Consider the following 42,772-nt stretch of genomic DNA (forward strand, 5'->3'; position numbering starts at 1 on the left):
CAAACTTAAGGCGCTCGCAACAGCAGCAGTGCGCCAAGCTCAAAATCAACAGCAATTTTTAAATTTGGTTAAACAAGAAATTGGCATCGACTTTGAGGTTATTTCTGGGACACGTGAAGCGTATTTAGATTTTTTAGGTGTCACCAACACCTTGCCTGTGCGTGACTGTTTGATTATGGATGGCGGTGGTGCTAGTACAGAATTGATTTTAGTTAAAGAGGGCCAATTGAAAAATTCAATTAGTCTACCTTTTGGTTCGGTGACAATTTCACAAGAATTTAATTTAGCCGATAAAATTAACGCTCAAAATCTTTTCTTAGCCATGACGGCCATTGAAAAGCAACTGACTGATATTGATTGGTTGGTTCAAGCTCATAAAATGCCGCTAATTGCCCTTGGCGGAAGTAATCGCACACTTGCTAAAATTACCCGCCGCAAGAATCGTCAAGCAAATGAACCATTACCTAATCTTCATGGGTTCAAATTAGATAGTCAAATCGCTTTTGACATCATGGCCGCTTTAATTTCTAAAAATAAAAGTGAACGTGAAAAAATTGCAGGTTTAGCTAAAAGTCGTGCAGATGTTGTCGTTGGTGGCTTAATTCCCTTGATTTTAATCTTGCGTGTTTTTCATATCGATGAGATCCTCTTTTCCAATCATGGATTGCGTGAAGGCTGTTTATTTGAATATCTCGAACAAATAAACTAAGAATTGATAAGGCCTTTAACAAAGATCAGCGATTAAATTAAAAAGAAAGTTTATGAAAAAATATACTTCATAGACTTTCTTTTTTTAGCTATTTTTTATAATTTTTATTAATCCTAATTTCATTATAAAAATCATCCATCCGCATAGCAGATATTTTTTGATTGCACACGCTACACAAGCTCAGCTGGCTTTAAACACATAAAAAAGCTCTCCTCACTAAAAAACTTCAGTAAAGAGAGTTTCAAAATCAAAATTAATAACTCTTTAATCTTTGATGACTACTTCATCAGTCCGATTTGACAAAGAGCCTATTTTTCTAGCTAATTATTTTTTAAACTTAACTCACTTAAAAGTTGTTCATACGCATGTTCATATTTTTGAATGTCACCTGCTCCCATGAAAACAACAACATCATCATGAAAATCAAGTAATGGCGACATATTATCCAATTCTAAAACTTCGCCACCCTTAGTAATCTTCGCTCCTAAATCCTTCGCTGAGACCGCACCATCTTTTTCACGAATCGAACTAAAGATTTCGGTTAAATAAACGCAATCTGCCAGACTTAAACTCGTTGCAAAATCATCCATCAAAGCGACTGTACGACTAAAGGTATGTGGTTGAAAGACTGCAATGATTTTTTTATCTGGATATTGTTGCCGCGCAGCATCAATCGTTGCACGAATTTCGTGAGGATGATGCGCATAATCATCGATGATCACCATATCAGCAACTTTCTTTTCAGTAAAGCGACGTTTAACCCCTTTAAAAGTCAAAAGATGTTTTTTAACTTCATCTTGTTCAACTTGTTCTAAATAAGAAACAGCAATCACGGCTAAGCTGTTTAAAACATTGTGTTTACCAAACAAATGCGTTTCATATCGTCCTAAAAATTCATCATGATGATAAACATCAAAACTCGATCCCTTGGTGGTTCGTTTAATATTAACCGCTCTGAAATCATCGTCTTCTTTTGTCCCATAATAATAAATTGGCACATCAGCTTTTAGTTGACGTAAATTTTCATCTTCACCCCAAACAAATAAAGCTTTTTTGGTTTGTTTAGCCAATGTTTCAAAGGCATCACACACATCATCAATGCCTGTAAAGTAATCTGGATGGTCAAAATCAATATTTGTCATGATTGTATAATCAGGATGATAGGCTACAAAATGACGACGATATTCATCGGCTTCAAAAACAAAAAAGCGTGCATCAGGAACGCCTTTCCCCGAGCCATCCCCTACTAGATAACTTGTTGATGAAACCAAACTTAATACATGAGCTAATAAGCCACTCGTACTAGTCTTGCCATGCGCACCAGCAACTGCAATGCTAGTGGTTTCTGCAACAATTTGTTCCACCATTTCAGGATAGCGCAAAACTTCTAAACCCATTTTTTTAGCTTGCGCTATTTCTTCTTGGTCATCACCAAAAGCATTGCCAGCAATCACAATCATTTCATCTGTAATATTTTCTTTAGCAAATGAATAAATTTTAATCCCAGCTTGTTCTAAGCCACGTTGCGTAAAAGTATATTTATCAATATCAGATCCGGCAACTCGACAGCCTTTATCTTTTAAAATTAATGCCAAAGAACTCATCCCAGTTCCTTTAATACCTACAAAAAAATAAGTTTTGTCCATGTTCATGTTTATCCTCTTCTCATACGTATTATTATTGATTACGTAAATTTTCTAATTGTTCTGCTGTTAGATAGACTTCACGTGGCTTGGAACCACGTGCACTCGAAATAAAACCTCGCTGCTCTAAATCATCGATTATTCCAGCTGCACGATTATAACCGATTGAAAAAACTCGTTGCAATTTAGAAGTTGAAATATTTTCTTCGTTAACTAAATAATCTAACACACGTGGTAACAACTCATCTTCATTTTCACTTGCCAATTCTTGTTGTTTAAGACCATCTGGATCAAATGCATAACAAGGCTTAGTTTGTTGACGTACAAAATCCGTAATCACATCAACTTCATCATCAATATACGTTCCTTGTAAACGTAGCGGCTGACTAGAGCCATTTCCTAAATATAGCATATCTCCACGGCCTAATAAGCGTTCGGCTCCAGCAACATCTAAAATTGTACGTGAATCAACTTGACTAGCAACCATAAAAGCAATTCTAGTTGGAATATTATTTTTGATTGTCCCTGTAATCACATCGACACTTGGACGCTGGGTGGCAATAATCAGATGAATACCAGCCGCCCTAGCTTTTGCTGTAATTCGTGCAATATAATCTTGCACTTCTGAGGCTGCTACCATCATCAAATCGGCCAACTCATCGATGACAACCACAATATATGGCATTTGTAGTCCATATTCTTGGTGTTCTTTTGCCTTGGCATTAAAAGATTCAATATTCCGCGCACCACCTGCTGCTAGACGTTGATACCGTTGTTCCATCTCATCTACAACCCATTTTAAGGCCGCAGAAGCCGCCTTAGGATCAGAGATAACAGGGGCTAATAAATGACCAATATCATGGTATGGTGCTAATTCGACTGCTTTAGGATCGATTAAAAGCAACTTAACTTCAGCAGGTGTTGCCTTATAAAGTAAGGAGACTAATAGACTATTTAAGAAAACCGATTTCCCTGAACCTGTTGCTCCGGCAATCAAGCCATGTGGCATCTTCTTTAAATCTGTAATCTGCGGTTGACCAAACAAATCGACACCCAATGCAATCGTTAAAGGAGAACTAGCCTCTTTGAATTTAGACGAAGACAATACTTCTGACAACATTACAGGTCGACTAATCTGATTAGGAATTTCGATACCTATGCTACTTTTCCCTGGAATTGGAGCTTCGATTCGAATATCTTTAGCTGCTAATGCCAATTTTAAATCATCAGTTAAATTAGTAATTTTATTAACTTTAACACCACGTTCTAAAGTAATTTCAAACTGTGTAACGGTTGGTCCAATCGTCCAATCTTTAACACTAGCCTCAACGTTAAAAGCCGCTAGCGTTTCATTTAAAATCTCACTTTGATTTAAAATCCATTCATCTAAAGCAGGATCCGCATCATAAACAGGCGCCGGTAACAAACTGAGAGTTGGAAGTTGATATCCTTGTATGTCAGGCATAATTTTTACTTGTTGCACAATTGAAGTTTGGGGTTTCTTTGCTACAGGTGCAACATTAACCTGTTTAATTTCTTTTGTAACACTAACTTGCGGAGAATCTTGTTGAATTTTAGTTGGTAATTCGATTTTTTTAGACAAACTTGTTTGTTTTTTAGGATAAAAAGTCTCAGTTTGTAAAATAACTTTCTCACTTTGCTTATTAGTTAGTGGTAAATTTTCCACTATCTGTGCGTCATCTATAACTTGCGCAACAAGAGAAGTTTCAAAATTCACTTCCAAGTCTTCTTTAGCAACCATATCTTCATCAGTCAACTCTACTTCATCGCTAATATCTTTTTCAAAATCGGAATTATCCGCATATCCTTCTACAAAGACTACTCGTTCTGTTAAGTCAACCAATGGCAGTTTTTCTTCACTTAACTCACCAAAAAGCAAGTAACTATCGGGATGCTTAGTTAACTCTTCCTTTAGTTTTAAATACTTTTTTCGCAAGTCAACTTTCTTAAGTTGAGGAGAAGTTGAAGGAGGAATATATGTCGGCTGAAAAATTTTAGCCATCTTCTTTTCATCTAATTTTTTATGCTCGGTTATATTGGTTAGTGAGCCAGAGGTAGAATTATTTATTTTATTGTTTGTATTCCGGTAAAATGCCGGACCATCATAATGTTTCATTTTTTTCATCCTAACAACAAAAATTGGGCTAGTGTTGACAAATGCCCACTCTAGCCCATTTTATCATATTTCTAGTCACCTGTAACAAATAATCGGCTAGCTTTTTGAAAATCAAAGGCCACACCAATTTCATAGTCAGTTGGTAAGACTAAAATCCCACGCTTTTGCGGCGCGTTTGGTAACGCAAGTTCGCGCGCTGAACAAATCATCCCTGCACTTGCAATCCCACGCAATTCTCCTGGCCAAATCAATGTACCATTTGGCATCATTGCACCAGGTTTAGCAACAACTACTCGTTGATTGAGTTCAATATTTGGCGCTCCACAAACAATCTGTACCACTTGGCCATTATCAATTTGAACTTGTGCAATATGCAAATGATCAGAATCTGGATGTTCAATTAATTCTTGAACAAAACCTACGACAAATTTTGGAGTGTCATCGACCATTAATTCTGCTTTAAATCCTACTTGTTGCAAAGTTTGATTCAGTTTAGCAACAGCTTTTTCTTGCAAAAAAACCTGCCCCACACCATTTAAGTCAGATACGATTTGGCTAATATCAAAAAAGTTATAGCCCAAAGTTTGTTGGGTTTGAGTATCAAAAATGCGTGTCACATTTCCCTTTGTTTCAAAATCTTGACTAGCACTATCCGCAGCCAAAATTACAACCAAAACATCACCTGTTTGGGCTGGATTATAACTGGCAATCAACATCTCAAATCTCCTTTAAGCTACTTAACACTGTTTAAAAATTCTTCAACTTGTTGTTTTGTTTTACGTTCTTTATTAACTAGACGAGCAATTTCTTTGCCATCACGATAAACAACAAAACTAGGAATCCCCATAATCATCAATTCTTGGCATAGATCAATATTTTCATCACGATCAACTTTAATAAAAGTATAATCGCTATATTCTTTTTCTAAATTAGGCATTTCAGGTTTGATGAAAACACAATCTGGACACCAGTCAGCTGTAAAAAATAACACATATTGACCAGCTGATAATTCTTTTTCTAATTGTTCTTTATTCATTTTTGCAAGTAATTCCATTATAAATTTCTCCTTAAATTATTGTTCTTATCAGTATTCTAACACATTTTTCATATAGAAACTGTTTTAATCAAAAAAATCGCCTTAAATTTTTTTAAAAATGAGCTTCAATTTTATAAATTGGTTGCCCTAAACTGCTAAATTTTTCTTCATATTCTGTCATCACATTATCAACCAAAGCTTGTTGATCGGCATGAAGATCTAACCAAACTCTTTCAAAATGCATTCCAAAATTATTTAAAGAACTCAATGAATACTCAAATAATCCCCGATTATCTGTTTTAAATTCCAAATGTCCATTTTCAGCTAAAATTATTTTATATTGTTCTAAAAACGAAGCATATGTTAGTCTTCTTTTTTCTTGCCGTTTTTTAGGCCATGGATCTGAGAAATTCAAATAAATTCCAGCAACTTCATTTTCTTCAAAAAATTCTGTCAATCCACTACCATTAGCACAAACTAATTGTAAATTAGGTAGTTGTTCTTCCAATTGTTTCTTTAATGCAATCCCTGTAGCAACGGTTTGCATCTCTAACCCTATGAAGTTGAATTCTGGATATTTTTTAGCCATTTCAACAATAAAACGTCCTTTTCCCATTCCAACTTCAATGAATAAAGGTGCTTGCTTTGCAAAGCGACTTTGCCAGTTTCCTTTTAAATCTTGTGGACGTGTCACCACATATTCTGGATGTGCATCAATCAATGGTTTTGCCCAAGGTTTATTACGTAATCTCATAATTCCTCCATTAAAAACAAGGGACAAAGGCTAACATAGACCTTTGTCCCTTGTCTTAGCATTCTTTATAAAAATTTTTGTTGTTTAATAATCTCAGATAATTTTAGTATGTCTTGGTTCATTTCATTGAAACGACCACGCTGGTTACTTTTTTTAATTGCTAGTAGCAAGTTAGCCATCGCATACCATTCGACACGAAATCGCATCTGCTGTGTAAGTTGATCATTTGTAAAATACTCTCTTAGCCACTGCTCCCAATCTACGCGCGGGACATATTGACACATTAACATGCTGATATCCATGGCGGGATCCGCTATTATTGCAGATTCCCAATCGACCAAGTACAGTTTATTAGTTTCAGATAACAACCAATTTTTATGATTTAAATCACCGTGACAAACTTCATATTCACTACGTAAAACACTAGGTTGACTTGCACGCAAACGATTAGCAACATCTTTTAATAAAGGATGTTGTCGTAATGAACTAGGTAAGCCACGAAAATAACGATTTAAAACCTCACTTGGTGTAACGATTTGTCCTCCAACTTGATAAAGCATCTTTTTTAAAAGCTGTGAATGGTGCACACGATAAAGTAATGCAGCGACTTGAGGACTAGTCATTTCCTGTCTAGTTAAACATCTACCATTCAGCCATTCTTGAGCTGTTAATGTTTCACCGGTATTCATTCGTTTGGACCAAATCAAACGCGGGGTAATCTTTTCCAAGGATAAAGCTGCTAGAAAAGGCGATGTATTGCGCTTTAAGAACACTTTTTCATCTTTGTTGATTCCCATGTATGCCGCACCAGTCTCACCGCCGATTGGAAGAATTTGCCAGCCATTTTCAAAATCGAAATCCATTTAGCAACTTCCTCCTAAACTCGATAACTAGTATAAGTCTACAAAATTCTTGCAACCTGTGTCAAGCAACTTTTTTTAGTCGCAAATTCAAGTACTTGAATGCAAGAAAATAACTTTCTAAAATCAAGATGACTATCATCAATGTAAACATACTTATATTTTTAATAGCAACTAAACTGCTTAAACTAAAAATTAAAGTCGTTATACTCAAAAGCTTAAAGACTAAAATTTTAAAAGCTTGCTGTTTACTTTCAAGTGTTAAAGGATACAGATACGTAAATACTATTTCATCATAACTGAAATACATTGGCATTATTTGAAAACCGATTAAATAGACAAATAATATCGCAATAAAAAGGCCAAATCTGACGTCATTAACAAAAAACAAAATCACAGTACCTAAAATAGTCAATCGTCCATACAATCCACTATATTGACCATTTCTAAAGAAATCGCGCCAAAATAAATAACTATACGGTTCGACTTTGAAAGCTTTAGGTAATAGTTTATCTAGATATTTACGTCTTTTAGCTTTAGATTGAACATAAGGAACATCGGTAAATAAATTAAAGAAGCGGTACACTTGGTAAAGACGCTTATTTTCGCGTTCAATCATCTTATCCCATAACAAATTAGATTTTAGCTTACTTTTCTTATAGGTTACAAATAAAAATACAAGCAACCATAAAATTCCTAAATACGTGGACACCCATAAACAACTGGCCAAAGCTAATATTTGCCCGTCTACCTTTGCCATTATGTTTTTAGATGTTAACGGGATATATAAAAACAATTTTTGCCAATAAAGATCTAGGCTTTTTAATCCAATCTGTAAAATAAACACTAAAATCACTTCAAATAATGTAAAATGCAAAGCAACCATTAAAAAAGGTACTAAGACAAATAACACCAGTAATTGACTACACCAACTTAATAACATACTTCGCAGCCAAGCTTTGTGTAAATATTCTTTCATTTCTTCTTCTTTGGGTAATAAAAAAACAATATCAGCTGGTTTTACTAAAGTTGCTAGTGTACCTAGTTGTAAAGTACAAAGTAATACTACTAAAACTATTGGTTTAGCCCACCACAAATATAGTTCAGGTGATAAGCTTTTTAAAAAATTAGAGTAACTTAAGCTTAATGCGCCTAATAAAAATAAAACAGCAATCATAAAATGATCGTTAAAGACATAACGTAAATATTTACTCAACATCTTATGATATCGATAAGTACGTTTATTCCATAACTCCATCGTGTTGTCCCTCCTGTGTCATGGTCAAGTAAATATCTGCCAAAGCATTTTGTCCTTGGCCATAGTTTTCCTGAAGTTGCGCCAATGTTCCCGTTGCTTTAATTTGTCCTTGATCTATCAACACAAAGCAATCACAAACTTCTTGTGCTGTACTCAAAACGTGGGTTGACATTAAAACTGCTGCTCCACGCCGCTTTTCTGTAGCAATTAAATCTAATAAATCACGTGTTGCCAACGGATCTAAACCTAAAAACGGCTCGTCAATTATAAACAAGCTAGCCTCTGTTAGAAAAGCACAAACAATCATTACTTTTTGCTTCATTCCTTTAGAAAAATTAGCTGGAAACCACTCTAATTTATTGGCTAATCTAAATGTTTTAAGTAAAGCATTAGCTTTATTCCAAGCTTTTTTAGAATCTAAATCATACGCCATCATGGTCAATTCTAAATGTTCTTTGAGAGTCAATTCTTCATACAAAATAGGCGTTTCCGGAATATAAGCAATCTTTTTTTTATATTCTTGTGGATTAGTTTGTAAACTTACACCATCTAAAGTGATTTGCCCTTTATATGGTCTTAACAAACCAATAATATGATTAATGGTTGTTGATTTACCTGCCCCATTAAGTCCAATTAAGCCTACTAGTTGCCCTTGTTTAACTTCAAATGAGATATCTTTTAAAACGGGGATTTTACCGTACCCCCCTACTAAGTTTTCAACTTTTAATGTCATTAAGTAAATCCTTCCTTAATTAATTTCTTTTAAAATTATACCACGCTTTTGCAAGCGACTTAAGTCTTGGTTTTTCTCAAAAAATCTCAATTGGACGAATCATTATTTTGTCTCTTCTCTTGTTTAGTGTATACTTAAAGTGATAAAAGAAAGTGAGGCTCCAAAATATGGACAATTGTATTTTTTGTAAAATTATTGCAGGAGAAATTCCTAGTACTGTGATTTATGAAGATGAAGTTGTTAAAGCGTTTTTAGATATTTCACAAGTAACCCCAGGTCATACTTTGGTAATTCCTAAAAAACATGTTAAAGATATTTTTGAGTATGATACTCAATTAGCTGCAGATGTATTTGCCCGTATTCCTAAAATTGCAAAAGCATTAAAGAAATTTGCTCCAGATGTTGCAGGCTTAAACATTATTAATAATAATGGTGCTGTAGCTTATCAATCGGTTTTCCATTCTCATATCCATTTGGTTCCACGTTATGGCAAAGAAGATGGTTTTGCAATGACATTTGCCGATAATAGTGCTGATTATACACCCGAAAAATTAGCAAATATTGCCCAAAGTATTAAGAATAACTTGGAGGATTAAATATGAAAAAATCACTTAAAGTTATCGCATTGGCAGGGGCATTAGTGGGTGTTGCATATATCAAGCGCGATGTTTTATTCGACAAATGTCTAACCTATTCCAAAAAAATCGATTCTTTTGTAGACAACGTTAAAACACTTGAAAGCAGTAGTCGCCAAGTTAAAGAAAATTTTTTAAATCTTAGCTCTGAACTCAATAATTCTAGCGAAGTTTTAAGTTCTTTAATTGAAGACATCAGCAAATATAGTATACAAACTGGCGAAATTTTAGATAAAATTAATCAAAAAATCATAAAATAGTTCTAATTGTTACATGTTTTCGAATTTTTGTTGAATTTATCTTGTTTTTTTAAAATTTTTGCGCTTTCTATGCCCTATTATGGTATAGTTATAAAAGTTAGTGGCATGTTCATTTAACATGCTCGTCGACAACTTATTTAAATTTTTATGAAATGGATGTGTTTTGCTATGAAAAAATGGCTAATCGGTTTAGCCGGTCTTTGCATGGCTGTCAGCTTGTCAGCTTGCTCAAAAACGGTAGCAACTACTTCAGGTGGTAAGATTACCGAAAGCGAATACTATAAAAAAATGAAGGAAAGTTCTACTGGTAAACAAGTTTTACAACAAATGATTTTAAACGATGTTTTAGAACATGATTATGGTAGCAAAGTTTCTGATAAAGCCGTTGATGCTGAATATAACACTTATAAGGAACAATATGGTGATAGCTTTGGAACTATCCTTTCGCAAAATGGCTATACCAAATCTTCTTTTAAAGAAGATAACATTCGCCCTAACTTGTTATTAGAACAAGCCATCATTGCGAATACTAAGTTCACAAAGAAAAAGCTTGAAAAACAATGGAAAGAATATCAACCAAAAATTACAGTTGCTCATATCTTAGTTGATAATGAAGATACTGCTAAGACGATTATTTCTGATCTTCAAAAAGATGGCAGTTACAAAAACTTCAAAAAATTAGTCAAGAAGTATTCAACCGATACCGGAACCAAGAGCGATGGTGGTAAATTACCTGCATTTGATAACACAGATACTTCTTTAGTAACTGAATTCAAGGATGCTGCTTTTAAATTAAAACAAGGTCAATTTACAACTGAACCTGTTAAAACAGATTATGGTTATCATGTTATTTACTGTATCAAAAATCCTGGCAAAAAAGGTACTATGAAAGATCATGAAAAAGAATTAAAACAACAAATTGCAAAAGAAATCATGAATTCTGATACAACTAAAGTTCAAAGCGTTGTTTCTAAAGTCTTAAAGAATGGTAAAGTTTCTATCAAGGATTCTGATTTGAAAGATATCTTAGCAGATTATCTTGATACTTCATCATCTTCATCAAACAAATAAAGCCAGCTATAATAAAAGCATCGGCACTAAAAAATAAAGAGCTCTCTTACTAAAAAATGGCACTATGTCCTGTCAAGTATACAGTTTAAATATATAAAAATTGGTTATGCGACCTGATTGCGGAATTGTTCCGCTGTTAGGTCGTTTTTTGATGCATATGCTTTCTGTTTATTGAAATATTTAATTCCATCTTCTACCAATTGTTCTAACTCTTTAAATGATCGAGGTCGAGGATGACGTGCTAGCCAAAGAAGCTTAAAATCATTCCACCATCTTTCAATTGGTGAATTCTCCCATGGATGCCCAGGTGAAGTGCAACAAAAAAGTTAGACAAAAATAAAATATTTTTAAGCAGCTAAGACATGGGTTCGGTAATCAACCGGACTCATGTTTTTTGTTTTATTGGAAATTCGATCATTATTGTACCAATTGGCATACTTGTTAAAGAACTGTGTGAACTGAGAAATATTCTTACACTTCTTTATTTCAGGCTGTGATTCAACTTTAAAAAGATGGAAAAAACTTTCCATTGGAGCGTTATCTAGGCAGTTTCCCTTACGGGACATACTTTGAATTAAACCTAATGAATCAATCTTTTCACGATAATAGTCTAATTGGTAGTGCCATCCTTGGTCAGAATGGATAATTGGATTAAAGTTATTGGGGAGATTATCCTCAAACTGACTTAATGTATCCATAATCAACAGTTTATTTGAGCTTTGGCTAACAGAAGTGGCTAAAACTTCTTTGGTAGCTTGATCTAAAATGACTGACATGTAAGCCCAGGTCGAATTACCTAAACGTACTTGTGAAACATCCGTATGAAGAACAGTAAAAGGAGATGTAGCATCAAATGTTTGGTTTAACAAGTTATCAGCTACCTTACCAACTGTACCTTTATAAGAAGAATAGTGATTATTTTTACGGCAATTATACATACCTGGTTGTACACCTAATTCATTCATTAAGCGACGTAAAGTAGCTTCAGCCATGTGATAAAGAAGTGGCATTATACGGCGATAGCCGTATGTGTAAGAATCTCTCCATTTACCTTTTTCCGCTATTTCCTTGATTACCACCTTAACATCAGCATACTTATCATTTTTATTGATGATACGTTTGCGTTCGTCGTAATAAGTCGGTCGCTTCAAGTCGATCGTTTTTAGAAGCTCACCAATCCCATATCGTTCCTTTTTTGGCAAGTTTTGTTGGTCCACCCTGATCTGATCCACAATTATTGTTTTCTCCTTAGCTTTGAGGGTCCGAACAGGGTCAACGATTTTTTTAAGATATCACGCTCCATTTTGGCTTGACGTAATTCACTCTTTAGTGCCGCAATTTCATCACTTTCCTTTTTTAAAATTTTACGTGCATCCTTCTTTGTCATTTTTGACATCTTACTTGGCCTACCTTTCTTCTTGGGTTTCAAGACCTCAGATCCACCTTCCATAAACAACTTCAACCAACTAGATATCTATGAACACAAAAGATTATGGGAAGACGCCACTTTGGACATTGAAACATCATTATTTAGGTAGTAGTTTATCACACGAAGTTTAAAATCAACAGTAAATTTACGTTTGAAATGTCGTAATTTCAACCCTTCGGGTCCTTTTAAATAGTATACAGTCCACCATTTTTTTAAGGTATCCTTTGGTAAAGAATACTTATTTTCTAGATATCGTTGTGAACAGCCAGTATCTAGGTATTCTTGAATAAGATCTAATTTGAATTTTTGAGTATATTTAGTCATACGAAAAAAGCACCTCACAATCGCTAGACTTTGTCTAACAATTGTAAGGCACTTCAAATACTCGTCTTCTTTACTTCTTTTAAAATAGCTAATTTTTGTTCTGGACTAAATTTTGGTTTTCTTCCCATAAAAAAAATATCCTCCAAGTATACGATGATTTTATATATTTCATCTGTATACTTAGAAGGCATTATAGCCAATTCAGTAAGAGGGTTTTTTTATTTTAAAAAGTTAAGCTCAATAACTTTATATACCTGTTTTTACAAAAAAATTAGGACTGCTAACAATTCTAGCAATCCTAAAAATTACATACTCAATTAATATAACCTTTGTAAAGTTTTCAAATGCGCCTTAGCTTACCTTGAATACAGAATATATTTTTATACAAGTATATTTCTAAAAGTAAATTTATATTTTATGAAAAACATAGTAAATCAGATTTTAAATTTATATACAAAAATAAATGTCAATAACCATCTCACTAAAAAAATGATGGTCATAAAGAATAAAGTTTTTAGGTCAAAGCATTACCAAACATATCCCTTACAGCTAGATTTAGCTACGCTGAGCTCTATTAGCTTTAACAAACTCCATAAAATCTTGTTGATAATCTGTAATAAAAGCATACAATAAATCACTATCTTGCCCGATAAAATCCATCCTAAGTGTTGCATTTTCTAAGGTCACTTGGCGATATCCTTGTGCCAAATCTTGATAGATTGCGGCTTGATTTTGAGGTAAAATCTTTAAAAAAGGCGCAAGATAAGCGGTTTGACGATAAAAGTACAATTGCTCTTCATCTGGTAATATTTGCTTAAATTTTGCAATGTTAGTCGCTCTTTTAGCTGGATCTACCCAAAAAAGCTAATTTCTGCTAAAACTAGCGCAAATTCATGCCAAAAATCCTCATTTAATTGCAAACGATATCCTAATAACTCTTCATATTCAGCAAAACATAAAGCTTGCGTTTTAACCTCATCATCTTCAACTACAACTTGATTTTGTATAACTTTTATTATGGCTTTCTTAGTTTGAGTCGTTGACTTTTGCAAATACTCATCTAAATTATCTAAACTTGCATCTAAAAATTCCAACAAGCGCCAATATCTTTTGATACGAGCTTCCTCAGATAAATCTTCAAACTCAGCAAGTCGCTCACTGGGCAATTTTTCTAATAATGCCCGTAATATAATATATAATCTTTCCGAAGTAATATTTGGTAAGATTTCAGCAAAACTAAATGTTTCAGATGTTAAAGCATATAAGAAAACTTGATTATCATATACTTCTTGATGTTGTGCACGATTATTTGCAGGATCATTTGATCGTGGATCCCAAAATATAAAATAACGTTGAATTTGTCTTAACAAATACTTAACTTCAAAATAAGCCAAGTCTGAACGTCTTTTCAGTCTGACTATTAATTCTAAAGCATCTACTGTTGTGAAAAGCAAATAAAAGTCACGACAAAAAAATCATTTAAAGCAAGCTTAATACTAAAATCTTTTAAACCAAAATAAGATATCTTATCGGCTTTAAGAACCATTTGATCACAATTTTCAAAAACTAAGGTTATCTCTTGTAATAACTTTAAATTAAAAGCTTGGCCTGGAAAATTAGTCAAATATTCTATAGCATCAGTCAATGATTCAGATAATTTATTTTGTTCAAAATCTATCAATAACTTAGGCTTTAAAAGTTCAGATAATTGATTACTCATAAGGTGCCTCCCCCTTAACTTAGTATTTCACATTATTTTGCAGATAAAATCAAGAAATTATAAAAAAAGATTCTCAAGCCTCCTAAGTCTCAAGAATCCTTTATTTTAGTCAACTGATGGACGATAAAAATTACGGCGATCCATACCAAAAATACGCTCTGAGAATTCTCCAGGCGTTGTTTTTTCTAAAGCTGTTTGAATCATCTGAATCGAGGCATCTAAGTCATCTAAATGATGTAAAATTTCTGCCTCTAGCAAATGTGGTTGCACAGGTGAGCCATATTCTAATAATCCATGATGTGCTAAAATCATATGCCGTAATAATAAAATATCCTGGCCATTTTTATCCATATTTAAAGCTTGACACGCACTGACAATTTCTTCATCTATCAAAACAATATGTCCTATTAAATTACCTACATTTGTATAACTAGTTGCAACAGGTCCCGAAAGTTCACTAGTTTTACCTAAATCATGCAGGAAAATCCCTGCATAAAGTAAAGATTGATCAATATTAGGATAGTTTTTTAATACTGCTTGAGCTAAACGTAAAATTGACAAAGTATGAAAAGCCAAGCCTCCATTATATGCATGATGATTAGTCTTAGCTGCTGGATATTCAAAAAAGGCTTTTTTATGTTTATTTATTAAATAACACACAATTTGGTAAAGTGTTGGATTTGTAATTTCTTCTAAAAAAGCTTTGAATTCCTCATTCATCTGCTCTGATGAAACAGGAGCTCCTTTCACATATAAACTAGGATCACTAGGCTCTTGTTCATTTGCTAATCGCATACCTAAAATCTTGATTTGTGGATTTTGTTGGTATGTTTCTCGTTTTCCTTTCAACAAAACAACGCATCCTGCTTGAAACTGTTCAATTTCTTCTGGACTAGCATCCCAAAACTTACCACTAATTTCTCCTGAAGTATCAGCAAAATTAAACGCAATAAATTTTTTGCCATTCTTAGCCAAACGTACTTCTGCTGCCTTTATCAGGACAAAAAGTTCCATGTTATCATCAACTTCATAGTCTAATAGTTTTTTTTCAGTCACAATACCCCTCCTATTTCCAATATCTGTCTTTATATTTTAATACATCTTTGCCAAATATCCTAGTCACACTAGAAAAAAAGGGATCTTTAAGATCCCTTTTTTAAACTATTAATATAATTCTCTAACAGGTTGGAAAATAATCTTATTAATATCTTCAAATAATGTATTTAATGCTTGTTCTTTCATCATTAAATCTGCTAATGCTGGATAATTTTCTGCATCTTGTGCCAACTGACGCATTTCTTCTAAATCTTCTTTGGAAATTTCTTCGCCAGATAATTGTTTTTGTTGAAATTTTTCTTGAATATTACGTACTTTTTGGTAACATTCATATGCTTGTGGTTCATCTTTTAAATGTTCCATCGCTACTTTTAAATCTTGGTATTCCTTTGTTTGACGCAAATCTTGTTCTAATTGATTTGCTGTATCATAAATATTAATCATTATTTTACCTCCATAAATTAATTTCCAAAAATTCCTTCAATAAATTGTTTGGCTTTTTGTTTTAAATCATTTGCCTTTTGAGATAAACTATCGCCTGCTTTTTTAACCGTATCCCAAATATCAGAAGTGTTACTTTGAACAATCTCATCTTTATCTGATGCTGCTTTAACATCAAATGGTGTTTCTTTAGTATATGGTAAAATATTTTCCATCTCTGTCTTAAATAGTAATGAACCACCACGATATCCTTCATTTTCCATCGAATATTTTGACGAGTCAAATCCTACCCAAGTTGCAACTACAACATCTGGTGTATAACCTACATACCAATGATCAGTATCTGCTCCTTGCATCCCATTTGCACTTTCGGTCGTTCCGGTTTTACCTGCAATCGTATACCCATAAGGCTTAGCACTTGCACCTGTTGCTGTACTTAGCTGATAGACGTCAATCATCATGCTAGTCATTTCCTTTGCAACATGTGTAGTCATTATCCGTTTGCTTTTTACTTCGGTATTATCTACCAAGACCTTACCAGACGCGTCAACAATCTTAGTAATTAAATGAGGTGTACACAAAACACCATTATTAGCAAAAGCTGAATAAGCACTTGCTATTTGATAAGGTGAAACTCCTTTTTTCAATCCACCTAATGCCAAACTTAAATTAGCATCAGAATCAGCCAATTTAATGCCAAATTTTTCAACAGATGCAAACCCTTTATTAACACCTATCTTATTTAAAAGCCAAACTGCCGAAGTGTTTTTACTCAAAGCCAAGGCTTGATACATCGGCAATTGCCCACTATAAACATTATTCCAATTATGCGGTGTATAGTTATTTGAACCATAAGATTCTAACTTATCTTCTAACAGTGAATCAAAATGATACCCATTTTGTAAAGCTGGCGTATAAACAGCCAATGGTTTAATTGTTGAACCAGGTGATCTTATTAATTGAGTTGCTCGATTATATCCACGAAAAACATGCGTTCCTTCGCGACCACCTACAAGTGAATTTACACCACCAGTTTGCGGATCAAGTGCAATTGATGCACCTTGTGCTTTTGTTCCATCATTAGCATTGTACGGAAATAGTGTTGAATTAGCAAAAGCTACTTGCATCCTAGCTTGGTAGTTTTGATCGAGTGCCGTATAAATCTTATAACCACGATTCATGATTTCTTCTTCAGATAAGCCATATTCATTGATTGCTTCATTAATAACTGCATCAAAATAATAAGGATATTTATAACCTGAAGTATACGTGTAATTATCATTAGTCTGTATTGGTTGTGCTTGATATTGCTTGGCTTGTGTCGCTGTTATTTTATCAGCTTCAACCATCAAGTTTAACACCAAATCGCGTCTCTTTTTTGAATTTGTTGGATTATCCAACGGATTATACATACTTGGATTGGTCAACATTCCTGCTAACGTAGCTGCTTGAGGCACCGATAATTGACTAGCATGCACTCCAAAATACTTTTCAGAGGCATCTTCAACGCCCCAAACCCCATTACCAAAATATGCATTATTTAGATACATTGTCAAGATTTCTTTTTTTGAATAAACATTTTCGACCTGCATCGCTATAAAGATTTCTTTAGCCTTACGTGAAAAGGTCTGTTCTTGTGATAAAAAAGCATTTTTAACCAATTGTTGGGTCAAAGTACTTCCACCACCACTGATATAATTGCGACCCGTTACTTTGTTTTTCAGATATAAAAATGCAGCTCTGCCGATTCCTTTAATTGAAAATCCGTATTCATGATAAAAATCACGATCTTCAGTTGCTAAAACCGCATCTTGAATATTTGGCGAAATTTGGTCTAACGAAACCCATGTCCCCTTTTGTGAATACAAATACCCCGCTTTTTGACCGGCATTATCATAAATTTCAGTAGTTTGTTGTAAAGCTGACTTCAAGCCTTTAACATCTGTTGTCTTAGCTAACGCGACTAAATAAACGCTGATACCTAAAAACAAACTCAAACCTACTACGATTAGCCAACGCCACATTTGGTAGCGACGCCACTTAGCTTTAAACCACATCTGCAAATGCTGATATGCTTTTTTTATTGCCTGTTGTAGCCGCTGTGTAAAAGATAATTGATCCATAACAAGAGCTAACCCTTTCGCTATTTTGAAATATTTAGTTTCATCTTAGCATACTCAATCTTAATGCCTTACTATTTATTTTGACTTTTAAAAAAACTTAATTACAAAACATCCAAATCAATATGTTCCATAAACATTTCATAGACATTTTGTGCATCTTGAGCGGATGCACTAATTAAAACAAGCGTATCAAAACCCGCTAAGGTCCCAACAACTTCTTTAATCGCCAAATCATCAATAATTGCAGCTAAAACATTCGCATTACGTGCTGATGTCTTAACAACGTTCATGAATTCAACTTTTGTGATATTGGTTACAATTTCTGAAATCATTTGAAAAAGACGTTCTTCTTCTGTTTGATTATTAGCTTTAAAGATAACATAACGAATATTTCCATTACCGTCTTGTTCCTTAACAATCTTCATTTCACGAATATCACGCGAAATTGTAGCCTGCGTAGCTTTAATTCCATTTTCTTTTAAAGCATTTAATAAAGCTTCTTGCGTAGAAATAATATTTTGATTGATTAATTGTTCAATCTTTGCTTGACGAATTTCTTTCTTCATTCTTAGTCTCCTTTAACAACCATTAATGTTAGGATTATTATACCATTGAAGTTTGCAAGACTAAAGCTACACGCTTAAAGGCAAGTAATCAAAGGTTCTCCAAACGTTTTAACATATGTCCGTTTAAAACAATTCGCGAAGTTCGATTGAATAATAGTCCCTCTTGTTTAAAATCAGCAATAACATCATCAATTATCGTATGCCCAGAATAAGTGAGCGACTCCATTACTGAATGTGTTAACATTTTAGGCAATAGTACATTCCCATCTTCTAACTTGCGCCCCCATTTTTGAGCAAAAAGCAAAAATAAAGCACCCATACGTTTTTTCCGTGATCCACTTAATAGCTTCTTTTCTAATTCGAGTGTTTCATAACTCTTTTTAGCTAAACAATTAAATAAAAATAATGACATTTTAGAATTATCTTCTGATAATTTTTTAATTTTATTCAAAGGAAACATTAATATCTCACTAGATTTGCAAGCAATCGCTTGTTGAATCTCAAAACAACGCTGATTAACTTCTAAACTTGCCGGAAAATATTGATTTGAAAAGTAAAGCTGACATACACAATCACCATCATACACTATATTTTTCAGCAAAACACCGCCACTAAAAATCATATAAAATGTTGCTTTATATTCTTTTTCACTCGCAAATATACTTTGTCCCTCTTTATAACGCTTTAAAACACCCAATTTAGCCAATTGAATACTATCACTTTTATCCAACCCAACTACTTCTTGTAAGTATTGATTTATCTTTACATATTCTAAAAACCTTTCTTTTTCTTCCATTTTAGTACACTGCTTCCTTTTAAAAGATTTAAAACGATTTCACAATAATTTTAATACTTATATCAATATTTTTCAAATTATTTTTTATACACGTTGTAATTTAACCGCTAGTGACTGTAAAAATGTAGTAGAAATAATTAAACAAGCACCTATAAGCTCACCTACTCCTAAATTTTGGTGCAACCACAAAATTGACAACAAGGTCGCTGTTAGTGGTTCAAACGCACTCAACATCCCTGTTGTTTCAGGCGGAATAAATTTGAGACTTTGTAAATAAAATAAATAAGAAAACATTGTTCCTATAACAACAACACAACTTAAATCAAACAAGGCTGCTAGTGTTAGCTGTGGCGCTGGAATAAATATTAAAACAGGGATAAAGAAGATTCCCCCAACTATCATTGCTAAACCAATCACTATTCGCGCATCGAATTCGCGTAGCAACCTGCGTGGTAACAACGTATAAGAAGTTTGACTCACACCTGCCATAATTCCCCAAAAACAAGCAGGAAGCGATAAGCTTAGTTCTGTTAAATTTCCATTAGTTACAACTAGCACCGTTCCCAATAATGCGATTATTAAAGAAATAACATCTATTCTGCGTGGAAGTACCCAATTACGTAAGCACAGGTATAAAATAATAAATAATGGTCCTGTAAATTGTAGGATAGTCGCTGTTGAAGCATTGCCATACTGAATTGCTAATAAATAGGTCAGCTGTGATGGAATCACCCCGAAAAGTGCAAACATCATTAATTCAATGATATTTTTTTTACGTAAAAATGTTTGCCATTGCTGTTTAGAAATAACGATTAAGCTCCAAATCACCAATAGGCTCCCTGCACTCAGTAAACGAACACCTACAAGCCATGGCGCTTGAACATTAAATTTAGTAAATAAAGTTTGGGCAAAGATTCCAGATAAGCCCCAAAAAACACAACCGATAATTGCATAACTGAATCCTTTGTTTTTCATACTATATAACTCCTCTAAAAAAACTGCATGTGCACATTATAACTAAAAACATTAATTTTGAGCATATAAAAAGTGATTTTTATCAAAAAATCACTTTACTGATATACATATTTTCAATCAATAAAAACTAAATTCGGCCAACGTCTAGCCCACTTTTTACGATTAATTCGTCTTTGAAAGGCTTCATGTTGAGCTTGTCCTTTAGCAAAACCATCTGTTGCTTTTACTCGCAATTCAAATAAGTCCTCTAAACCATAAGGTGCAACAACAGAAATGTTATTCATTCTATCACAACTAACAGCAACAGAACTGCATGTTTCAGGAAAATGTTGTACCGTATCAAAAATATCTTTACCCACGACTAGCTTATTAGCATGACGCTTAGGCAAAGCTATATTAACTAGATTCCACAAATATTTGGAATATCTTTGATTGATCTGCGTTTGACGTGTTAAGTAATCTTCATTAGATTCGCTCGCGTCATAATAAAAAACATCTATGTTACCAAACACTAAACTCGAAGGCAATTGATGTTTTTTATTCCAAACAAAATCACGAACAGCACCTGCACTAACATAGGCTTGTGGTAGATGCATTGCATTAATTATGTTGAAGACTTCCATGAATTCAAGATCTTGACGTAACAACTCAACAAGTTGTTCTTGATACTTCATTTCAAATCATCCCTTCTTTTTTATACCATTACTATTGTAGTTGCTTTTGTTAAAAAAAACTATCACTTTACGAAAAATTTATTAAAAAGATAATCTAAAGCTTGATATTTCAAGCTTTTTCAAATTTGTTGTGTCAAATAAAAGTTGCAATACATCCCAGCAGCCGTTATACTTAAGAGTAAAACGTTTCCATAACAAGGGAATTATTTAGGAAAGTAGGGGTTTATTAATGGAAAAAATTTTAGCAATTAATTCGGGAAGTTCAAGTTTGAAATTCAAATTATTTGAAATGCCAGCTGAAAATGTTTTGGCAGCCGGGTTAATTGAAAGAATAGGCATTGCCGGTTCAAATATTACAATCAAACATGGTACTGAAAAATTCACAAAAAAAAGCAATATTAAAGATCATCGATTTGCCGTAGATGAATTGATGCATCTTTTATTAGAACTGCATATTATCAAGGACTATCATGAAATTGCAGGTGTCGGCCATCGTGTCGTTGCAGGTGGTGAATATTTTGCTAAATCTGTCATTGTCGACGATTATGTAATTCAAAAAATCAAAGAAATTTCAGACTTAGCACCACTGCATAACCCAGCTAATTTAGTAGGTATCAAAGCATTTAAAGCTATTTTACCTGATACATTATCTGTTGTTGTTTTTGATACAGCCTTTCATCAAACCATGCCTGAACCTAATTTCATTTATAGTGTACCTTATGAATGGTATGAAAAACACAGCGTTCGTCGTTATGGCGCACATGGAACAAGTCATCGTTATGTTGCACACGAAGCCGCTAAAATGTTAAATAAACCACTTGAAGAATTAAATTTAATCACTTGTCATCTAGGTGCTGGCGCTTCGATTTGTGCGGTTAAAAATGGTAAGTCATTTGACACTTCAATGGGCTTTACTCCATTGACCGGCTTAACAATGGCTACTCGTAGTGGTGATGTTGACATCTCTTTAGTTTCTTATATGATGGAAAAATTACACATTGATTCTATCAGTGAAATGATTTACATTTTAAACAAGGAATCAGGACTATTAGGAATTTCAGGCATTTCTCCTGATATGCGCGATATTGAAGAAGTTGCACACACTAATCATCGCGCTAAATTATCCTTAGATATTTTCTTTAAAGACGTAGTTAAATACATTGGACAATATATGTGCGAGATGGGTGGCCTTGACGCCATTGTCTTTACAGCTGGTGTTGGTGAAAATTCACCTGAAACAAGAGAAGCTGTTATGAAACAACTTGCATTTTTAGGTGTAACAATTGATCCAGAAGAAAATCAAAAACGTGGAACTGCTGCTTTCGTTTCTGGAGCAGACTCAAAGATTGCAGTCTTACGTATCCCAACCGATGAAGAAGTCATGATTGCTCGTGATGTTTATGCCTTAAAATAAAACAATAAAAAACCCCAAGTCTTGTATCGTGCCTTTGAAGTACACAAATTAATCGTACACTCAAAAGCACATTCTTTACAAAGCTTGGAGTTTTTATTTTATTGTTTATTCAAATAAGAATTTTTCATACCATATGTCAGATAAATAATTATCCCAATAATAAACCAGCCACCTGTGTAAAGTTTAGCTTCATTATCTAATCCTAAAAAGACAACTAATGATCCTAAAAAGGCTAAGGCAGGCATTACTGGATAAAGTGGCATCTTAAAACCTGGTTGTAATAAATCTTTTCCTTCACGTGGACGCAAGCGATAAATTCCTAAAGAAACAAACATAAATGCTACTAATGTTCCTGCAGAAATTAATTGTGAAAGTGTTGTAAATGGGAAAACAGCTCCTAAAATAATGCTAACAACAGTTAATAAAATCAACGCATTTCGTGGTTGGTTATCTTTGTCTAAGGCACCTAACCATTTAGGCAACATTCCATCGCGACCAAATGAATATAATAGGCGTGAACCAGCCATCATCATCCCAATTAAGGCAGTAAACATTCCGATAACAGCGATTGCTTGCACTAAAGAGGCAATTGCTGGATGGCCTGCTTGACGCAAGGCCCAACCAACTGGCTCTGCATTACCAGCATAGTTAGTATATTTAAACATTCCTACTAAAACAAGCGATACAGCCACAAATAACACAACTGCAATTGCTAGTGAACCCAAGATTCCTCGTGGCATCGTTTTAGATGGATTTTTAGCTTCTGCTGCATTTGCTGCAATAGAATCAAAACCAATATAAGAAAGAAAAATAGAAGAAACCCCTGCATAAATTCCTTGCCAACCACCAAAAGAAGTTCCATCAGCATTCTTATGATATTCAGGAATGAAAGGTACATAATTATCGAAATTAATCGCCGTCAAACCAACGATGATAAATAAGATAATTGCTAAAACTTTCAAAACAACCAATGCATTTTCAACACGTGCAGCCCCAGAAACTCCTCGTGACAATAGCAGCGCAATCAAAACAATTACGATCACAGCTACTAAGTCAAACCAACCACCATCAGTTCCTAAAGCATTTGATAGTTGTGATGGTAATTTAACACCAAGTGGTGCAATTAAGCCTCTAAAATTCGCAGATAAACCAGAACCAACAAATGCTACGGCAATGAAATATTCTGCTAATAAAGCCCAACCGGCAACCCAGCCAAAAACTTCGCCCCAAATAATGTTAATCCATGAATAAGCTGAACCTGCAAATGGCATGGCAGACGACATTTCAGCATAAGCAAAAGCTACCAAAGCAGCCACAACTGCAGCCACTAAAAATGATAAAGCAACGGCAGGACCTGCATGTTGCGCAGCTACTACCCCGGGTAAAGTAAAAATTGATGTTGAAACAATCGTCCCAACCCCTAAGGCCAAAAAGTCTTTAACTGTTAAAACTTGCGGTAGGTGCGCATCTTTTAACTTATAAACTTTTGGATCTTCTTTTAACGTCATGCGTTTCCAAAATTTCTTCATATAGTTTCTCCTCCGACTCTCTTATTACAAACGTAATTCTTAAGAATAGTTAAAAAAATTATAGCAAACAACTTTTAACAGGTCAATTGAAAAATTAGAAAAATCTTTACTAAAATAAGAAAAGCAATTCAAACAAACCCTTACTTTTAGCATTTTCCTCTTTATAAAAAAGTTTTTTCTAATATTTATGAAAGAATTATTAGAATTAAAAAAGAAGAGTTTAACCTAACAGGTGCACTCTCCTTATTTCAATGGATCCAAAAGTTTAACAATCTTTTTTTCAAGCTGTGTAACACTAATCATGGTTACAGAATAAAGCGTCATAAAAAATGCCAAAAAAACAAGGTCCCTTTTAACAGCAATAAATAGTGATACAAAAAATAATGCTTGTCCCAAAAGTGACCACTTACGTTTTTCTTTAACCAATTTACCTAATTGCAAATTTTCACGAACTGATAATTCATCTGGATTACGTAACCTCTTGCCTGAGCGATATTTAATTAAGTCATAATTAGTTTTAATATTATAAATAGTTATGACGACAAAAGCTATATAAATTATTATTGTAAAAATCATTTTTTCTCCTTTAATTAAAAAGGCGACCTTACCTAGGTCACCTTTGTTTAACGTGCTATCATAACATCACAAGTAGCAGTACGAATAACATAGTCTGTGACCGCACCCACTAATACTCGTTCAACTGGATTTAGTCCTGTTGGGCCCATGATTATTAAATCATTTTTATGATCTTTAGGAAAATCACGCGCAATCACTGTTCGTGGTGCACCAAAACGTACATGTGCCTCAATGTCTTCAAATCCTTGTTTCTTAACAGTATCAACTAATTCAACTAAATATTTATCAATATCTTCAAATGTTTGATAAACAACATCTCCATTAACATCAATCATTCCAGCAAAGCTAACGGAAAACTGTTTTAAATCAATTACATTTAACACATCAATGTGCGCCTTATTACGTTTAGCTATCTCAACTGCTTTATATAATGCATGTTCAGCTGCTTGAGAGCCATCAACTGGCACTAAAATATTTGTATATTGTTGTTCTGTCATGGTAAACACTTCCTTGTAGAAATTGTTTCAGACTGGTGTCTTTTCTAATATAATTATAACATACTTTATCTTTATAAACTAGATTGAGACAATTCAATTTAATTTTAGTTATCCTCATGAATTAAAACATACTCTCTAAATTTGTTACGTATATATTCTAACTCAGTCATCTCGTCTAATTCATCAGATAAAAAAGAATTCATGTCTACCAATACTGTGTAAAAATCATGTTTCTTATCATTCATATTATCCATTTCAGAAACATATGACCGTTTCAAATTTTTTAAAAGCAAATTAGCTAGATTAGTTTCACCTCGTGTCATATAACTAAGTGCTTGTTGAGCTTGTTGTTGGTAAAGCTTAGCTCGTTCTAAATAATAATCCATTTTCTCTCCTCCATAAATGCTTTTTTCTTGCGTTTTCAAAAATGTAATACCTATATATTACATCTTCTCCAATAGCTAATTTTTAGAAACCGCTTTCTTATTACAATACCATGATTTATACCCTTAGGTCAACTTCTCAGCTTTTTCTTATAATTATCCTTCTAACAGACATAATGTTCAAAAAATGTTATACTAACAGTAGTACTAAGCTTTACTTAGGAGGGATAAAATGTTTTTAACAACCGGTGAAATCAATCGTACTTATACTATCAAAGGCGTTATCAACGCTACTGTTAAACGTGAATTGAGTGCTGATCAATTAGATGAAGTTGATCAATACGATGAATTATATAATGAAGTCAAAACCAAATTAATCGAACGTGCTGTCGCCAAAGACGGTGATGGTATCATTGGAGTTCGTTTTGAACCACAAATCGTTCGCGTATCAGTTGGTCCTAAATATATGTTATTACATGGCTATGGTACAGTTGTAGGCTTCCCTAAAAAGCCACTCTCTTAATAAAAGACTTTTCTTTTTATATAAAATACGGTATATTAATAAAAGATTCGACTTGAATCTTTTTGCCGTTGTGGCGGAACTGGCAGACGCGCAACGTTCAGGTCGTTGTTTGGTTTTCCAAGTGCAGGTTCGATTCCTGTCAGCGGCATTTTATAAGAATGGTAAGAGTCCTTTTTAAGGGCTCTTTTTTAGTATTTGGATTAAAAATATCGATATCAAGATTACATATTCAATGTTAACGCTTTAAATAAATTATTAATGTGATATTATAATTTTATTCTTGGATAAAATCCACTACAACTACAAATAAAAAATTGCAAAGACTATATTTAAATTAATATAAGCTTAAGATGCTATCTTATACTTTTATATTAAAATATATATTTTCTAAGGAGAACACATTATGAACTACGAACTAACGACAGCTACTGAGCAACAACAATTTTATGAACTTTACTTGTATGCATTTAACAAAGAAGATAGCCAACAGCGCCGGGATTTCTTTTTTTATCGCTATGATCAAGCATTAACCTATGGCATCAAAGCAAATGATCAACTTGTCAGCGCCTTATATGCAATTCCTTTGACAGTTGGTTTCCAAAGTGCAACTTATTCAATGCATGGAATCGGTGATGTGATGTCCGCTCCTGAGTACAGCGGTCGTGGTGGTGCTGGCAATTTATTGCGCTATGCTCTTGAAAAAATGGCACAACAAAAGGTCGCTTTATCTTATCTGGCTCCCTTTTCGTTTACTTATTATCGCAAGTTTGGTTACGAACACGTTTTTGACAAGATACATTATCAAATTAGCGCAGATAAACTAAGACAATTCCAAATTCCTAAAGTTACTTGCGGACACCTCCAAAAAGGCGCACTCATAGATTTCATTGCCATAATCGATCCACTTTATAAAAATAGTCCATTAGCTAATAACGGTGGAATCATTCGTTCCAAGAATTGGTGGCATTATTTAACCTTAAAAAATTCCTGGGACGTTGCCGTTTATTACGATGATAATGCAGTAGCTCAAGGTTATTTATTGTATGAACGTTCTGGGTTAACTTTGACAATTAAAGAATTTGTCTATCAAACTTCCATAGCTAAAAATGCTTTATTAACTTTTATCAGCAAGCATCAAAATTCATTTACCACAATCATCTACGAAACACCTAATCTTGATTATTTAGGTTTGTTCACAAGTGATCCGTATTTGTTTGAAGCTAAAATCGTTCCATACATGATGGCGCGAATCGTTGATTTAAAGAGTTTTTTTGATAGCTATCCGTTTGCTGGTAATCTCGATATTTGTTTAGAATTAAGTGATCCTGTACTTAGCCAAAACACCGGAATCTGGCGCTTACAAGCTAAAGATGGTGTTACCAGTTTAGTCAAGACTTCAGCAAAAGCCCAACTTACTTTGACAATTCAACAACTTAGTCAAATTTTTCTAGGAGCAACTTCGGCTAGTCGTTTAGCTAAATTAGGTCAAATAAAAGTCGCAGATAAGATCGTGCTAACCAAGCTAGATGCTGCTTTAAGCGCAGTTACGCCTACCTTAGTCGATTATTTCTAGGAGACTGTCATGATTAACATAATTGAAATTCCCGTGACAAAACGCCAAGATTTCTTAGATTTTTTGCTTTTAGCCGATGAACAACCAGAATTGGTCGCACAATATATGTTTAAAGGACAAATGTATGCTTTAATATATCAACAAACACTTTGTGCGACTTGTCTAGTCTTACCGTTTAACAAAACGGATATAGAAATTAAAAATTTAGCAGTTTTACCGGTATTTCAACGCCAAGGACTAGGTAAAAAACTTTTATTAGCAGTCTGTCAAAAATATCCCAAAGCAACATTTGCTTATGTTGGGACCGGTCAAAGTCCCGTGACCATGAATTTTTATCAGCACTGTGGTTTTGAATATGCCTATCGTATCAAAAACTTCTTTTTAGATAATTATGATCATGAAATATTCGAAGAAGGTATACAATTGGTTGATATGATTTATCTCAAAAAGAAATTGACTAATTGTTAACTTTACGGGCCAAACTGCTCAAAAAAGCGCTGGTTTTGATTTGGAAATAAGCGTATCCTAAATGATCAAATGAGCAATCTTGGCCAAAGTTTATTTAATCAACGTAAAAAACAAGGTTTGTTACAAGAACAAGTCGCACAAAAACTAGGAGTCAGTCGCCAAACGATCTCAAAATGAGAAACAGACGAAACTTTACCCAACGTCTATCAAGCTAAGCGTCTCGCCAAAATTTATCAAACTAGTCTAGATGAACTCTTAACATTTGATACTAACCTCAGTCAAATCAAAGAAGCCATTGCAAAAGCTCCAGATAACATCCAAGAAAAAGTTGATTGGACTAAGTTATGGGGACAAAAATATCCGATTTTACTAAAGTACACAAAAGAAGTCACTACTAAAGACTATGTTCTTGGTTTACGTGGGCTATTAACACAATAAAAAAAAGATTATGACTATACCGAGCTTGAAGCTTTCTTAGTTCTTAAAGACATTTTAGGTAAAATGTGGCAAAATAAAAAATAGACCAAAATGAAGTGATTTTAAAAATCACTTCATTTTGGTCTATTTTTATTATTTGATTAATTCATAGATTGATTCGGCATAAATAGCAGTTGCTTTTAACAAATCATCAACCGGAATAAATTCATTTGCTTGATGCATCGTATCTGGTGTATCTGGGAACATTGCTCCAAAGGCTACTCCACGTTCCATCAAACGGCCATACGTGCCGCCACCAACCACTTTTGGTTGAGCATCTTCACCGGTTTGACGACGATAAACATCAAGTAAGGTTGAAACAATCGGATCTTCAGGTGATACATAGTGTGGCACTTGTACACGACCTTGTTCAATTGTTGCGTTCATTGGAGCAACAACCTTCTCTACCGCTGCTTTAATTTGAACTTCATCAATTCCTTTAGGGAAACGGAAGTTCATTGTTACACTACCACCGTCTTGTTCATTAAACGATAGCAAGCCAGCATTCATCGTCAAATCACCCATGATTTCATCTGTATAAGCAGTTTGGAAGTTGTCCATCCGTGAATCTTGGTGTAAGTATTGAGCTGCAAATTCTAAGAAGTTCTTAGCATCCTTACCAAAACCATATTGATTCAAGAATAATGCCAAATAGGTACCGGCATTTTCACCGTTTCTTGGTTCTTGCGCATGCGCTGCCTTACCAATTACATTTAAGATAATTTGACCTTCATTGATTTCATAGTTACCTTCGATTGGGTATTGATCGATAAATTCATCAAAAGCTTTAGCAATCGCTGCACAATCTTCAGTTACAACCGTTGCTGTTGCATCGCGTGGTACCATGTTTTCACGCAAGCCAGCATCAAAATTAGTCAACCTAAATTCCGAACCATTTTCTTTTCCAAAGTTAACTACCAAGCTAACATTTCCCTTTTCACCATTGATAATTGGGAAAAAGGCATCTGGTGAAAAACCAAAATCTGGATGTGGCATCTTTTCAAAATACCGTGTCATCCCACGCCATTGACTTTCTTCATCTGTTCCTAAGATAAAACGTACCTTCTTAGAAACTGGTAAGTTTAAGTCTTTGATAATCTTTAAAGCATAATAAGCAGCCATTCCTGGTCCTTTATCATCTGAAGAACCACGTGCATACAAACGACCGTCTTTGATTACTGGGTCAAATGGATCGGTTTCCCAACCTTTACCAGCAGGCATCACGTCAACGTGTGCTAAAATCCCTAAGATTTCATCACCTTGTCCATAAGCAATATGCCCGGCTAAACCATCTAATTCCATGGTTTCAAAGCCATCGCGTTGTCCGATTGCTAAAAATGCATCTAATGCTTCTTTAGGTCCTGGACCTAATGGAGCTTGTGGTGTTCCTTTGCTTTCATCACGCACACTTTCAATTTTCAAAAGTGCAATCAAGTCGTTTAAAAGATCGTCTTTTCTTTTGGCGACCTCGGCTTGCCAATCGATTGTCATATCGATCCCTCCTTGTTTATCTACGCTAATAATTTTAGCACATTTATTTAAAGATAACCATGCAGTATAATTAAAATAATTCAAGTCCAAAAGGAGTCGTTTATATGCAACAACTATCTGAGCAAATTTTAAATTCTGTTATCACTAAACGCCCTGCAATCAGTCATAAAGCAACATTTGGTAAGGTGTTATTAGTCGGAGGTAATCAAAATTACGGTGGAGCAATCATCATGAGTGCTTTAGCATGTGTTAATGCTGGTGCTGGTTTAGTTACTTGTGCTTGTGCTAAAGAAAATCTTACAGCTTTACACAGCGTTGTTGCTGAAGCTATGTTTGTTAATTTTTTTGATAAGGTTGCTTTGGCTAATGCTTGTTGTAATAATGACGTTATTGTGATTGGTCCTGGTTTAGGCACTGATGAACGTGCTTATGAAATTTTTTTGACAGTCATGGCAAACTGCCAAGAAAAGCAAACACTCATCATTGACGGATCGGCTGTTACTTTATTGGCTACATATCCTGCTTTACTTTCCAAGATTCAAGCCCAAAATGTCATTTATACGCCTCATCAAATGGAGTGGCAACGTCTTTCTGGTATTGAAATTTCCAAACAAGATTCTTGGCAGTTAAATCAAGCAGCTTGTGATCGGCTAAATGCCTGGGTTGTCTTAAAAAAACATCACACCCAGATTTACCATCCTAAAAATCAATGCTATGAGTTACCAATCGGTGGCCCTTATATGGCAACAGGTGGAATGGGTGATACTTTAGCCGGTATTTTAGCCGCTATAATTGCACAGTTTAATTCACCTCTTTTTGATAAAATTAATGCCGCTGTTTACTTACACAGCGCAGTTGCCCAAGAGCTTTCTTTAACTAATTATGTTGTCTTACCAACCAAATTAAGCACTTATTTGCCAGTTTTCATGCATAAGATTTGTTTTAATCACTAAAAAAACGACTCATTTACTGAGTCGTTTTTAATTAGCTTTGTTTTAACATTGCTAATTCATCCATACTTAAAGGACGATACTGACCAGGTCTTAACGTTTGATCTAAGGTTAAATTTCCCATCTTAAGCCGCTTTAAAGTTAAAACTTTCATTCCAACGGCTCCAAACATTCGCTTAACTTGATGGTATTTTCCTTCGCTAATAGTAATTTGTATCAAAGATTGCTCTTTATTTAAATCTACACTCAAAATTTCTAACTGAGCCGGTTTTAGTTGCGTTTGATCTTTTAAAATTAATCCCCACGCAAAAGATTCACAAGTTTGTTCATCCACTACTCCAGCAATCAAGGCTTGATAAAGTTTAGCAACGTGCTTTTTAGGTGCCAACAAATCGTGAGCTAATTGTCCATCATTGGTCAAAAGTAACAAACCAGTAGTATCCTTATCCAATCGTCCAACTGGAGCTAAGTCTTTAACTAAATCCTTTTTAGCAATTAAATCCAATACCGTGCGCGCACTAGTATCACTCGTTGCACTGATTACACCTTGAGGTTTATTTAACATATAATAAAAATAACGTTGATAAGTTATCAAGCTATCGTCTACATAAACCTTGCTTTCCAAATCAACTTGTATTTTGGGATCACGAATAATTTCATCATTTACCCTAACTCTTTTTTGTTTGATTATTTTCTTGATTTCAGAACGTGTCCCCAAATTTACATCAGCTAAAAATTTATCAATTCGCATACTAACCTCACTTAATTCTTAACAAGTGTCGAATTCTTTGCGTTTTTGCACCTAAAATAGCATCGGCAACCCTACTCTTTAAACATAAAAAGACATATAACCAACCGCCAATTCCAGCAACAATCACTAAAATAACCATCGCTCCTATCCGACTATACGGATTGATAAGCAAACTTAACAAATATACAAGAATGAAAACAACCACATACATCAACATCGCAAAAATCATCAAAAGATTTGCTCTTTTTTGTGTCTTAATAATGTTTAATTGATATTTATAATATAAAAATGACAACATTAACGTACAAGAGACGACCATTCCTATTCCTGTCGCTAACAATGGCCCATAAACATTTAATGTAGCTGTCAGTGGATATTGTAATATCAATTTGACAATTAATCCCACAAGCGTACAACGAATAGCCATCTTATTATGATAAACGCCTTGAACCAAAGCTGCACATACCATATACATCCCTAAAAATAACGCCAAATAAGCTGAGATACGTAATACATAAACACCTGTAAAATCATAACCATAAAATAACACATACAATGGTTTAGCCACGGCAGCCATTCCAAATGAACTTGGCAACATCACAAATAAAAACAATTCAAACGAATCAAGTAACTGTTTTTGAACCGCTACTTTATCTTTTCGTGTTGCTGCAGCAGACAATAAGGGTACAACTGTTGCTGCTAACGCAGATCCTAATGAAACAGCAATCATTATTAACTTGTTGGCATTTCCAGCAAATAATGCATAATAAGCATTAATGGTTTCTAAAGACCAATGATTAACATGTTGCATGATTGGCTGGAAGCTATATTGATCAATTAAATTATAAATGTTTATGGCAGCCCCAACTAAAATAAATGGTACAGATTGACTCAAAACTTCTTTTAATAATTGATTATCAGAAACTTCCAATTGGTTATTACTTTGTTTTGCTAATTGATCAAAACTTCTTTTCTTTTTCAAATAATAAAAAGCTAATAAACCCAATCCACCTAATGCACCAATAAAAGCCGCAAAAGTCGATTGGACAACACCTGAAACATAATCCGCTTGTAAAAGTTTCATCAACAAAAATGTAGCAGCTAACATATAAACGATACGTACAATTTGTTCAACTAATTGTGATAAAGCCGATGGCGCCATATCTTGATAGCCTTGGAAAAAGCCACGAGTTAAGCTCATAATTGGAATAACCGTTAAAGCAATTGCCAAAGAACGATAAACCGGTATAACATTTTTATCTCCTTGTGAAATAAACGGTGCTCCTAACCATAAAATTGCAGCACACAAGATTCCTAAGGCTAACATAATACCAAAACTTTTCTTATACAATCTACGCCCAACTTGATATTCATTTAAAGCATTGTATTTGGATACTTGTTTAGCTACCGCTGCTGGTATTCCTGCAGTCGCTATCATGATAAACAAACTATAAATAGTATAACCTTTAGTATATAAAGCATTCGCTTGCAAACGATCACTACCAAACCAACTGTACCAAGGAATAATATAAATGGCTCCCAAAACTCTAGAAAAGATACTGCCTGCAGTCATCCAAGCGGAGCCTTTTAACATCTTTTCTTTGGCTGAAACTTGTTGTTTTGGTACCGTATTTTTTTCATCCATTTTATATCCTACTTTCTACTAACGAAACTATTCTCCCTTTGAAAATCACCTTGCTCATTAAATCTAAAATCAAAGCGCTAATCTAAGTTTTTTTGCATTACACAATTTAATAGCTTAACTCCACGCCGATCGACAACTTGCTTATTGACCAATGAATAACCATTTTGTTCAAAAAAAGATTTAGCGGTTAAAGAAGAATGTAGTATTACTTTTGAAGGAATTACCAATCCTTCTAAATCTTTACAAAGTGTCGTACCTATTTTTTGTCCTTGATAATCCTTGTGCACATATAAATGATTTATATAACCTTTGTCTGGATATACATCACCAAAGCCCACAATTTTTCCATCTATTTTAGCTACTAAACTAAAATCACTTAGTAAAGACTTATTGAGTAATTCTTTACTATATTTTTTAGGCGCCCAGGCGTCTAGTTGTTTAGGGGTGTAATCTTTAGCATTAATTGTGTGTACTGTTTGATAAAATAACGCAGCCACTTCATCAATATCTCTGGGCTGATATATGACAATCTTTATCCCCATGAACTTTTCTCTCCATTTCAATCTTTCTAAATTATAACAAAGCACTAGTGTAAATCCAATCTTTGGTGCTTTTAAAAAGAAATCTTAAATGATTTTTTGAGGGTTAATAAATTAAAAAGTGTTGACCAAAAGAAAAATTCTTTTGACCAACACTAGAAAGTATTTAAATTTAGTTGGCCACGATATTAACCAATTTGCCAGGAACCGAAATAACTTTACGTACGGTCTTAGCTGCTAATTCTTCAGCAATTTTTGCATCGCCTAATGCAACTTTTTCTAATTCATCTTTACTTGCATCTTTAGCGACTACCAAACGTTGACGAACTTTGCCGTTAATTTGAATAACAATTTCAACGCTACTTTCAACTAACTTACTTTCATCATAAGTTGGCCAAGAAACATAAGCAATACTTCCGACGTGACCTAATTTTGTCCAAAGTTCTTCAGCCAAATGTGGTACAAGTGGAGCTAATAATTTGACGAAACCTTCCATATATTCCAATGGTAAAGCTTGGGCTTTATAACATTCATTTACAAAAATCATCATTTGTGAAATAGCTGTGTTAAAGTGTAATTGTTCAAAATCTTCGCTAACTTTCTTAACTGTTTGATGATACACCTTATCTAAAGAACCATCATTAATTGTTGTTACACGGTCACGAAGTTGTCCTTGCTCATCAATCAACATGTTCCAAATACGATGTAAGAACTTATTAGCACCATTTAGTCCATCTTCACTCCAAGCAATTGATGCATCAAGTGGTCCCATAAACATTTCATACAATCGTAAAGTATCTGCACCATATTCTTCAACAATATCATCTGGATTAACTACATTGCCTTTAGATTTAGACATTTTTTCATGATTGCTACCTAAAATCATCCCTTGGTTAACTAATTTTTGGAATGGTTCTTTAGTTGGCACAATCCCTAAATCATACAAGAATTTATGCCAGAAACGTGCATATAATAAATGTAATACAGCATGTTCAGCCCCACCCACATATAAGTCAACTGGAAGCCATTTTTCAAGTTTATCTAAACTTGCAATTGCATCTTGATTATGTGGATCAATATAGCGCAAGAAATACCAGGAACTCCCAGCCCATTGTGGCATTGTGTTGGTTTCACGCCTACCTTTGCGACCATTTTCATCAACTACATTAACCCAATCTTCCAAATTAGCCAATGGACTTTCCCCTGTACCCGAAGGTTGGATATTAGTTGCTTTTGGTAGATATAATGGTAATTCTTCTTCAGGAACTAGTGTTGTTTCACCATCTTCCCAATGGATTACTGGAATTGGTTCACCCCAGTAACGTTGGCGTGAAAATAACCAGTCACGTAAGCGATAGTTAACTTTCTTAGCACCAATTCCTTTTTCTTCTAACCATTCAATCATCTTATCAATAGCAGCTTGTTTACCTAATCCATTTAAGAAATCAGAGTTAATATGAACCCCTTCACCAGTATAAGCTTCTTTTGTAATATCGCCGCCTTCAATTACCGCTACAATTGGCAAATCAAATTTCTTGGCAAACTCATAATCACGTTCATCATGTGCTGGAACTACCATAATAGCCCCTGTACCATAGGAAGCTAAGACATAATCTGCAATCCAAATTTGAATTTTTTGTCCATTTACTGGATTAATTGCATAACTTCCGGTAAAGACACCTGTTTTATTTTTAGCCAAATCAGTTCTTTCAAGATCTGATTTATGTGAAACTTCATCTACGTAAGCTTCAACCGCAGCTTTTTGTTCTGGAGTTGTTAATGATTTTACTAACTCATGTTCTGGAGCTAAGACCATGCAAGCTGCACCAAAAATTGTATCTGGACGAGTAGTAAATACTTCGATTTGCGCATCACTTTGAGCAACTTTAAACTTAATAGATGCACCAATTGAACGTCCAATCCAGTTTCTTTGTTGTTCTTTGATTGCCTCTGGCCAATCTAATTCTTCTAAATCATCGATTAAGCGATCAGCATATGCTGTAATTTTTAAAACCCATTGGCGCATTGGCTTACGGATAACAGGAAAACCACCGCGTTCAGTCTTACCATCGATAACTTCTTCATTAGCCACAACTGTCCCTAAATCTGGACTCCAGTTAACCGGAACTTCTGCTTCATAAGCTAAACCACGTTTATAAAGTTGTTCAAAAATCCATTGTGTCCATTTATAGTATTCAGGATCAGTTGTGTTAACTTCACGATCCCAATCATAAGAAAGTCCCAAAGATTTAATTTGACGTCTGAAATTATTAATATTTTTCTTAGTAAATTCGCGTGGAGAATTACCCGTATTTAATGCATATTGTTCGGCAGGCAATCCAAATGCATCCCAACCCATTGGATGCAAAACGTTGTAGCCTTGCATTCTTTTCATGCGTGAAATAATATCTGTGGCTGTATATCCTTCTGGATGACCAACATGTAAACCTTGCCCAGATGGATAAGGAAACATATCTAATGCATAAAAATATTTTTTATTTTCGTCTTCCGTTGTTTTAAAAGTTTTATGTTCATCCCAGTAATGTTGCCATTTCTTTTCAATTTTTTGATGCGAATATGCCATAAAAAAATTACTTCCTTTCATCTTTAAAAATCATAAAAAAAGCCCTATCGCAAGCTAATTAGCTCCTCGATAGGACGAAAAAATTCGCGGTACCACCTATATTTTGACTACACGTCAACACTCATTTTTTCGTAACGGGAAATACCGTCTTTGCCTACTTATTTTCAACAAAGAACTCAAAGGTGAGTTCAAATAAAACCCGTTATACGTTCACAACAACCACGTACTTTCTGAAACGCAGCCTTATTTTACTATTCCTTCTCAGCGTTAAATATTAATATCATCTTAGCAAAGTTTCACTATATTTGCAAGCTTGGATTAAAGCAAAAAAGCAAGCTGCTCTAAATAAGCTAACTTGCCTTTATTTGTCTAATTTAACTTTAATGTCTGACCAACGTAAATCGTATCAGAAGTCAAGTTGTTTAATACTTTTAATTGGTTAACAGTCATGGAATTATTCATTGCAATCTTCCATAACGAATCACCACTCTTAACCACATATGTCTTAGAGTTAGTACTTGGTTTAACCGTAATTGATGAATTAATTGTACCATTTGCACTTAGTTTCAACACTTGACCAACATATATTGTATTGCTTGATAAATTATTTAGCTGTTTAAGTTGTGCAACAGTTGTGTTATATCTATTGGCAATTGCCCACAATGAATCACCACTCTTAACCGTATAGGTTTGTCCGCTTGGTTGGACTTCTTGTGGCTTAGCAGAACTACTTTGTTGATTACTACTTGGCTGTTGTGTTGTTTGTTGTCCTGAAATTTTCAGTACTTGACCTGGATAAATTACATCTGAGCTCAAATTGTTCAAGGCCTTCAAACTAGCTACACTCATATTGTTGCGGTTAGCAATTGCCCATAACGAATCACCACTCTTGACTGTATAGGTTGCATAATTAGTCGATGGTGTTGATGTTTGATTATTGTTGTTATTACTTTGATTACCACTATTATTAGTATTTGAACTTGTTGTTTGGCTAATCTTCAAGACTTGGCCTGGAACAATCAAATTAGAAGAAAGATTATTTAATCTCTTTAATTCATCAACAGTCATATTATGACTAGTTGCAATTGCCCATAATGAATCGCCACTCTTGACTGTATAAGTTTGAGTATTAGTACTTGGTGTTTGTTGATTTTGATTACCTTGATTTTGACTTCCTTGATTAGTATTGCTATCTTGTTGGGTTTGTGCTTGAATTTTGAGCACTTGTCCAACATAGATTACGTCTGAAGTCAAATTATTCCAAGATTTAATTTGTGCAACACTCACGTTATATTTTTGTGAAATTGCCCATAATGAATCGCCACTCTTGACTGTATACATTTGTGTATTTGTCTGATTTGGAGTCTGTGTGGTGTTTCCATTGTTAGTTCCTGAATTATTATTTTGATTACCGTTGTTAGATGATGCAGAAAGTTTCAAAACTTGACCAACATAGATGATGTCAGAGTTCAAATTATTCCATGCACGTAAGTTAGCAACTGATACACCCGTTTTTTGCGAAATTGCCCATAATGTATCCCCTGCTTTAACTGTATATGTTCCAGTAACGCCTGTATTTGTATTGCCGGTATTACCAGAATTTTGGTTACTATCATTTGAGACACCGTTATTGGTATCATATTGTCGTAAATTATAAGTATTAATCACAGAAATCAGTTTACTTGCATAATTAGGATCTGTGGCATATGTACCATAAACCCCATATCTTAAATTTTGGGCAGCTTGCTCAACCGTAGATGAATACGATTTTGTTGATTTAGGGAAGCGGGTTACAATCAAATTAGCATAACCATTTAACGATTCTTCATATCCTGAGTATCTTTGGAATTTAGCATAAACAGTATGATAAGCTCCATCATAATACTCTTGTGTTTGCATCGTTACATATGCACCTGTTCCTGTCCATTTAACTCCAAATAAGTTATACGCATTAGTTGCTAAAGCACTGCTTCCCCATGCACTTTCAAGAGCTGCTTGTGCAATCATTAATGACGCATAAACCCCTCGTTGCTGAGCTAAACGTTGTGCTGTTGGAGCAATTGTATTTAAGAATTGTTGTACATTAGCCGGATAAGCCCTAGAAAACACTGATAGATTAACTGCTTCTGGGACTTGCGCTACAACAGTATCTTGTTTTGGTGTTTGTTGTTGAACTTGCTGTTGTTCTTGCTGTGATTGTTGTGTTACTGATTCTTTCGTTTGCTCTTGTTGTGTCTGTTCAGCCAACACTGGTGCAACATTTGTACTGCTATCATCTTGACTAGTTGCATTTTGATTACTATTATTAGCATTTACTTGAACAGTTTCATCCGCTTGAACTTTATCTTTATTACTTACAGCTAATGCTGCCGTACTCATTAAGATTGTTGTTCCTAAATACGTTGTCGCTTTTTTAACTGATTTTAAATTTTCGGTTAATAGCTGATCTTTTTTAGCATCAATACGTTCTTTTCTCTTCTTCAAATTCCTCTCCTCCGTTTCTCAAATGTAAATACCACTCCTAGTATATTATAATCTGTTTTCCGAACTATTTCACGTAAAAACTTAAAATTTTTAAAAGATAAGCCTTTCTTTTTTAATAAAAAAACTGGCAACTAAAATACTATAGGTAATTTAGTACCAGTCTTATCTTTTAATCTTTCAAATCTAAACTTTGTCTTAAAGGAATTACTTTATCTGTTCTTTCCCAAGGCAAATCAATATCAGTTCTTCCAAAATGGCCGTAAGCAGCAGTTTGCTTATAAATAGGACGTCTTAAGTCTAGCATTTCAATGATACCTGCTGGACGCAAATCAAATACTTCCCTAATCGCACTAGTTAATTTTTCTTCAGAAATAACACCAGTTCCAAAGGTATTAACCGCTACTGAGACCGGGTGAGCAACACCAATAGCATACGCTAATTGTACTTCAACTTGCTTCGCTAATTTAGCAGCAACGATATTTTTTGCAATATAACGTGCCGCATAACTAGCTGAGCGATCCACCTTAGTCGCATCCTTACCTGAAAAAGCACCACCACCATGATGGGCATAACCACCATAAGTATCGACAATAATCTTACGTCCAGTTAATCCCGCATCACCTTGTGGTCCACCAATTACAAAACGTCCAGTTGGATTAACAAAGTATTTAGTTTTTTCATCTAAAAATTCAGCTGGAATAACAGTTTTAATGATTTTTTCTATCACATCTTTACGAATTGTTTCTAAAGATGTATCTGCATTGTGTTGCGTTGATACAACTACTGTATCTACTCTTTGTGGCTTATTATTCTCATCATATTCAACTGTCACTTGCGCTTTAGCATCTGGTCCTAAGTACGACAATGTCCCATCTTTTCTTAGCTGTGCAATTTTTCTCATCAAACGATGACTCAATGAAATTGGTAAAGGCATTAATTCAGGTGTTTCATCAATAGCATACCCAAACATCATCCCTTGATCTCCTGCACCAATTTGATCTAGAATATCTTCATTATTCCCAGCCTTAGTTTCTAAAGAATTATCGACACCTAAAGCGATATCTGCAGATTGTTCATCAATAGCAGTCAATACTGCACAATTATCTCCATCAAATCCATATTTTCCATTAGTGTAGCCAATATCTTTAATAGTTTGACGAACAACCTTTTGAATATCAACATATGCTGATGTTGATACTTCACCTACAATAACAACTAAACCTGTTGTCACAGTAGTTTCAATAGCTGCTCTAGCATTTTGATCATGTGTCAAAATTGCATCTAAAATTGCATCACTAATTTGATCAGCGATTTTATCAGGATGTCCTTCTGAAACAGATTCAGATGTAAATAAATGTCTTTCTGTCAATTTAGATTCCCCCATTATAATAATTGATTATTTGGTTACAAGGCATCTTCACGAAATAATATAATGTGAATCCTTTCGGGAAACGATTGTAACACATAAAGTCTAACACAGTTGACAATAAAAAGAAAATAAAAAAAGACCATCAGATAAGATGGTCAAAATTATTAAGTCACAACGGTCCTAACCGGATTTGAACCGGTGATCTCCTGCGTGACAGGCAGGCGTGATAACCCCTACACCATAGGACCAGAAATTGCGGGAGCAGGATTTGAACCTACGACCTTCGGGTTATGAGCCCGACGAGCTACCAGACTGCTCCATCCCGCGATAATTATATATGACCCGTACGGGATTTGAACCCATGTTACCGCCGTGAAAGGGCGGTGTCTTAACCACTTGACCAACGGGCCATCATACGGAGAAAGAGGGATTTGAACCCTCGCGCCGTGTTACCGACCTACACCCTTAGCAGGGGCGCCTCTTCAGCCACTTGAGTATTTCTCCATAAGACAAAAAATGGGCCTAAATGGACTCGAACCATCGACCTCACGCTTATCAGGCGTGCGCTCTAACCAGCTGAGCTATAGGCCCATAATTAAAGCGGGTGACGAGAATCGAACTCGCGACAACAGCTTGGAAGGCTGTGGTTTTACCACTAAACTACACCCGCATGGTATTTATAATGGCGCGGGACAGAATCGAACTGCCGACACATGGAGCTTCAATCCATTGCTCTACCAACTGAGCTACCGAGCCATATTTTTAAAATAAGTATTACTACTAACGGTCCTAACCGGATTTGAACCGGTGATCTCCTGCGTGACAGGCAGGCGTGATAACCCCTACACCATAGGACCAGAAATTGCGGGAGCAGGATTTGAACCTACGACCTTCGGGTTATGAGCCCGACGAGCTACCAGACTGCTCCATCCCGCGATAATAAAAAGGAGGATAAGAGATTCGAACTCTTGCGTGGTTTTACCCACCTGACGGTTTTCAAGACCGTTCCCTTCAGCCAGACTTGGGTAATCCTCCATTATAAATTTTAAAGTAACTTGCTCACTACAAGTATGGACCTTGTAGGACTCGAACCTACGACCGGACGGTTATGAGCCGTCTGCTCTAACCAACTGAGCTAAAGGTCCAAGTACAGCTTTGTACTAATCGCGGCGAAGGGGATCGAACCCCCGACCTCCCGGGTATGAACCGGACGCTCTAGCCAGCTGAGCTACACCGCGAAAACAGGATCTTTTATCATATCCCTATCGGGAAGACAGGATTCGAACCTGCGACCCCCTGGTCCCAAACCAGGTGCTCTACCAAGCTGAGCTACTTCCCGATAAAAAATGCACCCAGCAGGAGTCGAACCTGCAACCTCCTGATTCGTAGTCAGACACTCTATCCAGTTGCGCTATGGGTGCATATTAAATTAAAATCAAAATGCCGAGGACCGGAATCGAACCGGTACGGTGATCACTCACCGCAGGATTTTAAGTCCTGTGCGTCTGCCAGTTCCGCCACCCCGGCATAATGATAAAGCGGAAGACGGGATTCGAACCCGCGACCCCCACCTTGGCAAGGTGATGTTCTACCACTGAACTACTTCCGCATATGCCGGCTAGACGACTCGAACGCCCGACCCTCTGATTACAAATCAGATGCTCTACCAACTGAGCTAAGCCGGCAACATTAGCGACAACATTTCATATTCTATCAAATCAACTTCATGGTGTCAATAGTTTTTATTTATTTTTTTAAATGAGTCGTGACAGGCTCGAACTGTCGACCCTCTGATTAAAAGTCAGATGCTCTACCGACTGAGCTAACGACTCATATGGAGGATACAGGGCTCGAACCTGTGACCCTCTGCTTGTAAGGCAGACGCTCTCCCAACTGAGCTAATCCTCCATTTAGCACGGCAACTTCCTACCCTTGCAGGGGGCGATCCCCCAACTACTCTCGGCGTAATGAAGCTTAACTTCTGTGTTCGGAATGGGAACAGGTGTATCCTTCATGCCATCGTCACCGCACTATTTAAATGTTGAAAGAAATTTGTTCTCTCAAAACTAGATTCAAACACTTCAGAGAAAACTGCGTTTTGACTTTGGTTAAGTCCTCGACCGATTAGTAATGGTCCGCTCCATGCCTCACGGCACTTCCACTTCCATCCTATCTACCTGATCATCTCTCAGGGGTCTTACTTCCAAAGGAATGGGAAATCTAATCTCGAGGCGAGTTTCACACTTAGATGCTTTCAGCGTTTATCTCATCCATACATAGCTACCCAGCGATGCCCTTGGCAGAACAACTGGTACACCA

42 protein-coding genes, 20 tRNA genes, 2 rRNA genes, 1 pseudogene, 1 riboswitch and 1 other annotated feature (2 of these 67 running past the window's edge) are annotated in these 42,772 nt (G+C 35.1%); of the genes and pseudogenes, 11 read left to right on the forward strand and 54 right to left on the reverse strand.

From position 1 onward, the window contains the following. Window positions 1-709: the 3' portion of a Ppx/GppA family phosphatase gene (locus tag QM017_RS05800; protein WP_178198365.1), read on the forward strand. The gene continues 221 nt to the left of window position 1, outside the view; the window shows 709 of its 930 coding nt (coding positions 222-930); its start codon lies beyond the left edge, outside the window; it ends in the stop codon at window positions 707-709. 320 nt (window positions 710-1,029) lie between these two features. On the opposite strand, the gene murC is transcribed toward QM017_RS05800, so the two are convergent. The 8 genes from murC to QM017_RS05840 form a co-directional block, all read right to left on the reverse strand. Then, window positions 1,030-2,361, reverse strand: coding sequence for a UDP-N-acetylmuramate--L-alanine ligase (murC, locus tag QM017_RS05805; RefSeq protein ID WP_178198364.1), 1,332 nt, complete (start codon window positions 2,359-2,361; stop codon window positions 1,030-1,032). Between the two features lie 25 nt (window positions 2,362-2,386). After that, window positions 2,387-4,489, reverse strand: coding sequence for a DNA translocase FtsK (locus QM017_RS05810; RefSeq protein WP_178198363.1), 2,103 nt, complete (start codon window positions 4,487-4,489; stop codon window positions 2,387-2,389). Window positions 4,490-4,560: 71 nt separating this feature from the next. After that, a complete protein-coding gene (ytpR, locus tag QM017_RS05815; RefSeq protein WP_178198362.1) occupies window positions 4,561-5,205 on the reverse strand; it encodes a YtpR family tRNA-binding protein in 645 nt (214 codons plus the stop codon). A 17-nt stretch (window positions 5,206-5,222) separates the two neighbouring features. Next, entirely contained in the window at window positions 5,223-5,543 is a 321-nt protein-coding gene (locus tag QM017_RS05820) for a thioredoxin family protein (RefSeq protein ID WP_178198361.1), read from the reverse strand. Between the two features lie 94 nt (window positions 5,544-5,637). Continuing rightward, entirely contained in the window at window positions 5,638-6,279 is a 642-nt protein-coding gene (gene trmB, locus QM017_RS05825) for a tRNA (guanosine(46)-N7)-methyltransferase TrmB (RefSeq protein WP_178198360.1), read from the reverse strand. Between the two features lie 65 nt (window positions 6,280-6,344). Then, window positions 6,345-7,142: a phosphotransferase family protein gene (locus QM017_RS05830; protein WP_178198359.1), complete on the reverse strand. Its 798-nt coding sequence runs from the start codon at window positions 7,140-7,142 to the stop codon at window positions 6,345-6,347. 61 nt (window positions 7,143-7,203) lie between these two features. Continuing rightward, entirely contained in the window at window positions 7,204-8,397 is a 1,194-nt protein-coding gene (locus QM017_RS05835; RefSeq protein ID WP_178198358.1) for an ABC transporter permease, read from the reverse strand. Continuing rightward, window positions 8,381-9,130 (reverse strand): ABC transporter ATP-binding protein, encoded by a 750-nt coding sequence (locus QM017_RS05840; RefSeq protein ID WP_178198357.1) that lies wholly within the window; start codon window positions 9,128-9,130, stop codon window positions 8,381-8,383. Before QM017_RS05840 ends, QM017_RS05835 begins: the two co-directional genes overlap by 17 nt. A 167-nt stretch (window positions 9,131-9,297) precedes the next feature. Here QM017_RS05840 and QM017_RS05845 point away from each other — a divergent pair, with 167 nt between their 5' ends. The 3 genes from QM017_RS05845 to QM017_RS05855 all read left to right on the forward strand — a co-directional run bounded on the left by QM017_RS05845 (window position 9,298) and on the right by QM017_RS05855 (window position 11,096). Next, a complete protein-coding gene (locus QM017_RS05845) occupies window positions 9,298-9,726 on the forward strand; it encodes an HIT family protein (RefSeq protein WP_178198356.1) in 429 nt (142 codons plus the stop codon). A 2-nt stretch (window positions 9,727-9,728) separates the two neighbouring features. Then, window positions 9,729-10,025 carry a hypothetical protein gene (locus QM017_RS05850; RefSeq protein ID WP_282709122.1) on the forward strand — a complete coding sequence of 99 codons (297 nt, stop codon included), beginning with the start codon at window positions 9,729-9,731 and terminating at the stop codon, window positions 10,023-10,025. Between the two features lie 168 nt (window positions 10,026-10,193). Continuing rightward, on the forward strand, window positions 10,194-11,096 hold the full coding sequence (locus QM017_RS05855) for a peptidylprolyl isomerase PrsA (protein WP_178198354.1): 903 nt from the start codon (window positions 10,194-10,196) through the stop codon (window positions 11,094-11,096). A gap of 104 nt (window positions 11,097-11,200) precedes the next feature. On the opposite strand, the pseudogene QM017_RS05860 reads toward QM017_RS05855, so the two are convergent. The 14 genes and pseudogenes from QM017_RS05860 to QM017_RS05925 all read right to left on the reverse strand — a co-directional run. Then, window positions 11,201-11,398 (reverse strand): annotated as a pseudogene (locus QM017_RS05860) (IS3 family transposase); the annotation flags it as partial. 45 nt (window positions 11,399-11,443) lie between these two features. Next, entirely contained in the window at window positions 11,444-12,328 is an 885-nt protein-coding gene (locus QM017_RS05865) for an IS3 family transposase (RefSeq protein ID WP_282709123.1), read from the reverse strand. Between the two features lie 2 nt (window positions 12,329-12,330). Next, entirely contained in the window at window positions 12,331-12,492 is a 162-nt protein-coding gene (locus tag QM017_RS05870) for a hypothetical protein (protein ID WP_282709124.1), read from the reverse strand. Between the two features lie 78 nt (window positions 12,493-12,570). After that, window positions 12,571-12,849 (reverse strand): transposase, encoded by a 279-nt coding sequence (locus QM017_RS05875; RefSeq protein WP_282709125.1) that lies wholly within the window; start codon window positions 12,847-12,849, stop codon window positions 12,571-12,573. A 555-nt stretch (window positions 12,850-13,404) separates the two neighbouring features. After that, a complete protein-coding gene (locus QM017_RS05880) occupies window positions 13,405-13,638 on the reverse strand; it encodes a hypothetical protein (RefSeq protein ID WP_282709126.1) in 234 nt (77 codons plus the stop codon). A 62-nt stretch (window positions 13,639-13,700) separates the two neighbouring features. Then, window positions 13,701-14,243, reverse strand: coding sequence for a hypothetical protein (locus tag QM017_RS05885; RefSeq protein WP_282709127.1), 543 nt, complete (start codon window positions 14,241-14,243; stop codon window positions 13,701-13,703). Window positions 14,244-14,284: 41 nt separating this feature from the next. Then, complete coding sequence (locus QM017_RS05890; protein ID WP_282709128.1) at window positions 14,285-14,569, reverse strand: hypothetical protein; 285 nt, start codon at window positions 14,567-14,569, stop codon at window positions 14,285-14,287. Window positions 14,570-14,674: 105 nt separating this feature from the next. Then, complete coding sequence (locus QM017_RS05895) at window positions 14,675-15,625, reverse strand: HD domain-containing protein (protein WP_178197039.1); 951 nt, start codon at window positions 15,623-15,625, stop codon at window positions 14,675-14,677. A gap of 108 nt (window positions 15,626-15,733) precedes the next feature. Then, a complete protein-coding gene (locus QM017_RS05900; protein ID WP_178197041.1) occupies window positions 15,734-16,069 on the reverse strand; it encodes a YlbF family regulator in 336 nt (111 codons plus the stop codon). A 17-nt stretch (window positions 16,070-16,086) separates the two neighbouring features. Beyond that, complete coding sequence (locus QM017_RS05905; protein ID WP_282709129.1) at window positions 16,087-18,189, reverse strand: PBP1A family penicillin-binding protein; 2,103 nt, start codon at window positions 18,187-18,189, stop codon at window positions 16,087-16,089. A gap of 101 nt (window positions 18,190-18,290) precedes the next feature. Next, the gene (locus tag QM017_RS05910; protein ID WP_282709130.1) at window positions 18,291-18,755 is read right to left on the reverse strand and encodes an ArgR family transcriptional regulator; all 465 of its coding nucleotides are present in this window, start codon (window positions 18,753-18,755) and stop codon (window positions 18,291-18,293) included. Window positions 18,756-18,843: 88 nt separating this feature from the next. Then, entirely contained in the window at window positions 18,844-19,551 is a 708-nt protein-coding gene (locus QM017_RS05915) for a Crp/Fnr family transcriptional regulator (protein WP_178197047.1), read from the reverse strand. A gap of 84 nt (window positions 19,552-19,635) precedes the next feature. Beyond that, window positions 19,636-20,526 (reverse strand): EamA family transporter, encoded by an 891-nt coding sequence (locus QM017_RS05920; protein ID WP_178197049.1) that lies wholly within the window; start codon window positions 20,524-20,526, stop codon window positions 19,636-19,638. A gap of 113 nt (window positions 20,527-20,639) precedes the next feature. Further along, entirely contained in the window at window positions 20,640-21,200 is a 561-nt protein-coding gene (locus QM017_RS05925) for a nucleotidyltransferase family protein (RefSeq protein WP_282709131.1), read from the reverse strand. A gap of 229 nt (window positions 21,201-21,429) precedes the next feature. On the opposite strand from QM017_RS05925, the gene QM017_RS05930 reads away from it, so the two are divergent. Then, window positions 21,430-22,614, forward strand: coding sequence for an acetate kinase (locus QM017_RS05930; protein ID WP_282709132.1), 1,185 nt, complete (start codon window positions 21,430-21,432; stop codon window positions 22,612-22,614). A 98-nt stretch (window positions 22,615-22,712) separates the two neighbouring features. Here the strand turns inward: QM017_RS05930 and QM017_RS05935 are convergent, their stop codons facing one another. From QM017_RS05935 to QM017_RS05950, 4 genes are all read right to left on the reverse strand, one after another. After that, window positions 22,713-24,143: an amino acid permease gene (locus QM017_RS05935; RefSeq protein ID WP_178197055.1), complete on the reverse strand. Its 1,431-nt coding sequence runs from the start codon at window positions 24,141-24,143 to the stop codon at window positions 22,713-22,715. A 243-nt stretch (window positions 24,144-24,386) separates the two neighbouring features. After that, window positions 24,387-24,719 (reverse strand): hypothetical protein, encoded by a 333-nt coding sequence (locus tag QM017_RS05940; RefSeq protein ID WP_282709133.1) that lies wholly within the window; start codon window positions 24,717-24,719, stop codon window positions 24,387-24,389. 47 nt (window positions 24,720-24,766) lie between these two features. Then, a complete protein-coding gene (locus QM017_RS05945; protein WP_178197059.1) occupies window positions 24,767-25,216 on the reverse strand; it encodes a universal stress protein in 450 nt (149 codons plus the stop codon). A gap of 104 nt (window positions 25,217-25,320) precedes the next feature. Continuing rightward, window positions 25,321-25,602, reverse strand: a complete 282-nt coding sequence (locus QM017_RS05950) for a hypothetical protein (protein ID WP_282709134.1) — start codon at window positions 25,600-25,602, stop codon at window positions 25,321-25,323. Between the two features lie 229 nt (window positions 25,603-25,831). Between QM017_RS05950 and QM017_RS05955 the strand changes: the two genes are divergently transcribed. From QM017_RS05955 to QM017_RS05975, 5 genes are all read left to right on the forward strand, one after another. Continuing rightward, the gene (locus tag QM017_RS05955; RefSeq protein ID WP_178197063.1) at window positions 25,832-26,122 is read left to right on the forward strand and encodes a hypothetical protein; all 291 of its coding nucleotides are present in this window, start codon (window positions 25,832-25,834) and stop codon (window positions 26,120-26,122) included. A gap of 64 nt (window positions 26,123-26,186) precedes the next feature. Beyond that, window positions 26,187-26,270, forward strand: a tRNA-Leu gene (locus tag QM017_RS05960). Window positions 26,271-26,525: 255 nt separating this feature from the next. After that, entirely contained in the window at window positions 26,526-27,695 is a 1,170-nt protein-coding gene (locus QM017_RS05965; RefSeq protein ID WP_282709135.1) for a GNAT family N-acetyltransferase, read from the forward strand. Window positions 27,696-27,704: 9 nt separating this feature from the next. Then, window positions 27,705-28,163 carry a GNAT family N-acetyltransferase gene (locus QM017_RS05970; protein WP_282709136.1) on the forward strand — a complete coding sequence of 153 codons (459 nt, stop codon included), beginning with the start codon at window positions 27,705-27,707 and terminating at the stop codon, window positions 28,161-28,163. Between the two features lie 69 nt (window positions 28,164-28,232). Next, window positions 28,233-28,340: a helix-turn-helix transcriptional regulator gene (locus QM017_RS05975; RefSeq protein ID WP_282709137.1), complete on the forward strand. Its 108-nt coding sequence runs from the start codon at window positions 28,233-28,235 to the stop codon at window positions 28,338-28,340. A gap of 393 nt (window positions 28,341-28,733) precedes the next feature. Here the strand turns inward: QM017_RS05975 and pepV are convergent, their stop codons facing one another. Continuing rightward, window positions 28,734-30,131: a dipeptidase PepV gene (pepV, locus tag QM017_RS05980; RefSeq protein WP_282709138.1), complete on the reverse strand. Its 1,398-nt coding sequence runs from the start codon at window positions 30,129-30,131 to the stop codon at window positions 28,734-28,736. Between the two features lie 104 nt (window positions 30,132-30,235). Here pepV and QM017_RS05985 point away from each other — a divergent pair, with 104 nt between their 5' ends. Then, window positions 30,236-31,084: an NAD(P)H-hydrate dehydratase gene (locus QM017_RS05985; protein WP_178195669.1), complete on the forward strand. Its 849-nt coding sequence runs from the start codon at window positions 30,236-30,238 to the stop codon at window positions 31,082-31,084. 31 nt (window positions 31,085-31,115) lie between these two features. On the opposite strand, the gene QM017_RS05990 is transcribed toward QM017_RS05985, so the two are convergent. The 27 genes from QM017_RS05990 to QM017_RS06120 form a co-directional block, all read right to left on the reverse strand. Then, window positions 31,116-31,832 carry a pseudouridine synthase gene (locus tag QM017_RS05990; protein ID WP_282709139.1) on the reverse strand — a complete coding sequence of 239 codons (717 nt, stop codon included), beginning with the start codon at window positions 31,830-31,832 and terminating at the stop codon, window positions 31,116-31,118. 7 nt (window positions 31,833-31,839) lie between these two features. Then, window positions 31,840-33,477: a polysaccharide biosynthesis protein gene (locus tag QM017_RS05995; protein ID WP_178195673.1), complete on the reverse strand. Its 1,638-nt coding sequence runs from the start codon at window positions 33,475-33,477 to the stop codon at window positions 31,840-31,842. A gap of 77 nt (window positions 33,478-33,554) precedes the next feature. Beyond that, complete coding sequence (locus tag QM017_RS06000; protein ID WP_282709140.1) at window positions 33,555-34,019, reverse strand: GNAT family N-acetyltransferase; 465 nt, start codon at window positions 34,017-34,019, stop codon at window positions 33,555-33,557. A 169-nt stretch (window positions 34,020-34,188) separates the two neighbouring features. Then, window positions 34,189-36,600: a leucine--tRNA ligase gene (gene leuS / locus QM017_RS06005; RefSeq protein WP_282709141.1), complete on the reverse strand. Its 2,412-nt coding sequence runs from the start codon at window positions 36,598-36,600 to the stop codon at window positions 34,189-34,191. A 67-nt stretch (window positions 36,601-36,667) separates the two neighbouring features. Further along, window positions 36,668-36,874: a binding site (T-box leader), on the reverse strand. 95 nt (window positions 36,875-36,969) lie between these two features. Continuing rightward, window positions 36,970-39,084 carry a LysM peptidoglycan-binding domain-containing protein gene (locus QM017_RS06010; protein ID WP_282709142.1) on the reverse strand — a complete coding sequence of 705 codons (2,115 nt, stop codon included), beginning with the start codon at window positions 39,082-39,084 and terminating at the stop codon, window positions 36,970-36,972. 169 nt (window positions 39,085-39,253) lie between these two features. After that, window positions 39,254-40,453 carry a methionine adenosyltransferase gene (metK, locus tag QM017_RS06015; RefSeq protein WP_282709143.1) on the reverse strand — a complete coding sequence of 400 codons (1,200 nt, stop codon included), beginning with the start codon at window positions 40,451-40,453 and terminating at the stop codon, window positions 39,254-39,256. After that, window positions 40,451-40,550: riboswitch (SMK box riboswitch) on the reverse strand. It overlaps the preceding gene by 3 nt. A gap of 78 nt (window positions 40,551-40,628) precedes the next feature. Further along, a tRNA-Asp gene (locus QM017_RS06020) sits at window positions 40,629-40,701 on the reverse strand. A 5-nt stretch (window positions 40,702-40,706) separates the two neighbouring features. Beyond that, a tRNA-Met gene (locus tag QM017_RS06025) sits at window positions 40,707-40,780 on the reverse strand. 11 nt (window positions 40,781-40,791) lie between these two features. After that, window positions 40,792-40,863, reverse strand: a tRNA-Glu gene (locus tag QM017_RS06030). Between the two features lie 6 nt (window positions 40,864-40,869). Beyond that, a tRNA-Ser gene (locus tag QM017_RS06035) sits at window positions 40,870-40,957 on the reverse strand. Window positions 40,958-40,970: 13 nt separating this feature from the next. Continuing rightward, a tRNA-Ile gene (locus tag QM017_RS06040) sits at window positions 40,971-41,044 on the reverse strand. A gap of 8 nt (window positions 41,045-41,052) precedes the next feature. Next, window positions 41,053-41,123 (reverse strand) — tRNA-Gly (locus tag QM017_RS06045). A gap of 13 nt (window positions 41,124-41,136) precedes the next feature. Beyond that, window positions 41,137-41,209: transfer RNA gene (locus QM017_RS06050), tRNA-Phe, on the reverse strand. A 28-nt stretch (window positions 41,210-41,237) separates the two neighbouring features. Beyond that, window positions 41,238-41,310: transfer RNA gene (locus QM017_RS06055), tRNA-Asp, on the reverse strand. A 5-nt stretch (window positions 41,311-41,315) separates the two neighbouring features. Further along, window positions 41,316-41,389, reverse strand: a tRNA-Met gene (locus QM017_RS06060). A gap of 9 nt (window positions 41,390-41,398) precedes the next feature. Beyond that, window positions 41,399-41,488, reverse strand: a tRNA-Ser gene (locus QM017_RS06065). A gap of 36 nt (window positions 41,489-41,524) precedes the next feature. Next, window positions 41,525-41,598: transfer RNA gene (locus QM017_RS06070), tRNA-Ile, on the reverse strand. 19 nt (window positions 41,599-41,617) lie between these two features. Beyond that, window positions 41,618-41,691, reverse strand: a tRNA-Met gene (locus QM017_RS06075). Between the two features lie 27 nt (window positions 41,692-41,718). Continuing rightward, window positions 41,719-41,792 (reverse strand) — tRNA-Pro (locus QM017_RS06080). A gap of 8 nt (window positions 41,793-41,800) precedes the next feature. Continuing rightward, a tRNA-Arg gene (locus QM017_RS06085) sits at window positions 41,801-41,874 on the reverse strand. A gap of 20 nt (window positions 41,875-41,894) precedes the next feature. After that, window positions 41,895-41,980, reverse strand: a tRNA-Leu gene (locus QM017_RS06090). Window positions 41,981-41,990: 10 nt separating this feature from the next. Beyond that, window positions 41,991-42,062 (reverse strand) — tRNA-Gly (locus QM017_RS06095). 3 nt (window positions 42,063-42,065) lie between these two features. Beyond that, window positions 42,066-42,138: transfer RNA gene (locus QM017_RS06100), tRNA-Thr, on the reverse strand. Window positions 42,139-42,212: 74 nt separating this feature from the next. Beyond that, a tRNA-Lys gene (locus QM017_RS06105) sits at window positions 42,213-42,285 on the reverse strand. Between the two features lie 3 nt (window positions 42,286-42,288). Beyond that, a tRNA-Val gene (locus QM017_RS06110) sits at window positions 42,289-42,361 on the reverse strand. A gap of 5 nt (window positions 42,362-42,366) precedes the next feature. Further along, window positions 42,367-42,483, reverse strand: a 5S ribosomal RNA gene (gene rrf, locus QM017_RS06115). 74 nt (window positions 42,484-42,557) lie between these two features. Next, window positions 42,558-42,772 (reverse strand): 23S ribosomal RNA (locus QM017_RS06120) (it continues 2,701 nt past the right edge of the window).

Origin of the sequence: Ligilactobacillus sp. Marseille-Q7487, assembly GCF_949152225.1 — a bacterium.
In the GTDB taxonomy this organism is placed as follows: domain Bacteria; phylum Bacillota; class Bacilli; order Lactobacillales; family Lactobacillaceae; genus Ligilactobacillus.

Coding starts and splice junctions, on each gene's coding strand:
- leuS (WP_282709141.1), bottom strand. CDS start 36,600: ATGGCATATTCGCATCAAAAAATTGAAAAGAAATGGCAACATTACTGG.
- QM017_RS06000 (WP_282709140.1), bottom strand. CDS start 34,019: ATGGGGATAAAGATTGTCATATATCAGCCCAGAGATATTGATGAAGTG.
- QM017_RS05910 (WP_282709130.1), bottom strand. CDS start 18,755: ATGAAGAAAGAAATTCGTCAAGCAAAGATTGAACAATTAATCAATCAA.
- QM017_RS05875 (WP_282709125.1), bottom strand. CDS start 12,849: ATGACTAAATATACTCAAAAATTCAAATTAGATCTTATTCAAGAATAC.
- QM017_RS05905 (WP_282709129.1), bottom strand. CDS start 18,189: ATGGATCAATTATCTTTTACACAGCGGCTACAACAGGCAATAAAAAAA.
- QM017_RS05935 (WP_178197055.1), bottom strand. CDS start 24,143: ATGAAGAAATTTTGGAAACGCATGACGTTAAAAGAAGATCCAAAAGTT.
- ytpR (WP_178198362.1), bottom strand. CDS start 5,205: ATGTTGATTGCCAGTTATAATCCAGCCCAAACAGGTGATGTTTTGGTT.
- QM017_RS05970 (WP_282709136.1), top strand. CDS start 27,705: ATGATTAACATAATTGAAATTCCCGTGACAAAACGCCAAGATTTCTTA.
- QM017_RS05845 (WP_178198356.1), top strand. CDS start 9,298: ATGGACAATTGTATTTTTTGTAAAATTATTGCAGGAGAAATTCCTAGT.
- QM017_RS05855 (WP_178198354.1), top strand. CDS start 10,194: ATGAAAAAATGGCTAATCGGTTTAGCCGGTCTTTGCATGGCTGTCAGC.
- QM017_RS05840 (WP_178198357.1), bottom strand. CDS start 9,130: ATGACATTAAAAGTTGAAAACTTAGTAGGGGGGTACGGTAAAATCCCC.
- QM017_RS05975 (WP_282709137.1), top strand. CDS start 28,233: ATGAGCAATCTTGGCCAAAGTTTATTTAATCAACGTAAAAAACAAGGT.
- QM017_RS05950 (WP_282709134.1), bottom strand. CDS start 25,602: ATGGATTATTATTTAGAACGAGCTAAGCTTTACCAACAACAAGCTCAA.
- QM017_RS05925 (WP_282709131.1), bottom strand. CDS start 21,200: ATGAAGTATCAAGAACAACTTGTTGAGTTGTTACGTCAAGATCTTGAA.
- trmB (WP_178198360.1), bottom strand. CDS start 6,279: ATGAGATTACGTAATAAACCTTGGGCAAAACCATTGATTGATGCACAT.
- QM017_RS05990 (WP_282709139.1), bottom strand. CDS start 31,832: ATGCGAATTGATAAATTTTTAGCTGATGTAAATTTGGGGACACGTTCT.
- QM017_RS05945 (WP_178197059.1), bottom strand. CDS start 25,216: ATGACAGAACAACAATATACAAATATTTTAGTGCCAGTTGATGGCTCT.
- QM017_RS05830 (WP_178198359.1), bottom strand. CDS start 7,142: ATGGATTTCGATTTTGAAAATGGCTGGCAAATTCTTCCAATCGGCGGT.
- QM017_RS05940 (WP_282709133.1), bottom strand. CDS start 24,719: ATGATTTTTACAATAATAATTTATATAGCTTTTGTCGTCATAACTATT.
- QM017_RS05965 (WP_282709135.1), top strand. CDS start 26,526: ATGAACTACGAACTAACGACAGCTACTGAGCAACAACAATTTTATGAA.
- QM017_RS05870 (WP_282709124.1), bottom strand. CDS start 12,492: ATGTCAAAAATGACAAAGAAGGATGCACGTAAAATTTTAAAAAAGGAA.
- QM017_RS05820 (WP_178198361.1), bottom strand. CDS start 5,543: ATGGAATTACTTGCAAAAATGAATAAAGAACAATTAGAAAAAGAATTA.
- murC (WP_178198364.1), bottom strand. CDS start 2,361: ATGAACATGGACAAAACTTATTTTTTTGTAGGTATTAAAGGAACTGGG.
- QM017_RS05920 (WP_178197049.1), bottom strand. CDS start 20,526: ATGAAAAACAAAGGATTCAGTTATGCAATTATCGGTTGTGTTTTTTGG.
- QM017_RS05835 (WP_178198358.1), bottom strand. CDS start 8,397: ATGGAGTTATGGAATAAACGTACTTATCGATATCATAAGATGTTGAGT.
- QM017_RS05995 (WP_178195673.1), bottom strand. CDS start 33,477: ATGGATGAAAAAAATACGGTACCAAAACAACAAGTTTCAGCCAAAGAA.
- QM017_RS05900 (WP_178197041.1), bottom strand. CDS start 16,069: ATGATTAATATTTATGATACAGCAAATCAATTAGAACAAGATTTGCGT.
- QM017_RS05930 (WP_282709132.1), top strand. CDS start 21,430: ATGGAAAAAATTTTAGCAATTAATTCGGGAAGTTCAAGTTTGAAATTC.
- QM017_RS05985 (WP_178195669.1), top strand. CDS start 30,236: ATGCAACAACTATCTGAGCAAATTTTAAATTCTGTTATCACTAAACGC.
- QM017_RS05890 (WP_282709128.1), bottom strand. CDS start 14,569: ATGAGTAATCAATTATCTGAACTTTTAAAGCCTAAGTTATTGATAGAT.
- pepV (WP_282709138.1), bottom strand. CDS start 30,131: ATGACAATCGATTGGCAAGCCGAGGTCGCCAAAAGAAAAGACGATCTT.
- QM017_RS05915 (WP_178197047.1), bottom strand. CDS start 19,551: ATGGAAGAAAAAGAAAGGTTTTTAGAATATGTAAAGATAAATCAATAC.
- QM017_RS05850 (WP_282709122.1), top strand. CDS start 9,729: ATGAAAAAATCACTTAAAGTTATCGCATTGGCAGGGGCATTAGTGGGT.
- QM017_RS05955 (WP_178197063.1), top strand. CDS start 25,832: ATGTTTTTAACAACCGGTGAAATCAATCGTACTTATACTATCAAAGGC.
- QM017_RS05810 (WP_178198363.1), bottom strand. CDS start 4,489: ATGAAACATTATGATGGTCCGGCATTTTACCGGAATACAAACAATAAA.